This window comes from Pseudomonas rhizozeae (assembly GCF_031583775.1).
Classification (GTDB): Bacteria; Pseudomonadota; Gammaproteobacteria; order Pseudomonadales; family Pseudomonadaceae; genus Aquipseudomonas.
The window spans coordinates 1-54,686 of the sequence record NZ_JAVLSB010000033.1 but is presented as its reverse complement, the minus strand read 5'-3'; the positions used below and the strand labels follow the sequence as shown (position 1 = coordinate 54,686).

Below are 54,686 nucleotides of genomic sequence, written 5' to 3'. Positions count from 1 at the left end.
TGATCAGCCCGTGATCGGAATCTGCAAGGTCGCCCGCAAGCCGCCTTCTGGTCGGTTGACCAAGGTGACCCTGCCTCCCAATCCCGTCGCGATGGTGTTGACGATCGCCAGCCCCAATCCCGCGCCCTCCGGATTACCCCGGCTGTAGAACCGCTCGAACAACCGTGCCCGATCGACCTCTTCAATTCCTGGCCCCTGGTCCTCGACGCTCAGATGATAAAAGCCGTCGGCTTCGGTCAATTGCACGGTAATGACGCCGTGCTCCGGGGAGAAGTTGGCGGCGTTGGTGATCAGATTGTTCAGGGCGATATCGATGGCGGCTACATCGGTAACAGTACTGGTGGCGTGCGGGCGCTCGTCGAAGACCAGTTCCAGATGTTTGCTCAGCAGCCAGGGCGTGAGTTGCACCAGACTGTTGCGCACGGTTTCGCCAAGGTCGATACGTTGCCTGGCGGGAGCGATGGCCTGTGGTTCGAGGCGAGCCATGGTCAGTAACTGATTGACCAGGCGACTGGTGCGGTCGACGCCGGCGATCAGAAAGGCCAGGGACTCTCGGCGCTCCTGTTCGGTGCCAGCCTCCAGCAGATTTTGTGCGTGTACCCGCAGCACCGCCAACGGCGTGCGCATCTCGTGGGCAGCGTCGGCAATGAAACGGCGTTCACGGCCGAGCAGCTCCTGGATCTGCGCGAGCATGCGATTGAGCGCGGCCTGCATCGGTTCCAGCTCACTGGGCAGCGGAGTCAGTTGCAGCGGTTCCAGGGCACCGCTGTGCCGCGCCCGCAGGGTTGCGGCCATGTCGGCCAGCGGTTTGAGGCCCCAGCCGATGGCCAGCCAGACCATCGCCGCAAGCATCAAGCTGCCGATCACGTTCGGCCACAGCGTATGACGGACGATACGGTCGACCAGGTCTGCACGCACGTCATCACGTTCGCCGACCCAAATACGCAAGCCGTTCTGCTTGTCATCCAGAAGAAACGCACGCCAGTGACGTTTGTTCAGATCCACCACGTCACTGAAGCCTGGTTGGGTCGGCGGTGTGGTGAAGGAGGGGGCGCTGGCGGTGTGCACCAGGACTTCGCCCTGTGGGCTCCACACTTGAAACGCCAGTTTGCGTTCATAGGGGTGGCCATCACCTCTAGGCACCGCTTCGGCCAAGGTTGAGTTGAAGGCGCGGTACAAGTCCGCGTGATCCTTCCCGGCCAACGGCATGCGCATCACGCCTTGCAACAGACGCGCGTTCTGCGCCAATTGTGCGTCGTAGACTTCGGCGATTTCGTGATTGCTGTCGTGCAGGTTGAACAGGCTGAGCACCGCGAGCCCGGCGAGCATCAGGCCGATAATCAGCGTCAGGGTGCGACGGCGGATTGAAGTCATCGGCGTTCCTCCACCAGATAACCCACCCCGCGAATGGTGCGGATCAGGTCGGTGGAGAATTTCTTGCGCAGGTGGTGGATGTGCACTTCCAGCGTGTTGCTTTCGGCTTCTTCGTTCCAGCCGTAAAGCAATTGCGTCAGGTGATCCCGGGTCATGACCCGGCCCGGTGGCGACAGCAATTCGTGCAGCAGTTGATATTCCTTGGGCGTCAGCACCACCGGCTCGCCGAGATAGCTGACTTGTTGAGTACCGGGGTTGAGGCTGATGCCGGCGTGTTCGATCAGCATCTGCGCGCGTCCGGCGCTGCGTCGCAGCAGGGCGCGCAGACGCGCCTTGAGCTCGGCCAGGTCGAACGGTTTGATCAGATAGTCGTCAGCGCCGGCGTCCAGTCCGGCGATGCGGTCCTCGGTGGCGTCACGAGCGGTGAGGATCAGCACCGGCAGATTCGAGCCGCTGTCACGCAACCGGCGCAGTACCTCCAGCCCGTCCATGCGTGGCAGGCCGAGATCAAGCACCGCCAGGTCAAAGGTTTCGCTGAGCAATGCGTGCAAGGCGCTGCTGCCGTCCTTGAGCCAGTCGACGGTGTACCCTTCGCGCCCCAGCGCCTGGTGAATACCCTCGCCGAGGGCTACGTCGTCCTCGATCAGTAATAAGCGCACACCGGCTCCTTCAGTCGAGTTTCTTGTTCACGTCCACCAGCAACGCGGCGATGTCTTGGCGGCGTCCGGCATCGGCACTTTCCCGGCCTGGACGCGGCGTGGCTTGCAAGGCTTTTTGCAGCGCGGCTTTCGCCTCAGCGTAGCGTTTCTGACGGTAGAGGTGATCGCCCCAGAAGTACAGGCTGTCGATCCCCTCAGGGTTTAGTTGCAGAGCCTGCTTGAGCAGTTGCTCGGCCTTGTCGCTGTCACCGAAACCGATGGGCCAGCCCGGCACCCGGTCGTACAACGCGGCGAGGCTGGTGGAGGCCGACCCCTGCAGCGCTTTGGGGTCCAGGGTCAGGGATTTTTCCAGGTCAGCCTTCGCCTCCTTGGCCTTGCTCAACGCCCCGAGCCCACCTTCGGCACCTGCCCAACTGCTGGTGACGATACCTTTCCAGATCCAGGCCTCGGCGAGGGCTGGACGTTCGGACGTGAAGTTCGTCGCCTGGGCGGCCAGTTGTTCGAACGCGGCGGCGCGCTGTTTCTCCGGTGTTTCGTACTGGATGCGCGCCCAACTTTGCTGAAGGCTGGTCAGGCGTTGCTGATCAGCGGCATCCAGCGCCCAGACACTTTGACTGAGGGCGCCCACCATCAAGCATGCGAAGAGTTTTTTCATGGTTTTAGTGTCTCGTTATCGGGGTTTTCACTGAGGCGACGGATCAACGGCAATTGCTTGCGCAGGCCGCGATCCACCAGGTTGGGCAGCAGGCTGTTGAGGCGCACAAAAAAGCGCTCCGGCCAGCCCAGGTAAAGGTCGCGACGATCCCCCGCGATGGCATGGATCACGGCGGCGGCCACGGCTTGCGGGTCGTCGACACTGGCTTTGAGCGCGTCATTCAGCGCTTGGGCGGCGGGGCTGTTCATGGTTGTGCGAGTGGCACGCGGTGCCACGTACAGCACGCCAACCCGCGTGTCCGCCAGCTCCCGGCGCAAGGCTTCGGAAAACCCGCGCAGCGCAAACTTGGTCGCGCAGTAACTGGCATAGCCGGGGTAACCAATCGAGCCGTAAGTCGAGCCCACGTTGACCACTGTGGCGCTGTCGGCCTGCTTGAGCAGCGGCAGCAGCAGTTTGGTCAGGCAGATCGGTGCGCTAATGTTCACTGCCAGCATGCCGTTGATCTCGCTGTCGTCCAGTTGCTCCAGCATGGCGAAGTGATTGACCCCGGCCGCGTTGATCAGCAGATTGGTGCCGCCCATGGTCTCAGCGGCGGCCAACACCTTGTGCCGGTCGCTGAGCAGCGTCAGGTCGGCGGCGACACAGTGCAGGCGCTGCGGGAACTGGTCGAGCAGCGGGCGCAGCGTTTGTTCATCCCGGGAAACCGCCAGCACTTGCGCACCGGCGACGCACAGGGCACGAGTGATGGCCAGGCCAATGCCACCGCTGGCGCCGGTCATGACCACGCGGGCCTCATGCAGCTGCATGTTCAGTCTCCGTATCGCGAGGCAGGCCGCGGAACATATCGGTATAGAGCCGATAGACCACTTTCGACGCATGGATCACTGCCTGCTGGTCTTCAGGGTCTTCGAGCCGGTTCATCAGTCGTCGATAGGTCTGCATGTGCTCAATGTCGAGCGAACCGTGGGAACTGAGGTAGCTGAACGCGGTTTCTGGCAGCGCCAGGCGCTCACGGATGCTGCCCGCTGCATGGGTGGCCAAGGCGATGCTGGTGCCCTCCAGCACATTGACCATGCCAAACAGTGCCACCGGGTTGCCCCGGGCGATCAGGTCGTAGAGGAAGCTGACCATCAGCTCGATGGGCAATGACGGGGCACCGTCGCGCACCGCGTCGCGATCACCGCCACATGCGGCGATATCGTCGAGTACCCACTGCTCGTGGCCGTATTCGTCTTCAATGTATTCGCACACCGCTTTGCGCAGCCATTCCAGGCGAGAGGGCAGGCGCGCGCCGCACGCCATCATCAGCGGTACGGTGTGACGAACGTGGTAGTAGGCCTGCGCGAGAAATGCCCGATAGCTTTCCAGGCTGACCTTGCCTTGCAGCGCATCAATGATGATCGGCAAGTTGAACAACTCGTGGCGTTCCTGTTGTGTGGCTTCTTGCAGGGTGTCGAAAAAACTCATGAGGCAGATTCCTTCGAAAGGGTGTGTTCAGTCAGTTGCGCGCGGTAGTGCGCGACGATGGCGTCGCGGCGCGGGCGGCCATTGGCGGTCAGCAGGCCATTGGTGGCGGTAAAGGGGTGCGCCAGGCGTGTCCAGTGATGCACCTGGGCGTAATCGGGCAAGGTCCGGTTGGCGGCGCTGACAGCGGCAGCCAGTTCTGCATCGCTGCATTCCTTACGGCTGGGCCAAAGCAACGCGTGGTTGTGCGGCAAGGCTTCGCCGTACACGAAAGCCTGAGCGATCTGGCCACGCTGGGTCAGTTCCGACTCGACCCATTCCGGGTTGACGTTGCGCCCGAAGCTGGTGACGAACTGATGCTTCTTGCGGCCCTTGAGGTAGAGAAAACCGTCTGCGTCGAACTCGCCCAGATCGCCACTCGGCCACCATTGATCGGCGAGTGCCGGTTCACCCAAATAACCCAGCAAGGTCGAACCCTTGATCAACACCTCACCGTCTTCGGCCAGGCGCACCTCGACGTGCGGCAACGGCTGGCCGACACTGCCCGGCCGCTGTGCGCCAGGACGATTGAGACAGACCACCGATGCACATTCGGACAAGCCGTAACCTTCGTACACCGGCAGGCCGATGCGTTGAGCGCGGTGCAGCAGATCCTCGGAGACCCGTGCCCCACCGACGGCGGCAAAACGCAGTGATCGCGGATCGAAGGCGCCCTGTTCAGCGGCGCTGACCAGCAGTAAAAGCAGTTGCGGCACCAGGATCAGACTGTCCGGTGCGCGGCTGGCCAGGCTGCCCAACCATTGCGGCAGATCAACGCCGCTGGCGCCCTGGATGCCCAGGTTTTTCTGGCTCGGCAGACTCAGCGTCGCACCAGCGTAAAGTGCGGCGTAACAACCGAGGTTTTCCAGCAAGATCGACAGCGGCAGAAGCGTCAGGTGATGTCGTGGATCAGTGGGTTTGCTCGCCTGATCCAGTTCCCGCGCCACGCGCAGCAGACTGTCGGCACTCAGGCACACGCCTTTCGGGGTGCCGGTGGTGCCTGAGGTGAACGTCAGTTTGGCGGTGCCGGCGGGCAAGCGGCTGACGCCTGTAAACGTGCGACACCAGAACTCTCCGTGTTTTTCATAACCGGCGGCTAGCAGTTCAAATTCCAGCGCCGGTTCGCTGATCACCCGTTCGGCCTGACTCTGCTCCAGGCAATGGGCGCGTTGCGCCTGGCTAAAAAACGGTGGCAACGTCACGCAGATCACGCCTTCGAAAAGCGCTGCCAAATCCCAAAGCATCGCTTCGACGCCGTTATCCAGCGCCAGGGCAATAACCTTCACGCGTTCATCGCGCAAGTGCTGCTGGCGATACATCACCTCGACGTACAGCATTGTGTAGTCGATCTTCAGCGTGTCGCCCCACAGCGCGATGCTGCCGTCGTTGCGCCCGGCATGGCTGCGCAGCGCTTCATGGAATCGTTGGCGTTCAAGCGACATGACAGGCTCCTTCATTCCAGGTTGGCAATCCCAGCCGAGCGAACAGGCCGATGTTGCGCAAATGAATAAAACCGGCGCGGATGTTGCCGACGTGCACCCAGGGTTTGCTCTCGTAGTAACTGCCCCAGTGATGGCGGTCATCGCCCAGGCGCTGCGGATCGGCAGCGCAGAGCGTCACGGGTTTCAGGCCAAGACGATGGAAACTGTTGACCAGACCGATGTTGCCGGTGAAGGTCACCCATTCCAGGCCGCCCATGGCCAGAACATAGGTGATCGCGATGATGCTCAAGCGCGCGCTGCCGGTATCGCTGGCGGCCAGGTTGCCCACTTCGACAATGCCCTCGCGACAAACGGGGCGGTCGGCGGCCGCGCTGATCAGCGGCTCGATCGGCCCATCCAGGTAACGTTCGAGAAACAGCGGCTCAAGATGCGCACGACGCACCCCGGCCAATGCACACAGTTCGCCAGAACCGTTTTGCACACCAAACAGCTCGGGCATGAAGTGGCGGATGTCGGCGCCATGCGCCTTGCGAAAGCGTTGTTGGATAAACGCTTCGAACACGGCCCGCTGATCGTCTCCCGCCAGAGCGTTCGATAACCGCATGGGCGGATTTTCGGCCTGACCGAAGTACAACGGCAGAGGGATGTTCCAATGGAAATCGGGCATGGGCTGGACGCCTCCCTCAACTGATTTGAGCGGAGTATCCAGTCCGTTTCTTAACGAAGTCTGAAGGTGAAAAAGATTAACGAAGCGCCTATCTTCAGACTGCCTTAAGACACCCAGGGCAGGGTGAAGCAGTCGGCTTGCCCGACAACCGAACGGCGACGGCCAAACCGCTCCATCGTCGCCCCTGACAATAATGAGGCGCCTTATGACCCGCGACATCTCCGTAGACCGCTATGGCAAACTCTCGATCACCCTGCACTGGCTGATGCTGGCGCTGTTCGTCGGCGTATACGCCTGCGTCGAAATCAAAAGCTTCATGCCCCGAGGCAGCGAAGCGCGCGGCCTGCTCATGGGCTTACATGGCGTGTTCGGCGCGAGCATCTTCATCCTGGTGTGGCTCCGCCTGTTCGCCCGCCTGACCCCGCGCCCGCCCATCACCCCCCAACCACCCGCCTGGCAGACCGGCATCGCCCACCTGATGCACCTGGCCCTGTACGGGTTAATGATCGCCACTCCAATCCTCGCCTGGCTGATGCTCGCCGCCGGCGATAAACCATTCCCGTACTTCGGCTTCCATATACCCGCGCCAATCTCTGTCGATCCCGACCTGGCCAAGCGAATCAAATACTGGCATGAGCTGATTGGCAGCACGGGCTATTGGTTAATCGGCCTGCACGCGGCTGCCGGGTTGTTTCATCACTATTGGGTGAGGGATAACACGTTGGTAAGGATGATGGTTCGGCGAAAGGCGGAGGTGAGGGGGAGTAGTTTTGTACCTGACAGCCTCACCCGCTGATCGTTACACTGCGCGCACCTTTTCAGGCTGGCGTTTATCCGGCTTGGCTATTGCCCACAGTGTGTCTTCGCAGGGCATTAATTCCATTATTCAGGTAGTTATCAGTAGTGATCACAGGCGCTATCAAATCCCAAGTTGACCAGATCTGGAATGCGTTCTGGAGCGGCGGTATTTCCAATCCCATGGAAGTCATCGAACAGATGACCTACCTGCTGTTTATCAAGCGTCTCGACGAGCTGCAGACGGTTAAGGAGCGCAAGGCAGCGCGCACCGGGCTGCCAATTGATAAACCGATTTTCAGCCCCTATCAGGCCCATTTGCGCTGGGCGGCGTTCAAGGCACTGGGTGATCCTGCCAGTTTGTACGCGCTGATTGCCGACAAGGTCTTCCCTTTCATCAAGTCGCTGGGCGGCGAAGATGGCGAGTCCACCTACGCCGGGCATATGAAAGATGCGCGTTTCACCATTCCGAACCCGGCACTGCTGGTCAAGGTGGTGGACATGCTCGATGCCATCCCCATGGAAGATCGCGACACCAAGGGCGACCTCTACGAATATATGCTCGGTAAGATCGCCAGTGCTGGGAAGAACGGTCAGTTCCGCACGCCTCGGCACATCATCAAAATGATGGTCGAGATGATGGCCCCCAAACCGTCCGACACCATTTGCGACCCGGCCTGCGGTACAGCTGGTTTTCTCGTGGCGGCTGCCGAATACCTCAACACCCACCACAGCCAGGAGCTGTATCAGGACGCGGCCAGCGCCAAACGCTTTAATCACGACACCTTCCATGGCTTCGACTTCGACAGCACCATGCTCCGTGTTGGCTCGATGAACATGCTGCTGCACGGAGTGGAAAACCCGGCGATTGAAAACCGTGACTCGCTCAGCGAAGGCCACGCTGGCGTCGAAGGGCAGTTCAGTTTGATTTTGGCTAATCCGCCGTTTGCCGGCAGCCTGGATTACGAGAGCTGCGCCAAGGATCTGCAGCAGATTGTTAAAACCAAAAAGACCGAGCTATTGTTTCTCGCCTTGTTCCTACGCGTCATGAAGGCAGGAGGCCGCGCAGCGGTGATCGTACCGGACGGCGTGCTATTCGGGGCCAGCAAGGCTCACAAGACGCTACGACGGATGCTAGTGGAAGAGCACAAGCTTGACGGTATCGTCTCCATGCCCTCTGGGGTGTTCCGCCCTTATGCTGGGGTATCCACCGCTATTTTGCTGTTTACCAAAACCAACTCTGGCGGCACCGATAACGTCTGGTTCTACAACATGCAGGCCGACGGCTATTCTCTGGACGATAAACGCAGCGAGTTGGATACGAGTAAACATAACAGCAACAACATACCTGACATAATCGCCCGCTGGCATAACTGTGCCGACGAAACCAGCCGCACGCGTACCGAGCAGAGCTTTCTGGTGCCCAAGGCGGAAATCGTCGGCAACGACTATGACCTGTCAATCAACCGCTACAAGGAGGTAGTGTACGAACAAGTGCAGCACGATGCGCCGCATAAAATTCTGGAAGAGTTGAAGGCGCTGGAGGCAGAGATTATGCAGGGGATGGATGAACTGGAGGGGATGTTGCTGTGACCTCAAACTATCTCACCCGACTAGGCGATTTCGCCAAAGAAATAAGTCGCAGGGCTGGTTCAGAGGCGAACCTCCCCGTTTACTCAGTCACTAAGCATCAAGGGTTCGTTCCAAGTCTGGAATACTTCAAGAAGCAGGTTTTCAGTCGAGACACCAAAGGGTACAAGATGGTTGCTGCGGGTGAGCTGGCCTATGCAACCATCCATCTGGACGAAGGTTCTATCGGGGTTTGCCCTAAACTCTCACTAATAAGTCCGATGTATACGGTCTTTAGCGTCGATGAAACCAAAGCAGACGCTACTTACCTTGAGCGCTTTCTGAAGTCACCAAAGGCTCTCTCAGCTTACCCAACACTTTCTAAAGGATCAGTGCACCGGCGCGCTGCAATTTCATTCGCCAGGCTTGCCGAGCTACCTGTCCCGCTCCCCCCACTCCCCGAACAACGCCGTATCACGGCGATTCTGGGCAAGGCCGACGCGCTGCGCGCCAAGCGCCGCGAAGCCATCGCCAAGCTCGATCAACTGCTGAAATCCGTGTTTCTGGAGATGTTCGGCGACACTACGGTGGCGACCACATCAGTAGCTGGGCTTGCACCTTCTGCGGGTGCTATTCGGACAGGTCCCTTTGGCAGTCAATTACTGCATAGCGAGTTTGTTGATCACGGCATCGCTGTCCTCGGTATAGATAACGCCGTATCCAATGCTTTTGCATGGGCGAAGCCCAGATTCATTACGGAAGAAAAATATTCGCAGCTCTCTCGCTATCGGGTTAATCCAGGCGACGTACTAATCACGATCATGGGGACTTGTGGGCGATGCGCTGTTGTCCCTGACGACATACCAACCGCGATTAACACAAAGCACCTCTGCTGCATTACGATCGACCGCACGCGTTGCGATCCGGAGTTTTTGCACTCGTACTTCCTCTTGCATCCGGTTGCCCGGAACTATCTTGAGAGTCGAGCAAAAGGTGCAATCATGGCCGGGCTCAATATGGGGATCATAAAAGAACTCCCGGTTGCGTTACCTTCGATAGAAAAACAACGGCATTTTGTTTCAATCAAGAAGTCGTTAGGGCGCCAGCTTGAACAAGCCTTAACTCAAGAAAACCGCTTCGACGAGCTATTTGCTGGGCTACAACAACATGCTTTTGCAGGTACGCTCTAAGTCATGCACAGTGCCCCAGCACGCCAAGGAACAGGCAACCCCATATGGCTCAATTCTTTCCCGCCCGCACCACCTGCCGCTTCGATACACCGGGTGAACGCCGGCTGGCCGAGCGCCTGGAGAAGAAGCTCGAAGACGACTACCTGTGCTGGTTCAATGTCCCGGTGGGGCCAAAAGCCCTGCAGCCGGACTTTGTGCTGTTGCATCCGTTGCGCGGGCTGCTGGTGCTGGAGGCTAAGGACTGGAAGCTCGACACTATCCAGAGTATGGATCGCGACCAGGCGAGAATTTATGCCGACGGGCTGCTGAAGACCGTCAAGAACCCCATGCTGCAGGCGCGGGCATATGCCATGGAAGTGGCGATGATGTTGCAAAGGGATCCAGCGCTGAAGCAGCCCGTCGGTTCGCCGTATGCAGGCAACCTCATCATGCCCTTCGGTTGGGGCGTAGTAATGACGGCGATTACCCGTAAGCAATTTGAGCAGACTAACCTGGCCGAGGTGCTGAATCCGCAACAGGTACTGTTTCAAGATGAAATAACCGAGGTAGTCGACGCTGAAGCCTTCCAGCAAAGGCTCTGGAATATGTTCCAGCATATTTTCCCTTGCCAATTGAGCCTGCCGCAGATTGACCGCGTGCGCTATCACCTGTACCCCGAGGTGCGCGTAAACACGCTGCCGGGGCAGTTCGGTTTGTTCGCAGAACAGCACGCGCCACTTCCAACGTTGATCAAGGTCATGGACTTGCAGCAGGAGCAACTGGCGCGCTCGCTGGGCGAGGGGCATCGGGTGATTCATGGCGCGGCCGGCTCCGGCAAGACTATGATTCTCGGGTACCGCTGTGCGCATCTGGCACAGGTGTCAAATAAGCCGGTGTTGGTACTTTGTTACAACAAATCCCTGGCCGGGCGCTTGCAACAGGTGCTGGCCGAGCGCGGCCTGAGCGATAAGGTCACGGTGCGCAACTTCCACGCCTGGTGCTCAGACATGCTCACGGCGTTTAACGTCGATCGCCCGGCGCAGAATTTGTCGATCAATGTGAAGATGGCGCAGATGGTCGAGAACACGATCGATGGTGTCGACCGCGGACAAATCCCCCGTGCTCAGTATGCGGCAGTGCTGATCGACGAAGGCCACGACTTCCAGCCGGAGTGGTTCAAGCTGGTGGTGCAAATGATCGACCCCGAGAGTAATTCGCTGCTGGTGCTGTATGACGATGCGCAGTCTATCTATCGCGGCAAGGGCGGGAAAAGCGGCATGGATTTCAGCTTCGCGAGTGTCGGTATCCAGGCTCAGGGGCGTACCACCATCCTGCGCTTGAATTACCGTAACACCGTGGAGGTGTTGTCGGTGGCGCGGGCTTTTGCCATTGAGCTGCTGACCGCCCGCGATGCTGCCGAAGATGGCGTGCCAATTGTCGCGCCTCAAAGTGCTGGCCGACGGGGCGCATTCCCTGAGCTGCTACGTTGTGATTCCGACTGGCAGGAATACAACTGCATCGTCGAGCGCATCCGCGATGAGCAAGGTCGGGGCCGTGCGTTGGATGATATGGCGGTGATCTACCGCAGCACCGCCCAGGCCCAGCGAGTCGAGCGCGCTTTGAATGAGGCTGGCATTAACTTCGCCTCGGGCCAGTCGGCCAAGGGTCGGGGGACGTTGTATGGCCGTGAGGATGCAGTCAAGATCGTCAGCATGCATTCGAGCAAGGGCTTGGAGTTCGGCCTGGTGCTGATCCCCAGTCTGGGTGACATGCCAAAAAAGGGCGAAGACGAGGTCGACGAGGCGCGTTTGCTGTATGTGGCAATGACCCGCGCAATTGATCGGCTGGTAATGACCTATCGCGGACCTTCCAGTTTTACTCGCAGAATTCAGGACTCAATCGGCAGCGTGCGCCAGCATTTGGCCGAGATGGACTCACAGAAGGCAGCCAGCTAAATGAGCAACTTTGAATTTCTCCTCCCTGAATTCAAAACGCTGTTTGAGCCGGCCAAAGGCGCAGAGCAATTGGTGTACTCCGATCCGCGTGCCTGCTGCATGCGTACCCGTCATGCGCTGGAGCAGACGGTGCACTGGCTGTACGAGCATGATCGCGACCTGCGCATGCCTTACGATAACGGTCTTAATCTGCTGCTGACTCAGGTGGAGTTCGTTCGCCTGCTGCCTCCGCAAATTCATCAAAAGACTCGCTTGATTCAGAAGTTTGGCAATCAGGCGGTGCATTCCAATCAAGCGATTGGCTACAGCGATGCGATGCGGCTGGTGCGCGAGTTGTTTCACGTGTTGTTCTGGCTGGGACGCACCTATACCCGCGCCAGTGACCCGAAAAGTATCGACGCTTCGTTTGACGAAAAACGTGTGCCTCAGCTCGTTAGCATAAATGAGGCAGTTGCCTTTACACGTGCGGAACTGAAAAAGCAGGAAGCCAAATTCCAAGAGCAGATTGCGGCCCAGCACGGCACCCTTGAAGCCCGAGAGGCGGCGATCGCCGAGCAAGCCGCAACCCTAAGTGAGCGCGAGTCGCTGCTGGCGCGACTGGATGCTGAGCTGGTTGCCACCCGAGCGGCGCTGGCCCAGGCCAAGGCGACCAATATCGCAGTGCCGGATAACCATGATTACGACGAGGCCGACACCCGCCGTTTGTTTATCGATGTGCTGCTGCGCGAGGCCGGTTGGGAATTGGGCAAAAACGCTGACGCTGAAGTGCCAGTCAGCGGCATGCCCAACGGGCAAGGTGAAGGTTTTGTCGATTACGTGCTGTGGGGTGCCAACGGCAGACCATTGGCGGTGGTGGAAGCTAAGCGCAGCCTTAAAGACCCGGACGTGGGGCAGCAGCAAGCCAAGTTGTACGCCGATTGCCTGGAAGCCGAGAAGGGCCAGCGGCCGCTGATTTTCTACAGCAACGGTAACCACACCTGGCTGTGGGACGACCGCCGTGCGCCGCCACGCGAAGTGCAGGGTTTTTACACCCGCGATGAGCTGGAGTTGGCGATTCAGCGGCGCAGCCTGCAAACCGACGTGCGCGAACTGCCGATCAATAGCGAGATTGTTGAGCGGGCGTATCAACACCGGGCGATTCGAGCGATGACCGAATCACTGAGTCAGGGCCGCCGCGCCGGTTTGCTAACCATGGCCACCGGCACTGGTAAGACACGGATGTCGATTGCCCTGATCGAGCTGTTGATGCGGGGTAACTGGGTCAAGCGCGTGCTGTTTCTGGCTGACCGGGTAGCCCTGGTAAAACAAGCCGCAAATGCCTTCAAGGAGTTCCTGCCGGACTCCAGTCCTGTCAATCTTGTTACCGACAAAAATGGCCGAGGTCGGGTGTATCTGTGCACCTATCCGACCATGATGGGTTTGATCGACCAGATGGAGGGCGACCGTCGCAAGTACGGCGTTGGCCATTTCGACCTGATCGTGATCGACGAGGCGCACCGCAGTGTTTACCAGAAGTACGGCGCGATTTTCCGTTACTTCGACAGTTATCTAGTGGGCCTGACCGCTACCCCGCGTGACGAAGTGGATCGCGATACCTATCACCTTTTCGGTCTGGAAACAGGTGTACCGACCGATGCCTACGGGCTGAATGAAGCGGTGGATGATGGTTATCTAGTGCCGCCCAAGGCTTATTCGGTGCCGATCAAGTTTGTTCGCGAAGGCATCCGGTACGACCAGCTCAGCGATGATGAGAAAGAGCATTGGGAGTCGCTGGATTGGGGCGATTACAGTGCCGAAGGTGATGCACCTACCGAGGTGCTAGCTTCTGAGGTCAACAAGCAGCTATTCAACGAGCCAACCGTTGACCTCATGCTAAAACACTTGATGCAAAATGGCCTGACAGTGGAGGGTGGCGACAAGCTCGGCAAGACCATTATTTTTGCAGTGAACCAAAAGCACGCCGATTTTATCGCACGGCGCTTCAATCATCACTACCCGCACTTTAAGGGGGAGTTTGCCCGGGTGATCACCCATGCAGTGAGTTATGCGCAGACCCTGATCGATGACTTCAGCAGCAAGCTGAACAAGCAGCCGCAGATCGCCATTTCCGTGGATATGCTCGATACCGGCATCGACGTACCACAGGTGCTGAATTTAGTGTTCTTCAAGGCCGTTCGCTCAAAGGTGAAGTTCTTGCAGATGATCGGCCGCGGCACGCGCCTATGCCCGGACCTGTTTGCGCCGGGCGTGCATAAGCGCGAGTTCGCCATCTTCGATTTCTGCGCCAACTTCGAATACTTCAACGAAAACCCCAACGGCGCTTTGGGCGGTACGGCCGAACCGCTAGGCAAGCGGTTGTTCAAAGCGCGGCTGGATCTGCTGTCGTTGTTAGCCCCGAAGGACGTTCGCGAGCCTGTTGATTTGGCGGAAACCAGGGGCGGGTACGATGCCTTTGTCGAACTGCGCAGGGAGTTGACCGACGAGCTGCACGACGAAGTCGCGGCGATGAACAAGGACAACTTCATCGTGCGTACCGAACTTGAGCACGTAACCCGCTTTGCCGAGCGTGAAGTTTGGAATGCGCTGGATGATGCAGCGCTGGGTGATCTGCGCAGTCACGTCGCCGGCTTGCCGAGTGAGCGCGCTCCTGAGCACATCACCGCCAAGTTGTTCGATCTCCTGTGCCTGAATTTGCAGCTGGCGTTACTTCGCTCGACCAGCGACTTCGTGACGTATCGTGACAAGGTGGTCGAGCTGGCCAGCCAGTTAGAAGTGATGGACAGCATTCCGGCAGTGCATGCTGAACTTGCGTTGCTTCAGGACGTGCAAACCGACGAGTACTGGCAGGACATCCGCTTGCCGATGCTTGAGCAACTGCGGCGCAAGATGCGCGAGCTGATCAAGTTTATCGAACGCCGCCCGAGCAACCCCGTTTATAGCGTGCTGAGCGACGAAATTGGCGAAGCGACGGTGGTCAACCTGAAGGATTTCAACACTGGCATCAATCTGGAGCAGTACAAGAAAAAGGTCGAAGCCTATATCCGTGGCAACGAGAATCACGTGGCAATCGCCAAGCTCAAATTCAACCGGCCGCTGACACCGAGCGACCTGAGCGAGCTGGAGCATTTTGTCTACGAGTCGGAACCGGTTCAGAGTCGCGAGCAATTCGAACAGTGCTATGGCGCTGACCAGCCGCTGACTCTGTTGATCCGCTCATTGGTAGGCTTGGACCGTAACGCCGCAAAAGAGGCTTTCGGTCAATTCCTCGACGAGAACCGCTACAGCAGTCAGCAGATTCGTTTTGTTGAAATGATCATTGATCGTCTAACGCGGCAGGGAGTAATGGAAGCGGGTCAACTCTATGAACCGCCGTTTACCGCACTGCATCATGAGGGATTAGATGGCGCGTTTGGCGACGCTGATGCTAACGCTATCATTTCAGTCATCGCCTCAATTAAACGCAGTGCTGCCGCCTAGGGTAGTGACTCAATTTTGAGCGTAGCCAGAATCGCTATGGTCTTCGGATTGACGTCCGGATTCCAGGCACAAAAAAAGACGTCCATGGACGTCTTTAGATGTTGAAGTGGTGGAGCCGGGGGGATTTGAACCCCCGTCCGCCAGTACTCCGCTGTCGGTACTACATGCGTAGCCGTGTCTATTAAGTTAACCCTCAGCGACCCGACGGGCAGGGTGCTTTGGGCGAGTTGTGTAAGTTTTAGCCGCTTCGTCCACAACGTACTGCACGGCGATTCTGTTCTATATGACAATCACTTTGGGTTTACAGACATCCCCTGGTGATTGCTGGACCCGAAGGTACCAGAAGCTCAGGTCTAAAGCTGCTTACGCAGCGAGAGAGAATTCCTGGCCGTAGTTTTCGTCATTGGCAACTATAAGTAGTTGCAACAGTGGATTTACGAGTTCTGTTACCAACTCGGCATGCACCTAAAGTTTCGCAACCGGCGTCGAATCCTAAACGGCCCCGAACTCATTGCTCATGAATCTAGTGAGCAACAAGCCTGTGCAGTGTACGCCAACCCGAAGCGGAAGGCCAACCCGAAGGTTGGCCGGCCGTGATTACGGCTTAGGCTGATTGCTCAGCTTGTCGAGGCGGTTGAGCGCCTGGGTCGCTTCGGTGACGCATTTTTTATCGTCGTTGGCAGCTTTAGCCGATTCGGCTTCGCCCTGCATGCGCTTGATTTCCATCGTGGTGTTTTCGGAGGTGGCCGGCAGCGACGTGACCTTGTCCTTGAGCTCTTGGAGCTTGATGGTGCACAGGTCGTTATCGGCGGCAAAAACCGGCGAGGCCAACATTGCAACGGAAATGAACAGACCTGCGAGTGCGGTACGTTTCATGGGTATCTCCTTGAACGTTTGGTCTCGGTGCTGGGCACTGGATGGGCCGGCACGTCGAGTCAGTGATAAGCCTGGTCAACCGGGCTTACACAGATGACTGCGACAGCTCGCAGGAATTCGCTTTTTTCTCAAAAAGGTATGAAAAACCTGTCTTTTGGACGGAAAAGCACTAAAAAGGGGCGCAATTGCCCCTTTTTGGTGGTGAAAACAGATCAGGCCGGCCGGACGTGTGTCACTCGATCCACCAAGTACACTAGGCCGTGGTAATCAATCCCGCCGTGTTGTGTCAGCCCGATTTCACAGGTGCGACTGGTGGAGATACCTTCGTCGCAGTGCTGCACCGCATCTTTCAAACTGCGCAGCGAATGCGCGTTCAGTTCTGGCGTGGTGAAGCCTTTGTCGCCGGCAAAACCACAGCAGTGGATGCCTTCTGGGATCACCACGTTGCGACTGCATTTGCGCGCCAGGTCGATCAGTGCCTGGCTCTCGCCCAAATGCTGGGTGCTGCAGGTGACGTGCACCGCGATCGGTGCTTCCTGTGGCGTGAAATCCAGGCGGTCCATCAGGTGCGTGCGGATAAAACGTACCGGGTCGTAGAGGTCGAGGCGCGTTTCGCCGAGGTCTTGTACCAGGCGCAAGGTGCAGGGGCTGGTGTCGCAGTAGATCGGATCGAGACCGCCGCGGCTGGCGTGGAGCAGGGCGCCGATCAACTGCTGGCGCTTGTGCTCGGCTTGCTCGGCGTAACCCTTGGACGCAAACGGCTGGCCACAGCAGAGGCTGTCCTGATTGTCCGGGAAAACCACTTGGTAACCGGCTTTTTCCAGCAAGCCACGGGTTTTGTCGTACAGCGACATCTGCTCTTTATCACCGGCCGCCGGGCCCATGACCCGCGACACGCACGCCGCCAGGTACACCACCCGAGGGCGTTCGTCCGCCACCACCGGGCTGAAGCGAATGGCTTTTTCCGGTTGCGGCATGGCGTTTGTCCATTGTGGGACTTGGCCTTTTGACAGCCTGGTCAGGGTCGCGGATAACTTGGCCAGGCGTGGCGCGCCCAAAAGCATGCGGGCGCCATTCGCCACATGCAGGGTGAAGCGCGCACCTTGCAACGCGGTGGCGAAATTGCCTTCCAGCCAGTTGGCAGTTTTCGTACGCGTGGCGGTGCGGGCACGGAGCTTTTTCACCAGGTCGCCGGTGTTGATGCCTACAGGACAACGCTGGGCGCATAACCCGGTGGCGGCGCAGGTGTCGATGCCTTGGTATTCGTAGGCGGCTTCCAGTTCGGTGGTGTCGATGCCGGCACGTTTCTTTGCCTGAATATCACGCCAGATCACAATGCGCTGGCGCGGGCTCAAGGTCAGGCCTTTCGACGGACACACCGGCTCGCAAAACCCGCACTCGATGCACTTATCCACAATCTCGTCGGCGGCCGGCAAGGGCTTGAGGTGCTTGAGGTGGATCTGCGGATCGTCGCTGAGCACCACGTCCGGGTTGAGGATGCCGTTCGGGTCGAGCAGGCGTTTGAGTTGCCACATCAATTGATAGGCATCGCTGCCCCATTCCAGCTCGACAAAAGGCGCCATGTTGCGGCCGGTGCCGTGCTCGGCCTTCAGCGAACCGCCGAACTCGACGGCTACCAGTTGCGCGACGTCGTCCATGAACGCCTGGTAGCGTGCGATTTCTTCCGGGTTGTTGAAGCCTTGGGTGAAGACGAAGTGCAGATTACCTTCCAGCGCGTGTCCGAAAAGGATCGCTTCGTCGTAGTGATGTTTGTCGAATAGTTCGATCAAGCGATTCACGCCGATCGCCAGTTGTTCCACCGGGAAAGTCACGTCTTCGATGATCACCGTGGTGCCGGTCTGGCGCACCGCGCCGACAGCGGGGAAGGTGTCTTTGCGGATCGCCCACAGTCGGGCGTTTTCCAGGGGGTCTTCGGTAAAGTCGACTTGCTTCTCGACCGGGAACGCCGCGAGGGACGTCATGATCTGCGCCAGTTGTTCCCGCAATAACGTCGAGCTCGCGGCGCGGGATTCGATGAGCAGCGCGCAGGCATTATTCGACAGATGCTGTACGAAATCCGGCATGCCCGGCTTGTTCTGCACCGAGCGCAAACTGCGACGGTCGAGCAGTTCCACGGCGGACACCGGTTGTTTCTTGAGCACCGTCACCGCGTTGCAGCAGGTTTCCACGTCGGGGAACACGATCAGCGCTGAGGCCTTGTTCGGGTGGTCAATCACCGTGTCGTAAGTCACCGCGCTGATAAAGCCCAAGGTCCCTTCAGAGCCCACCAGCAAATGGCTCAAGATATCCACAGGCTCGTCGAAATCCACCAGCGCATTGAGTGACAGGCCGGTGGTATTTTTCAGACGATATTTGTGGCGGATTCTGGCGGCGAGTTCGGCATTGGCGCGGGTCTCGCGGCCCAGGGTCGCCAGACGTTCGAGCAATTCCCCGTGGCTGTTTTTAAAAGCAGCGACACTGGCCGGGTCTTCGGTGTCGAGGCGGCTGCCATCGGCCAGCACCAGGCGAATCCCGGCGAGCGTGTGGTAGGTGTTTTGCGCTGTGCCGCAGCACATGCCGCTGGCGTTGTTGGCAACGATACCGCCGATTTTGCAGGCATTGATCGAGGCCGGGTCTGGGCCGATCTTGCGTCCGAAAGGCGCCAGCCAGGCGTTGGCTTGCGCGCCGATCACCCCAGGCTGCAAGCGAATCTGCATTCCTTGGCCACGGATTTCCCGCGCGTTCCAGTTATCGCCCAGCACGATCAGCACCGAGTCGCTGATGGCCTGGCCGGACAGGCTGGTGCCGGCCGCGCGGAAGGTCACCGGCACTTGGTCGCGCTGGGCCAGTTTGAGCAGGGCGACCACTTCGTCTTCGGATTCGACGCGAATCACCAGTTTCGGGATCAACCGGTAGAAGCTTGCGTCGGTGCCGAACGCCAGGGTCGACAGCGGATCGTCGAAGCGCCGGGCCTGGGGAATCAGTTGCTGCGCATCGCGCAGGAAAGCGGCCGGTAAGGTCATTGGTCCTCCAGAATCAGCACCACCAAATCTTTCGGACCGTGGGCGCCGTAAGCCAGCACTTGTTCGATGTCGGCGGTTTTCGACGGCCCGGACACCAGCAACGCGTTGGTCGGCATACCTTGGGCCCAGGCGAATTCCTGCTGCACCTGATAGAAGTTGTCGCGGATTTCGCTGGCCTTGAGCAGGGCGAAATGCACCGGTGGCGCCAGGCTCATCATTCGCGGTTCTTCACGGGTTGGCCAGAGGATCAGGCTACCGGTGGCGGCGATGGCGCCGAGGGTACCGGTCAGGCTCGCGGGCGTGTCATCGAACAGCTCGGCTTTCCATTCTTCTATCGGACGGTCGTAGGCTTTGAGTGTCGGCAGCCCCGGATGATTCGCCCAATGTTGTGAGATTTGTCGGCCATGGGCGGTGGTCGGGGCGATCAACAGGCTGGGCAACTGCCGATCCTTCAACAGTTGCGCCAACAGCGTCGGCCAGTCTGCGCCAGAGGTCAGGTGGATTTCCGTGTGTACCGCCTCCATCAATTTGCGCAGTTGCGGGATGCGTTGTTCGGCCGAGTAGGTGTAGGGCGCGGTCACCAGTTCGACGTCGAAGGTGTCAGGCACTGGTGTGGTGCCGGTCAGACTGTTGCGCAATTTGCCGAGGATATTTTGTTTGGCGCTCATCGACGTTCTCCCTGTTTGGCCAAGTGCTCGCGGGCCATGTCGTGCAGTGAGCGGGCGGCGGGTTTCGGCGCGCTGTGGTTCTGCGTCCATGGCCCTACATTATTCGGCGTCAGTGCGCGCAGGCGGGTGGCGAAGAAGCCGAATAACCGATACAGCGTCGGCGAAGCATTCAGCCGCGCCCAGGCGTGCCAGATAAAGCGTTCCTTGCGCGAATATTTGCTGCCCTGGCCGCGCATCACCGGGTTCGGACTGTCCGGTGCCTTGACGTTTTCTTCGCGCAACCGCCGCAGCAACGCGGGGATCGGGATCTTCACCGGGCACACTTCTCCGCACGCCCCGCACAGAGACGAGGCGCTCGGATGGTCGGGGACTTTCGCCAGGCCGACCATGTGTGGCGTGATGATTTTTCCGATAGGTCCCGGGTAAACCTCCCCATAGGTGTGGCCGCCGATTCGGGTGTACACCGGGCAATGATTCATACAAGCGCCGCAGCGGATGCAGTTCAACGTCTGACGCAATTCGCTGTCGGCGAAGGCCTGGCTGCGACCGTTGTCCAGCAACACCAAGTGCACTTCTCGGGGGCCATCGAGTTCATCGGCCTTGCGCGGGCCGGAGATCATATTGACGTAAGTAGTGATCGGCTGGCCGAGGGCCGAGCGCGTCAGCAATGACAACAGGGGCACCACGTCGCGCAGGTTTTCGACCACTTTCTCGATGCCAGTCACCGCGATGTGCACCGGTGGCACGGTGGTGGTCATGCGGCCGTTGCCTTCGTTTTCCACCAGCAACAGGGTACCGGTTTCGGCCACGGCGAAGTTGACGCCGGAAACGCCGATGTCCGCTTCAAAGAATTTCTGTCGCAAGACTTTGCGACCGATCTGAATAAGTTGGTCAACGTCCTTGGTGTATTCCACGCCAAGTTTGTCGTGGAACAAGGACGCGACCTGACCGGCATTCTTGTGGATCGCCGGCATAATAATGTGTGAAGGCTTTTCGTGGTCGAGCTGGACGATGTACTCGCCCATGTCCGATTCCAGGCATTCAATGCCCTGTTCAGCGAGGACATGGTTCATCTCCATTTCTTCGCTGACCATCGATTTGCCCTTGATCACTTGCCGCCCCTCGTGAGCGCGGATGATCGAGAGGACGATGCCATTGGCTTCGTCCACCGTTTCCGCCCAGTGCACTGTCACACCGTTGCGGGTCAGGTTCTGTTCAAGCTGCTCGAGCAGGTCGGGCAACTTGGATAACGCACGGGCGCGGACGGCATTGCCGAGCACGCGTAAGTGTTCTCGTTCGTGGGCATCGCTGAAGGACGCTGCCCGTTTGACCATCAGCGAATCCATCGCCGTGCGAAAGTTATTTCGCAGTTGCTTGTCATCCAGCGCCCCATGCGCCCGGGCGCGGAAGTCCTGTTCCACGGCGACTGTAGGAATCAGCTCGGCGGTACTCATCGGGCACCTCCGGTACGCTGCCAGAGAAAACTGGCCAGATGCTGACCACGCAACGCTTCCCGTTGTTTTTCCAGCGCGCCGTTGATGTTCATCAGGCAACCGCAGTCGGCACTCAGCACCTGGTGCGCGCCGGATTCCTTCAGCGCGCGGGTCTTGTCGGCCACCATCGCCCCGGAAATGTCTGGCATACGGACGCTGAAAGTCCCACCGAAGCCACAGCATTCACTTTCATGGCGATGGTCCACTCGTTCCACGTTGCCCAGTTGCGCCAACAGCTCGCGACCGTGCAGGTGAGTGTTCATTTCGCGCCGCGCCGAGCACGAGGTATGCAGCGCCACTTTCACCGGTTCGCCGCTGTCCTGCAGTTGCACCTTGCAGACAAACAGCAGGAACTCGGCCAACTCATACGTCCGCGCCGCAAGGGCTCGGACTTGTTGCAAGGTCTCCGGCTCATCCTTGAACAGGTCGGCGTAGTGCTCGCGCAACATGCCAGCGCACGAACCGGACGGCACCACCACCGGGTAATCCTCGGCAAACAGCGCCAGTTGCGAACGCGCGACGATGCGAGCCTGGTCGGTGTAGCCGGAGGTGTAGGCCGGTTGGCCGCAGCAGCTTTGCCCTTGCGGATACTCGACCCGAATGCCTTCGCGCTCCAGCAGATGAATCGCGTCCATGCCGGCTTCGGGGTAGAACAAGTCCACCACGCAGGTTCCGAACAGATACACCTGCTGCGGTTTTTCACTGGGGTACTGCCGTGGGGTGGGCAGTGGCGGGGCGACGCGGGTCGCGTTCGGCACAGCGTTGTAAAAAAGCTCGCTCATCAGGCGTCTCCGGGTGGTCCCGGTTATCCGTCCGCTGAGGCCGCTGACTATAAAGAGAGAATCTTTCAGCAGCCTTACGGACCGGGGTGTGAATAGCTGACGCCGGAATCGTGATCCGGCGTCGGTTTTTTCGTTTTAGCGCGTAGTCCTTAATGCACCAGCATGCCGGTGAACCAATACGCCTGGGCCAAGGTAATCAGGCCGACAATGGTGGCAAAGAACAGGCTGTGCTTGAGGGTGAAGCGGAACAGGTCCGACTCCTTGCCCACCAGGCCGGTCGCGGCACAGGCCACGGCGATCGACTGCGGCGAGATCATCTTGCCGGTCACGCCGCCGCTGGTGTTCGCCGCCACCAGCAGGGTGTCGTTGACGCCGATCTGGTGTGCGGTGGTCGCTTGCAGCGAGCTGAACAGTGCGTTGGACGAAGTGTCCGAACCGGTCAGGAACACGCCAAGCCAGCCGAGGAACGGCGAGAAGAACGGGAACGCCGCGCCCGTACCGGCAAGCACCAGAGCCATGGTCGACGACATGCCGGAGTAGTTGGTGACGAAGGCAAACGCCAGCACCATACCGATAGACAAGATCGGCCAGCGCAGTTCGTAGAAGGTCTCTTTCAAAGTGGTCAGACCGGTTTTGCAGTTGATCTTCAGCACCAGCATCGAGATCAATGCCGAGAAGAAAATCGCCGTGCCGGTGGCCGAGATCGGATCGAGCTTGAATACCGCCGGAATGGCCGTCGGGTTGGTCACGATCGGTGCGACCTTGATCACCAATTGGTCGAGGTGCGGGATCGCGAAGTTAAACACGAAGCCGTACATCGAACCGCCTGCGGCAAACATTGCCTTGAAGGGCTTCAGCGTCCAGATGGTCACCAGCACGGTGAGGATCAGGAACGGCGACCAGGCCTTGATAATTTCCCCCAGGCTGTAGGGCGAAACCACGCTGGTGCGCTTCTGGCCGAAACCGCCGACGCTGGCGGCGACCACCGAGGCCGAGGTGGCCCCGGCGATTTGCGCGCCGGCAGTGCGTTTCGGCTGCCAGACTTTCAGGAACAGCGTCAAGGAAATCAGGCTGGCCAGGGCCGAGGTGATGTCCGGCAATTCCGGGCCAATGAAGTTCGAGGTGAAATACTGGGTGATGGCAAAGCTCAGGCCCGCCACCAGTGCGGCCGGCCAGGTTTCGCGCACGCCGCGCAGGCCGTCCATCATGAACACCAGCCAGAACGGCACGAACAGCGACAGCAGCGGCAGTTGCCGGCCAGTCATGGCGCCGATTTTGAAGGCGTCGATACCTGTTACTTGGCCGGCAACGATAATCGGAATGCCCAAGGCGCCGAAGGCAACCGGCGCGGTGTTGGCGATCAGGCACAGGCCTGCGGCGTACAGCGGATTGAAGCCGAGGCCAACCAGCAGCGCCGCGGTGATCGCCACAGGTGCGCCGAAACCGGCGGCACCTTCGAGGAACGCGCCGAAGCAGAAGCCGATCAGCAGCACTTGCAGGCGTTGGTCGTCAGTGATCGACAGCACCGAGCTTCGAATCACTTCGAACTGGCCGCTCTTGACCGTGAGTTTGTAGAGGAACACCGCCGCAACGATGATCCAGGCGATCGGCCACAAGCCATAAGCGAAGCCGTAACCCGCTGCTGCGAAGGCCATGTCGACCGGCATCTGGAACGCAAAAATGGCCACGGCGATCGCCAGGGCCAGGGTGATGCTGCCCGCCACGTGCCCTTTGAGGCGGAACACCGCCAGGGCCAGGAAGAAAAATACGATAGGAATCACGGCCGCGAGCGCGGACAAGCCGAGGCTGCCGAGCGGGCTGTAGAGCTGTTGCCAGGTTTGCATATGGGGTGGCCCCTAATTGTTGTTGGTCAGGCATTGCTGGTACGTTTGGTTAATTGGTAATACCAATTTACAAGCGCTGTCGGCTAGGGTAAAAGCCTTAGGGGCGGTGTGTCAATTTGCCGCCCTCAAACTTTCGTCGCATGCGCAGCAGGGCGGGTGCCTGATCTGGGCTTTCGGTTGCCGGCTGGTAGGTGCCGACCTGACGGCAATCAGCCAGAATAGAGAGCCCGGCGAACGGTCGGGATGGTGGAGAAATGAGTTATGGGGTTTGATCAGATTCGCTCGCGCCGTTTGTCCGACGATATTGTCGAGCGGCTGGAGGGCATGATTCTGGAGGGCACGCTGAAGTCCGGCGAGCGGCTGCCGGCCGAGCGTGCGCTGGCCGAGCAGTTCGGCGTGTCGCGTCCGTCATTGCGCGAAGCGATTCAAAAACTGGCGGCCAAAGGTTTGCTGGTCAGCCGTCAGGGTGGCGGTAATTATGTGGTCGACTCCCTGGGCTCGACCTTCAGCGATCCGCTGCTGCACTTGCTGGAAAGCAACCCGGAGGCGCAACGGGATTTGCTGGAGTTCCGCCACACGCTAGAGGCGTCCTGCGCCTATTACGCGGCGTTGCGCGCCACGGATGTGGATCGCGAAAGGCTGACCGCGGCGTTTGAAACCCTGCAGGATTGCTATACCCGTCATGAGGAAGTGAGCCGGGCGGAGGAGGGCACGGCGGACGCGGCGTTTCACCTGGCCATTGCCGAGGCCAGCCATAACGCGGTGCTGCTGCACACCATTCGCGGTTTATTCGATCTGCTCAAGCGCAATGTCGTGACCAACATTGGCGGCATGTATAAACAGCGCACCGAAACCCGCGACATGCTGATCAATCAGCATCGGGATTTGTACCTGGCGATCATCGAAGGGCGAGCGGAGCAGGCGCGGGAAGTGTCCAGCCGACATATTTTGTACGTGCAGGAAGTGCTGGAAGAGGTGCGTCAGGAAGTGCAGCGCATGGCGCGGGCCGAGCGGCGCAAGGGGATGTAGTCAGTGGGGGCGAGGTGGGTCGGGCCATTGCATTCGCGAGCAGGCTTGGGACCACAGGACCTGTTGCAGTTTCCTGTGGATGCGAGCCCGCTCGCGAAAGCGGTCTGGAACAACAGCAGCAAGACCTAGTCTTCCTTGCCCTTGTTACGCACCGCGCGCTGCAACTCGCGACCGGCGTCGCGTTCGCGTTCGGTATCGCGCTTGTCGTATTCCTTCTTGCCCTTGCCCAGCGCGATCTCGCACTTGACCATGTGCTTGCTCCAGTACCACGACAGGCACACGCAGGCATAACCCTTTTGCTGCACGGCGGCGGCGAGTTTTTCCAGCTCGCGGCGGTTGAGCAGCAATTTGCGGGTGCGCACCGGGTCGGCGATGACGTGGGTGCTGGCGGTCATCAACGGCGTGATGTGACTGCCCAGCAGCCAGGCTTCGCCATCCTTGAGCAGCACGTAGCTGTCGACCAGTTGCAGCTTGCTTGCCCGCAAACTTTTTACTTCCCAGCCGGCCAGGACCAGACCAGCCTCGAACCGATGTTCGATGAAGTAATCGTGTCGCGCCTTTTTATTTTGCGCGATGGTCCCTGTTGGGTGTTTCTTCTGTTTAGCCATAGGGGCGGCATTATAGGGAGTTGCACGCGTGTCGGCTACGGTATCGCTACCTGCTTGAGCAGGTTGATTGAATCCCGGACAATGCGGCCTCTTTTTTCAACGCTTGGGCGTGATAACGATGTCGACAGACAAGGTTTCTGTCCACGGCAGTTGGGCTAGCCGCTGGGTCTTCATTCTGGCCGCAACAGGCTCGGCCGTGGGCTTGGGCAGTATATGGAAATTCCCTTACATGGTCGGCGTCTACGGCGGCGGAGCGTTTGTGCTGGTGTTCCTGGCCTGCATCGCACTGATCGGCGTACCGGTGATGCTCGCCGAAACCCTGATCGGCCGCCGCGCCCGGCAAAGCCCGGCGAATGCCCTCAAGGTGCTGGCGCATGAGGCCGGGCATTCGGGCAAGTGGTCGTGGGGCGCGTTCGCCGGGATGATCACCGCGTTGCTGATCCTGTCTTTTTACAGTGTGGTCGGCGGCTGGTCGCTGGATTACATCATCGACATGGGGCGTGGCGACTTCCAGGGCGTGACGGCTGACCAGGTTGGCGCCTACTTCGGTGATGTGATTGCCGATCCGTGGCGCCTCACACTGTGGCACACGGTTTTCATGCTGCTCTCGGCCGTGGTGATCGCCAAGGGCGTGGTCGCCGGTCTGGAGCGCAGCCTGCGGATCATGATGCCGTTGCTGTTCGTGATGGTCATAGTCCTGCTGGGTTACAGCATGACCACCGGGCATTTCATGGAAGGCGTGCATTTCATGTTCGACTTCCACCCGGAAAAAGTCATGGAAGGCCTGTTGCCGGCGATGGGGCACGCCTTCTTTTCCCTGAGCGTCGGCGTTGGCTCAATCATGACCTACGGCGCTTACATGCCGAAAAATACATCGATTTCCGGTACGGTAGTCGGCGTCGCGCTGCTGGATACCTTCGTGTCCCTGGTGGCGGGGCTGGCGTTGTTTCCGATTGTGTTTGCCGCTGGCCTGAACCCGAGCGAAGGCCCGGGCCTGATGTTCGTCAGCCTGCCGTTCGCATTTGGCAACGTCGCGTTTGGCCAATTGATGGGGGTGATCTTTTTCGTCCTCGTCGCCATTGCAGCCTGGAGTTCGGCGATTTCCCTGCTCGAGCCGATGGTGGCCTATCTGGTGGAACGGTCTAAAATCAGCCGCGCCTGGGTCACCTTCTGGCTCGCTTTCATCTGCTGGTTCGTCGGTTTGGGTACGGTGTTTTCCTTCAATATCTGGAAGGAAGCGAAGTTTTTCGTGAACGAAGGCGGGGTCTTCCATCTCTACCAATGGGGTGCGGCAAGTGGTCTGGACTTCTTTGGAGTGATCGATTTCTTCACCTCGCGGATCATGTTGCCACTTGGTGGTTTGTGTTTCGTGGTGTTTGCAGGATGGGTGATGGGGCGTGAAGCGGTGCGTGACGAATTGTCGATCCGCAACCCGGCATTGTTCGCCCTGAGCCTGTTCTTGATGCGCTATGTGGCGCCCATCGGCATTCTTGTAGTGTTTGCCGCCCAGCTGTGGAAATGACGCTGACATGACGACTCACATTCAACGCTCGGCCCTGCTGCCTTATCCGGCGCAAGCGCTGTATGACCTGGTCAATGACGTGGCCCGTTACCCGGAATTCCTGCCTTGGTGCTCCTCGTCCGAAGTGCTGGAAAGCTCCGACACCCATATGCGCGCCAGTGTCGGCGTGGCCAAGGGCGGTCTGAGCCAGCATTTCGTGACCCGCAACACCTTGGTGCCAGGGCAATCGATCGAGATGAACCTGGAGGAGGGACCGTTCAACCAGTTGCATGGCGTGTGGGTCTTCAAGGCGCTGGGCGAAAAGGCCTGCAAGATCAGCCTGGACCTGTCCTTCGATTACGCCGGGCCGATTGTCCGCGCCACCTTGGGGCCGCTGTTCAATCAGGCGGCCAATACCCTGGTCGATGCCTTTTGCCAGCGCGCCAAGCAGATGCAGGGCTGAGGCGGTGATTGAGATTGAAGTGGTGTATGCCGCTGTTGATCGGCAGGTGTTGCTGACGGCCAGCGTGCCGGAGGGGACGACCGTGCGCGAGGCACTGCGCCAATCGACCATCGGCGCGGAGTTTCCTGAACTTGACCTGGCGACTTGTGCGGTCGGCAACTTCGCAAAACTGATTGCTGATCCAGAGCGTGCCGTGGTGCACAGCGGTGACCGCCTGGAGATCTATCGCCCGCTGCTGGCCGATCCCAAGGAAGTCCGGCGCCTGCGGGCCGCGAAGGCCGCCAAAGCGAGAGCGCGAAATCATTAAGGCAAATCGCAGACGATAAAAAACCCGGACCTGCCGGGGTTTTTTATGCGTCGCAATTATTGCGGCGAGGTGTCGAGCGGTTCTGGCGTCGGCACTGGAACGGTTTCAACGCCGTCCACGTCTTTCTGGATTTGATCCAGCAAAGAACCTGGTTTTGCCGGCTCTTCCGGTTCGGCTTTCTCGACATTTTCTGCAGGGGCGGTCACGTTGGTGCCGCCGTCCTTGCCGAGAATCGCGTCATCGCGGCTCACGCCGGGCATGAAGTCGCCGGACAGGCTGACCAGTTGATCATTCGGATTGAAGATCAAACTGATGCGTTCCTGCTGACGTTCGCCACCGCCAGGCTGCAGGCTGTACAGATAATCCCACCGGTCGGAGTGGAATGTGTCGGTCAGCAGGGGGTTGCCCATGATAAACCGTACTTGCGGACGGGTCATTCCGGGGCGTAACTGGTCTATCATGTCCTGCGTGACGACATTGCCCTGTTGGATGTCGATTTTGTAAACCCCGGGGAATGAACAACCGGCGAGTGCGAGCAGTCCCACAAAGGTGAAACTGGTTAGCAAGAGCTTGGTGTTTTGCATCGGTGGGCGACTTCCACTATCTTGGCTGGGACAACGTAAACGCCGATCATACCCGCATTAAGAGAAGCTGCGAAGCAGCATCGCGAGAAAGCTGACCATGGTTGAAAATAGCGAACTACGCAAAGCCGGCCTTAAAGTGACCCTGCCACGGGTCAAAATCCTGCAAATGCTCGACTCTGCCGAGCAACGCCACATGAGTGCCGAGGATGTCTACAAGGCGCTGATGGAGGCTGGCGAGGACGTCGGTCTGGCCACGGTTTACCGTGTTCTGACCCAGTTCGAGGCAGCTGGCCTTGTGGTGCGACACAACTTCGATGGAGGCCACGCGGTCTTCGAACTGGACGACGGCAAGCATCACGACCATATGGTCAACGTCGAAACCAGCGAAGTGATCGAGTTCTTCGACGAAGAAATCGAGCGTCTGCAGAAGGCAATCGTCGAGAAGTACGGTTTCGAGATGGTGGATCACAACCTCGTGCTGTACGTGCGTCATAAAAAGTAAGCATGTCGCGCGGGCTTTAAGTCCGTGAAACGATCGAAGGCGACCCAAGGGTCGCCTTCGTGCTGTCTGTGGTAGAGAAATTCGCTGAATACTGGAAAAACGAATTTACACTTTTGCCGCGACCACCATCTTCTTCGCATGGGCCAACGACTCTTTTGTGAGGTCGATCCCGCCGAGCATCCGTGCGACTTCCTCGACCCGCTCGTTTTTACTCAGTTTCGACACTGCGGTATGGGTGGCTTCCTCACCTCGCACTTTATGCACAAATAGATGCTGGTGCCCTTGCGCCGCCACTTGCGGCAAGTGGGTGACCGTCAGCACCTGGCCGCGGTCACCGAGCCGGCGTAGCAACTGACCGACGATCTCGGCCGTCGGCCCGCCAATCCCCACGTCCACTTCGTCGAACACCAGAGTTGGCACGCGGGACGTTTGCGCGGTGATGACCTGGATCGCCAGGCTGATACGAGACAACTCGCCGCCGGACGCCACTTTCGCCAGTGCCTTCAACGGCTGTCCAGGGTTGGCGCTGACCAGCAACTCCACTTGTTCCAGACCGTTCGGCAACAGTTCATCGCTGATGTTGGGGCGCAATTCGATGGTGAAACGCCCGCCAGGCATGCCCAGGCGCTGGATTTCCTGTTCGACCGCAGCGGCCAGGCTGCCGGAAGCCTCGTGGCGCAAATCGCTCAGTTCCTTGGCTTTCTCTTGATAGTGGCGGGCGAAGGATGCCAATTCTTCCGCCAAGCGCTCGATGGATTCATCGTTGGCGTTCAGGGTTTCGATTTCATCCAGCAGTTTTTGCTGCATCTGCGCCACTTCGGTTGGCTGGATGCGGTGTTTGCGCGCCAAGGTATAAATGGCGTCGAGGCGTTCCTCCAGGTATTGCAGGCGCGCCGGATCGGCGTCGAAGTTATCCAGGAAGCGATTCAACTCGCCTACTGCTTCTTCTACCTGGATCTGAGCACTGGTCAGCAAGTCGGTGGCTTCGCAGAGTGCGCCGGCGCCGCTGTTGACGCTAGACAGACGATTAAGACTGGCCGTCAGTGCGTTGAGCACGTTGCCGGAATCATTTTCGCTGCATTGCTCGACCACCTGTCGGCAGATGCCCAGCAAGGTCTCCGCATTGGTCAGGTTTTTGTGTTCCTGCTCCAGTTGCTCCAGTTCATTTTCCCCAAGGCCGAGGTTTTCCAGTTCTTCCAATTGATAGCTGAGCAACTGATGACGGGCGCGCTGCTCATCACCTGAGTTGGACAGCCGTTCCAGTTCCTGGCGGGTCTGGCGCCAGCGCTGGGCTGCCAGGTGAACCTGGCGCGCGAGATCAGTGGCGCCAGCGTATTCATCGAGCAGGCGACGGTGCGTATCGGTTTTCAGCAGTGACTGGTGCTCATGCTGGCTGTGGATATCGATCAGCAATTCGCCGAGGGCTTTCAGATCCCCCAGCGGGCAGGGGGTGCCGTTGATATAGCCACGGGAGCGGCCTTCGGCGGTGATCACCCGGCGCAGGATGCACGGTCCGTCGTTATTCAGGTCGCGCTCAGCCAACCAAGTGCTTGCTTCAGGGATGTCGACCAGGTCGAACGTCGCGAGGATATCGGCCTTGTCCGCACCGGGGCGAACCACGCCGCTGTCGGCGCGATCACCGAGCGTCAGGCCCAGGGCGTCGAGCATGATCGACTTGCCGGCGCCAGTTTCGCCCGTGATCACGCTCATCCCGCGATCGAGTTCAAGATCCAGATGTTCAACGATGGCGTAGTTGTGTACGGACAGGTGCACCAACATGTAGGCCGCTCCCAGGCTTTAGGTCTGGTTATTTATACAGTGTTTTGTTTCGCCCTGACAATGCCCTCCTTTAGCTCGATTTGCTTGGATAAACCGATTTCTTAGTGCAACGCGGCAGGGCAAGTCAGTTGCCTTTGTAGGGTTAATCCCATTCGAGCCCTTGAACCTGAAAATTGCGGCCCCATATACCGGGGCAGAAGCGCGAGTCGGGCTCGCAGACGATATTGAAAGGAGAATTCCATGGCTGACGAACAGACCGTTGATACGCAAAACCTAGACGCCAATCAGGCCCCCGAGGCTTCGGGTGAAGACCTGACGGCTCGAGTACAAGTGCTCGAAGAGCAACTGGCAGGCGCGCAGGATCAGGCTTTGCGTGTTGCCGCCGATCTGCAGAACGTCCGCCGCCGTGCCGAGCAGGACGTCGAGAAAGCACACAAATTTGCCCTGGAGAAGTTCGCCGGCGACCTGCTGCCGATCATCGACAGCCTGGAGCGTGGCCTGGAGTTGTCCAACCCTGACGACGAAAGCATTCGCCCCATGCGTGAGGGCATCGAACTGACCTTGAAGATGTTCCAGGACACCCTCAAGCGTTATCAGCTGGAAGCGATCGATCCTGAGGGCGAACCCTTCAATGCCGTACTGCACCAGGCCATGGCCATGCAGGAAAGTGCCGACCTGGAACCCAACAGCGTGCTGAAGGTGTTCCAGAAGGGCTATCAGCTCAACGGTCGCTTGCTGCGTCCGGCGATGGTGGTAGTCAGCAAGGCGCCTGCGCCGGTTTCGCCTTCGATTGACGAGCAGGCTTGAAATCGGCCGCAAGGCCCCCATTTAGAAGTCAAGCGTTTAAGTGCTACCTCAGTTAGCCACCACTGCTGAGGCATCCAAATCCAAAGTTTCGGGAGAGTGAACATGGGCAAGATTATCGGTATCGACCTGGGGACTACCAACTCCTGCGTCTCCGTGCTGGAAAACGGCAAAGCCAAAGTTATCGAGAACGCTGAAGGCGCGCGTACCACGCCGTCGATCATCGCTTATGCCAACGATGGTGAAATCCTCGTCGGCCAGTCCGCCAAGCGTCAGGCCGTGACCAATCCGCACAACACCCTGTACGCGGTGAAGCGTCTGATCGGCCGTCGCTTCGAAGAAGAAGTGGTTCAGAAAGACATCCAGATGGTCCCTTACAAGATCGTCAAGGCTGACAACAATGACGCCTGGGTTGAAGTGAACGGCCAGAAAATGTCGCCGCCACAAATCTCGGCTGAAATCTTGAAGAAGATGAAGAAGACCGCTGAAGACTACCTCGGTGAAACTGTTACCGAAGCCGTCATCACCGTGCCTGCCTACTTCAACGACAGCCAGCGCCAGGCCACCAAGGACGCCGGCCGTATCGCCGGTCTGGACGTCAAGCGCATCATCAACGAGCCTACCGCGGCTGCTCTGGCCTACGGCATGGACAAGGCCAAGGGCGATCACACCGTGATCGTTTATGACCTGGGTGGCGGTACCTTCGACGTTTCCGTGATCGAAATCGCAGAAGTCGACGGCGAGCACCAGTTCGAAGTGTTGGCCACCAACGGTGACACCTTCCTCGGCGGCGAAGACTTCGACATCCGCTTGATCGACTACCTCGTCGACGAGTTCAAGAAAGAAAGCGGCATGAACCTCAAGGGTGACCCGCTGGCCATGCAGCGCCTGAAAGAAGCCGCTGAAAAAGCCAAGATCGAGTTGTCCTCGAGCCTGCAGACCGACGTGAACCTGCCGTACATCACTGCAGACGCCACCGGTCCTAAGCACTTGAACGTGAAAATCTCCCGCGCCAAGCTCGAAGCGCTGGTGGAAGACCTGGTTCAACGCACCATCGAACCTTGCCGCATCGCTCTGAAAGACTCCGGTATCGACGTCAGCGCCATCAACGACGTGATCCTGGTGGGCGGTCAGACCCGCATGCCAATGGTTCAGAAAGCGGTAACCGACTTCTTCGGTAAAGAAGCCCGTAAAGACGTCAACCCGGATGAAGCGGTTGCCATGGGTGCTGCCATCCAGGGTGCGGTGTTGGCCGGTGACGTGAAAGACGTTCTGCTGCTCGACGTCAGCCCGCTGACCCTGGGTATCGAAACCATGGGCGGCGTGATGACCGCGCTGATCGAGAAAAACACCACGATTCCTACCAAGAAATCGCAAGTGTTCTCGACAGCCGACGACAACCAGGGCGCCGTGACCATTCACGTGCTGCAAGGTGAGCGTAAGCAAGCCGGTCAGAACAAGTCTCTGGGCAAGTTCGACCTGGCCGAGATTCCACCAGCACCACGCGGTGTACCGCAAATTGAAGTGACCTTCGACATCGATGCCAACGGCATCCTGCACGTAGGCGCCAAAGACAAGGCCACCGGCAAGACTCAGTCGATCGTGATCAAGGCCAACTCCGGTCTGTCCGAGGAAGAGATTCAGCAGATGATTCGCGATGCTGAAACCAACGCCGACGAAGACCGCAAGTTCGAAGAGCTGGCCGGCGCCCGCAACCAGGGTGACGCGCTGGTGCACTCGACTCGCAAAATGATCTCGGATGCGGGCGACAAAGTCTCGGCTGAAGAGAAAACTGCGATCGAAGCCGCTGTTGTCGCGCTGGAAACCGCTGTCAAAGGCGACGACAAGGCTGCCATCGAAGCCAAGATCGAAGAGCTGTCGAAAGTCTCCGCTCCAGTGGCGCAGAAGATGTATGCCGAACAGGCTCAGCCTGCTGAAGGCGCTGCACCGCAAGGCGAATCGGCTGAGAAGGCTGACGATGTTGTCGATGCCGAGTTCGAAGAAGTCAAAGACCACAAGTAACTCGTTGTTGGTCGACCGGTTGACCGCCTTCGGGCGGTGACTGGTAGGATGTCGCCGCGCGGGAGCTTGCTCCCGCGTTGGCGTGTCTGGAGTTAGCGAATTTTTACCGCATGCGACAACGCTCGCGTGCGGGCGGTATGGCCGGGAATGCTCCTGCTTTCCGTGCTGCAAATACTGCAATGAATCAAGACCAGGATCGTTGAATTGACGTGAGTTGGGTCCGGGCCTGTATTGGGGCTCAACGAGTTTGGCGAGGCTCAGGAGGGGTTTGCCGGACGTCCTTAAGAGTGCGAAGAACTTATGGCAAAGCGTGACTATTACGAAGTGTTGGGTGTTGAGCGCGGCTCAAGCGAAGCGGACCTGAAAAAGGCCTACCGTCGCCTGGCAATGAAGCACCACCCGGACCGTAATCCTGACGATAAAGCGTCGGAAGAAATGTTCAAAGAGGCCAACGAGGCCTACGAAGTCCTGTCCGATTCCAGCAAGCGCGCGGCTTACGACCAGTACGGTCACGCGGGTGTCGACCCGAGCATGGGTGGCGGCGGTGCCGGGTTTGGCGGGCAGAACTTCTCCGACATCTTCGGTGACGTGTTCAGTGATTTTTTCGGTGGCGGTCGCGGCGGTGCCCGTGGCGGCGCGCAACGGGGCAGCGATCTGCGCTACACCCTTGAGCTGAACCTCGAGGAAGCGGTGCGTGGTACGACGGTCAATATCCGCGTGCCGACGCTGGTCAACTGCAAGCCGTGCGACGGCTCGGGTGCGAAGAAAGGCTCGTCGCCAGTGACCTGCCCAACTTGCGGTGGTATCGGCCAAGTGCGCATGCAGCAAGGCTTCTTCTCGGTGCAGCAGACCTGTCCGCGCTGCCATGGCCAGGGCAAGATCATTTCCGATCCTTGCGATTCCTGCCACGGCGAAGGCCGCGTCGAGGAGTACAAGACCCTGTCGGTGAAAGTGCCGGCCGGCGTCGATACCGGTGACCGTATCCGTCTGTCTGGCGAAGGCGAGGCGGGCGCCCAGGGTGGTCCGACCGGCGACCTGTACGTGGTGATCAATGTGCGCGAGCACGCGATCTTCCAGCGCGACGGTAAGCATCTGTTCTGTGAAGTGCCGATCAGCTTCGTTGATGCGGCGCTGGGCGGCGAGCTGGAGATTCCAACCCTCGACGGTCGGGTCAAACTGAAGATTCCCGAAGGCACCCAAACCGGCAAGCAGTTCCGCGTGCGCGGCAAGGGCGTCGCTCCGGTGCGTGGCGGCGGTGCGGGCGACCTGATGTGCCGCGTGGCGGTGGAAACCCCGGTCAACCTGGGCCGTCGTCAGCGCGAATTGCTCGAAGAGTTCCGCAGTTCGCTGGCGGACGACAACAGCCACTCGCCGAAAACCACCGGATGGTTCGAAGGCGTGAAGCGCTTCTTCGGCGATCTGTAAGGAGTCGACATGCGACGTATAGCTGTGATGGGCGCCGCAGGGCGCATGGGCAAGACGCTGATCGAAGCGATTCAGCAGGCGCCCGGCGCCGGTTTGACCGCTGCGGTGGATCGTCCGGACAGCACGCTGGTCGGCGCCGATGCCGGTGAGCTGGCTGCGCTGGGGCGTATCGGCGTGCCATTGTCCGGGGATCTGGATCGGGTGGTCGATGAGTTCGACGTGCTGATCGATTTCACTCACCCGACCGTGACCCTGAAAAACCTCGCGTTCTGCCGCAAGCACCGCAAGGCGATGATCATTGGTACCACCGGTTTCAGCGTCGACGAGAAAGAATTGCTGGCTCAGGCCGGCAAGGACATTCCGATCGTGTTCGCCGCCAACTTCAGTGTCGGCGTCAACCTGTGCCTGAAGCTGCTCGACACCGCCGCTCGTGTATTGGGCGATGACGTCGATATCGAAATCAGCGAAGCGCATCACCGGCACAAGGTTGACGCGCCATCCGGGACCGCCGTGCGCATGGGTGAAGTGATCGCCGATGCCTTGGGACGCAACCTCAAGGACGTGGCGGTGTACGGTCGTGAAGGCCAGACCGGCGCGCGCGAGCGGCAGACCATCGGCTTTGCCACGGTGCGCGCCGGTGACATTGTCGGCGATCACACCGTGCTGTTTGCGGCAGATGGCGAGCGGGTCGAGATTACCCACAAGGCGTCCAGCCGCATGACCTTCGCCAAGGGGGCTGTGCGTGCGGCGTTGTGGCTCGATGGTCGCGAGCCGGGCCTGTATGACATGCAGGACGTGCTCGACCTGCGTTAAGATGCGCCCGAAATCGGGTTCAAACGCAGCGTTTGAGCCCGGTTTTACACCGCCAGGCGACGCCCTGTCGCATTCCCCGGCCTTTCAGGCTCATTGGCGGTAGACCAAAAAAGCCTTTTTCTGTAAGCTACAGCTTTAGTGTGTCCACTAAAAGCGCGCAGAATAATTCAGTGAACAAGCGGGGTGACGTGTCCATACGTCACTCCGCTTTTTTACAACCTGCGATCGCCCTTTCAGGCTTTATTTACGGGAGGTCTTCTTGACTAAGCCAGCCATACTCGCCCTTGCTGATGGCAGCATTTTTCGCGGCGAAGCCATTGGAGCCGACGGTCAAACCGTTGGTGAGGTGGTGTTCAACACCGCCATGACCGGCTATCAGGAAATCCTTACCGATCCTTCCTACGCCCAACAGATCGTGACCCTGACTTACCCGCACATCGGCAACACCGGCACCACGCCGGAAGACGCCGAGTCCGACCGCGTGTGGTCCGCTGGCCTGGTCATCCGTGACCTGCCGCTGGTAGCGAGCAACTGGCGTAACACCATGTCCCTGTCCGATTACCTGAAAGCCAATAACGTAGTGGCTATCGCCGGTATCGACACCCGTCGTCTGACCCGCATCCTGCGTGAAAAAGGCGCACAGAACGGCTGCATCATGGCCGGCGACAACATCTCCGAAGAAGCCGCCATCGCCGCTGCCCAGGGTTTCCCAGGCCTGAAAGGCATGGACCTGGCGAAAGTCGTCAGCACCACCAAGCAGTACGAATGGCGCTCGACCGTCTGGGACCTGAAAACCGACAGCCACGCCACGATCGAAGCCGCTGACCTGCCTTACCACGTCGTGGCCTACGACTACGGCGTCAAGCTGAACATCCTGCGCATGCTGGTCGCGCGCGGTTGCCGCGTCACCGTGGTGCCAGCGCAAACCCCGGCCGCCGATGTGCTGGCCATGCAACCGGATGGCGTGTTCCTGTCCAACGGCCCGGGCGACCCGGAGCCTTGCGACTACGCGATCCAGGCGATCAAGGATGTGCTGGAAACCGAGATTCCGGTATTCGGTATCTGCCTCGGCCACCAACTGCTTGCCCTGGCATCCGGCGCCAAGACCCTGAAAATGGGCCACGGCCACCACGGTGCCAACCACCCGGTCCAGGATCTCGACACTGGCGTTGTGATGATCACCAGCCAGAACCACGGTTTCGCGGTGGACGAAGCAACCCTGCCGGGCAACGTCCGGGCGATCCACAAATCGCTGTTCGACGGCACCCTGCAAGGCATCGAGCGTACCGACAAGAGCGCCTTCAGCTTCCAGGGCCACCCGGAAGCCAGTCCTGGCCCGAACGACGTAGCGCCGCTGTTCGATCGCTTCATCAACGAGATGGCCAAGCGACGCTGATCGCTCGCCCTGATGAGCGAAGCGCCCGAGGGTGGCCCCGACACCGGTGGCCCCCTCGGGTCCTTCAAAGATTGTTCAAGACGGCTTGCCGACTGACCTGCGGATTTGAGTGACTACCCATGCCAAAACGTACAGACATAAAAAGCATTTTGATTCTCGGCGCTGGCCCGATCGTGATCGGTCAAGCCTGCGAGTTCGACTACTCCGGCGCCCAGGCCTGTAAAGCCCTGCGCGAGGAGGGTTACCGCGTCATCCTGGTGAACTCCAACCCGGCCACCATCATGACCGACCCGGCCATGGCTGACGCCACCTACATCGAACCGATCAAGTGGCAGACCGTTGCCAAGATCATCGAAAAAGAGCGCCCGGACGCGCTGCTGCCGACCATGGGTGGCCAGACCGCCCTGAACTGCGCCCTCGACCTGGAGCGCGAAGGCGTTCTGGAGAAGTTTGGCGTGGAAATGATCGGCGCCAACGCCGACACCATCGACAAGGCTGAAGACCGTTCGCGTTTCGACAAGGCGATGAAATCCATCGGCCTCGACTGCCCGCGCTCCGGCATCGCTCACAGCATGGACGAGGCCAATGCGGTCCTCGAGAAGCTTGGCTTCCCGTGCATCATCCGTCCGTCTTTCACCATGGGCGGCACCGGCGGCGGTATCGCTTACAACCGTGAAGAGTTCGAAGAAATCTGCGCTCGCGGCCTCGACCTGTCGCCGACCAAAGAGCTGCTGATCGACGAGTCGCTGATCGGCTGGAAAGAATACGAAATGGAGGTTGTCCGCGATAAGAAGGACAACTGCATCATCGTCTGCTCGATCGAAAACTTCGACCCGATGGGCGTGCACACCGGTGACTCGATCACCGTTGCGCCCGCGCAGACCTTGACCGACAAGGAATACCAGATCATGCGTAACGCCTCCCTGGCGGTACTGCGTGAGATCGGCGTGGAAACCGGTGGCTCCAACGTCCAGTTCGGCATCTGCCCGGACACTGGCCGCATGGTGGTCATCGAGATGAACCCACGGGTATCCCGTTCCTCGGCGCTGGCATCGAAAGCCACCGGTTTCCCGATCGCCAAGGTCGCGGCCAAACTGGCGGTGGGCTACACCCTCGACGAACTGTCGAACGACATCACCGGCGGCAAGACCCCGGCGTCCTTCGAGCCGTCCATCGACTACGTGGTGACCAAACTGCCACGCTTCGCCTTCGAGAAATTCGCCAAGGCTGACGCGCGCCTGACCACGCAAATGAAGTCGGTCGGCGAAGTCATGGCCATCGGCCGGACCTTCCAGGAATCCCTGCAAAAAGCCCTGCGCGGCCTCGAAGTCGGCGTTTGCGGCCTGGACGAGAAGCTCGACCTGAACAACCCGGAAAGCATGAGCATCCTCAAGCGCGAGCTGACCGTACCGGGCGCCGAGCGCATTTGGTACGTTGCGGACGCATTCCGTGCCGGCATGACCGTTGAGCAGATCTTCGGCATGAACATGATCGACCCTTGGTTCTTGGTGCAGATCGAAGACCTGATCAAGGAAGAAGAGAAGGTCAAGACCCTGGGTCTGTCGGCCATCGACCACGACCTGATGTTCCGCCTCAAACGCAAAGGCTTCTCCGATCAGCGTTTGGCCAAGCTGCTGGGCGTCACCGAGAAAAACCTGCGGACTCACCGCCAGAAGCTCGAAGTGTTCCCGGTCTACAAGCGCGTCGACACCTGCGCCGCCGAGTTTGCCACCGACACCGCGTACCTCTACTCGACGTACGAAGAAGAGTGCGAGGCCGCACCTTCGACCCGCGACAAGATCATGATCCTCGGCGGCGGTCCGAACCGTATCGGCCAAGGCATCGAGTTCGACTACTGCTGCGTGCATGCGGCCCTGGCGCTGCGTGAAGACGGGTACGAGACCATCATGGTCAACTGCAACCCGGAAACCGTGTCCACCGACTACGACACCTCCGATCGCCTGTACTTCGAGCCAGTGACCCTGGAAGACGTGCTGGAAATCGTCCGTGTCGAGAAGCCAAAAGGCGTGATCGTCCAGTACGGCGGCCAGACTCCGCTGAAACTGGCTCGCGCCCTCGAAGCCGCTGGCGTGCCGATCATCGGTACCAGTCCTGACGCTATCGACCGCGCTGAAGACCGTGAGCGCTTCCAGCAAATGGTCGAACGCCTGAACCTGCGCCAGCCGCCAAACGCCACCGTGCGCAGCGAAGACGAAGCGATTCGCGCTGCCGCGAAGATCGGTTACCCGCTGGTGGTGCGTCCGTCCTACGTGTTGGGCGGCCGGGCGATGGAAATCGTCTACGAAGAAGACGAGCTCAAACGCTACCTGCGCGATGCGGTGAAAGTGTCCAACGACAGCCCGGTGCTGCTCGACCACTTCCTCAACTGCGCCATCGAAATGGACGTGGACGCAGTCTGCGACGGCACCGACGTGGTGATCGGCGCGATCATGCAGCACATCGAACAGGCGGGCGTTCACTCCGGTGACTCCGCGTGCTCCCTGCCGCCGTACTCGCTGCCGCTGCACATCCAGGACGAGATGCGCGAACAGGTCAAGAAAATGGCTCTGGAGCTGGGCGTCGTCGGCCTGATGAACGTTCAGTTGGCGCTGCAAGGCGAAGACATCTACGTCATCGAAGTCAATCCGCGCGCTTCCCGGACCGTACCGTTCGTGTCCAAGTGCATCGGTGTTTCCCTGGCCATGATCGCCGCGCGCGTGATGGCGGGTAAAACCCTGAAGGAAATCGGCTTCACCAAGGAAATCATTCCGAACTTCTACAGCGTGAAAGAGGCGGTGTTCCCGTTCGCCAAATTCCCAGGCGTAGACCCGATACTCGGCCCGGAGATGAAGTCCACCGGTGAAGTGATGGGCGTAGGCGACACCTTCGGCGAAGCCTTTGCGAAAGCCCAAATGGGCGCCAGCGAAGTTCTGCCGACCGGCGGCACTGCGTTCATCAGCGTGCGTGATGACGACAAGCCACTGGTTGCAGGCGTGGCCCGTGATCTGATCAACTTGGGCTTCGAAGTGGTTGCCACTGCCGGGACTGCCAAGCTGATCGAAGCCGCAGGCCTGAAAGTGCGTCGCGTGAACAAGGTGACCGAAGGCCGCCCGCACGTGGTCGACATGATCAAGAATGACGAAGTCACGCTGATCATCAACACCACCGAAGGTCGTCAGTCGATCGCCGACTCGTACTCCATTCGTCGTAATGCTCTGCAGCACAAGATCTACTGCACCACCACCATTGCTGCGGGCGAAGCCATCTGTGAAGCGCTGAAGTTCGGTCCCGAGAAGACCGTGCGCCGCTTGCAGGATCTCCATGCAGGATTGAAGGCATGATCAAATACCCAATGACCGTCCAGGGCGCCAAAGCCCTGGAAGAAGAGCACGCTCACCTGACCAAGGTCGTCCGTCCGAAGCTCAGCCAGGACATCGGTACGGCCCGCGAGTTGGGTGACTTGAAGGAAAACGCCGAATACCACGCTGCCCGCGAGCAGCAGGGCATGGTGGAGGCGCGGATTCGTGACATCGAAGGCCGGATTCAGAATCAGGTCATCATTGATGTCACGGCGATTCCGCACACCGGCAAGGTGATTTTCGGCACCACCGTTGAAATTGCCAACGTTGAAACCGACGAGCGCGTCACCTACCACATCGTGGGTGAGGACGAAGCGGACTTCAAACTGGGCAAGATTTCGGTCGGCTCGCCGCTGGCGCGCGCCCTGATCGCCAAGGAAGAAGGCGATGTGGTGGCGGTCAAAACGCCTGGCGGCGTGATCGAGTACGAGATTGTCGAGGTACGTCACATCTGAAGGCTGGCGCCCGCTTCGTGTGGGCGCCTTGCTTTTGGCGGCCGTCATCGGTGCATGGCGGAATTCCGGGCATGCTTAAAGCGCTTGTGACGGTTTTCGCCGCAGGCTGTGGGATTATCGGTGATGGGGCATCAGGCGTTTGGCCTGGCCGGGGTTATGGCGAGGTGGAGCGGCAGGGTGCGCGAAGCACACCCGTAACCCTTGTCATCACTTGAAGCGATGCACATTCGACAGCTGCTTATTGACGCTGAAGTTTTTGCGGTAAATCAGTGCCATCTTGCCGATGACCTGAACCAGGTCGGCCTTGCCGGTTTTGCACAGCTCGGCGATGGACGCCAGGCGGGCTTCGCGATCGAGGATGTTGAGCTTGATCTTGATCAGCTCGTGATCCGCCAATGCACGTTCGAGTTCGGCTAACACACCTTCAGTCAAACCGTTGTCTGCCACAATCAGAACTGGTTTCAGATGGTGGCCAATGGATTTGTACTGTTTCTTCTGCTCTTGAGTGAGCGGCATAATCTGACCCCTGCGTCTGATCTTGTAAAAAGCGGCGGCCAGTTTACCCGAGCGAGTCCGGGACCGCCCAGTTAATCACGACCCGTTTTATTTTCGAGGTGGCCCGTGGCCCGTTCCAAGACAAGCCTTAAGTGGCTGCAAGAACATTTCAACGACCCATTCGTCAAAATGGCGCAGAAAGACGGCTATCGTTCCCGTGCCAGCTACAAGTTGCTGGAAATCCAGGAGCGCGATCGCCTGATCCGTCCGGGCATGAGCGTTATCGACCTGGGCGCCGCCCCGGGTGGCTGGTCCCAGGTGACCAGTCGTCTGATTGGTGGTCAAGGCACGCTGATTGCTTCCGACATTCTGGAAATGGACAGCATCCCTGATGTGACCTTCATTCAGGGCGACTTTACTGAGGACGCCGTGCTGGCTCAGATCCTCGAAGCGGTCGGAAATAAGGAAGTGGACCTTGTGATTTCCGATATGGCCCCCAATATGAGTGGACTGGCCTCTGTTGATATGCCGAGATCGATGTTCCTGTGCGAGTTGGCGCTGGACTTGGCGACTCGGGTGTTGCGGCCAGGTGGTGATTTCTTGATCAAGATCTTCCAGGGTGAAGGCTTTGACGAGTACCACAAAAGTGTTCGCCAGCAGTTCGACAAGGTGATGACGCGCAAGCCGAAATCATCCCGCGATCGTTCTCGTGAACAGTACTTGCTGGGCAAGGGCTTCAAGGGTCGTAGCGAGGCTTGATAGGTTTTTCGGCCAGGGTGATAGGTTTTTCGTATTTCGCCTGGGGCGCATTAGCGAATATTGTGTAGAAAGTGTTTCACAAAGGGTTACAGACGGCGTCTGCAAGAGTTGTAGGTAATGTAGTAAGTTAGGCCGGTGAATATCATGCGAAGCGCGCGCCATTAGCGGAGCTTGCTTCAGAGGGTAGTTAATTGAACGATATGGCAAAGAATCTGATCCTGTGGTTGATCATCGCGGCTGTCCTGGTGACAGTGATGAACAACTTCTCCAGCCCTAACGAGCCGCAGACCCTCAACTATTCCGACTTCATCCAACAAGTGAAGGATGGCAAGGTCGAGCGCGTAGCCGTCGATGGTTATGTGATTACTGGCAAACGCAACGACGGCGACAGCTTCAAGACCATCCGTCCGGCAATCCAGGACAACGGTCTGATCGGCGACCTGGTCGACAATCACGTTGTGGTTGAAGGCAAGCAGCCTGAACAGCAAAGCATCTGGACCCAACTCTTGGTGGCTAGCTTCCCGATCCTGGTAATCATCGCCGTCTTCATGTTCTTCATGCGGCAGATGCAGGGCGGTGCAGGTGGTAAGGGCGGCCCGATGAGCTTTGGCAAGAGCAAGGCGCGCCTGCTCTCCGAGGATCAGGTGAAAACCACCTTGGCTGACGTTGCAGGTTGCGACGAAGCCAAGGAAGAGGTGGGCGAGCTGGTTGAGTTCCTCCGCGATCCAGGCAAGTTCCAGCGCCTCGGCGGTCGCATTCCTCGCGGCGTGCTGATGGTAGGGCCTCCGGGTACCGGTAAGACCTTGCTGGCCAAGGCGATTGCCGGCGAAGCGAAAGTCCCGTTCTTCACCATTTCTGGTTCCGACTTTGTCGAAATGTTCGTGGGTGTTGGTGCAAGCCGGGTTCGCGATATGTTCGAACAAGCCAAGAAGCACGCGCCTTGCATCATCTTCATCGACGAAATCGATGCCGTGGGTCGCCATCGTGGCGCTGGCATGGGTGGTGGTCACGATGAGCGTGAACAGACCCTCAACCAGTTGCTGGTGGAGATGGACGGTTTCGAGATGAATGACGGCATCATCGTCATCGCCGCCACCAACCGTCCTGACGTTTTGGACCCTGCACTGCTGCGTCCCGGCCGTTTCGACCGTCAAGTGGTCGTTGGTCTGCCGGATATCCGTGGTCGTGAGCAGATTCTCAAGGTGCACATGCGCAAAGTGCCAATGGGCGACGACGTTGCTCCGGCAGTGATTGCCCGTGGTACCCCTGGCTTCTCAGGTGCTGACCTGGCCAACCTGGTGAACGAGGCTTCTTTGTTCGCGGCTCGTACCGGCAAGCGCATCGTTGAGATGAAAGAGTTCGAGCTGGCCAAAGACAAGATCATGATGGGTGCCGAGCGCAAATCCATGGTCATGTCCGAGAAAGAGAAGCAGAACACGGCGTATCACGAAGCGGGCCACGCCATTGTCGGTCGCGTCGTGCCTGAGCACGATCCGGTCTACAAAGTCTCGATCATCCCGCGCGGTCGTGCGCTGGGTGTGACCATGTTCCTCCCGGAGGAAGATCGCTACAGCCTGTCCAAGCGTGCGTTGATCAGCCAGATCTGCTCGTTGTACGGCGGCCGTATCGCCGAGGAAATGACTCTGGGCTTCGACGGTGTGACCACCGGCGCCTCCAACGACATCATGCGTGCCAGTCAGATTGCGCGGAACATGGTGACCAAGTGGGGGCTGTCGGAGAAACTCGGTCCGCTGATGTATGCCGAGGATGAGGGCGAAGTATTCCTGGGTCGCGGCGGTGGCGGTCAAAGTTCGAGTTTTTCGGGCGAGACGGCGAAGCTGATCGATTCCGAAGTACGTAGCATCATTGACCAGTGCTACGGCACCGCCAAGCAGATCCTTACGGATAACCGTGACAAGCTCGACGCCATGGCCGATGCTCTGATGAAGTACGAAACGATCGATGCCGATCAGATTGACGACATCATGGCAGGCCGTACGCCTCGCGAGCCTCGTGACTGGTCGGGTGGTACCGGCACCTCGGGCACTCCGCCTGTTGTGCAAAATGAGCGTCCTGAAACCCCGATTGGTGGTCCGGCTGCTGACGTTTAAGGTTTGAAATGACTTCTGTTGCGTCCTCGACCCGGTTGCCTTGCGGCAACCGGGTTCTTGATTTGGCCCATACGCATGTCATGGGCATTCTCAACGTCACCCCTGATTCTTTCTCCGACGGCGGTCGTTTCAGCCAAGTGGATGCTGCGTTGCGTCATGCCGAGGCCATGGTGGCTGCCGGGGCGACGCTGATTGACGTCGGCGGTGAGTCGACCCGTCCCGGTGCTCGCGCGGTCTCACCGCTTGAGGAGTTGGAGCGCGTGGCGCCAATTGTCGAGCGCATTCATCGCGAACTCGACGTGATCATTTCGGTCGATACCTCGACACCTGCGGTCATGCGTGAAACCGCGCGCCTGGGCGCCGGGTTGATCAACGATGTGCGCGCCTTGCGCCGGGACGGTGCCCTGGATGCGGCGGCAGCGACAGGGTTACCGGTGTGTCTGATGCACATGCTGGGCGAGCCTGGGGATATGCAGGATGATCCGCAGTATCAAGACGTCACGCGCGAGGTTGGGAGTTTTCTCGCTGAGCGGATGACCGCGTGTGCAGCGGCGGGTATAGGCGCCGAGCAAATTATCCTGGATCCGGGTTTCGGCTTCGCAAAAAACCTGCAACACAATCTAAGCTTGTTCAAGCATATGGAAGCCCTGCACGCCTTGGGCCGGCCGTTGCTGGTCGGCGTGTCGCGCAAGAGCATGATCGGATTGGCTCTGAACAGGCCGGTGGGGGAGCGGCTGCATGGTGGTCTGGCTCTCGCCGCGCTGGCTGTAGTCAAAGGAGCGCGTATATTGCGCGTGCATGACGTAGCGGAAACGGTGGATGTGGTTAGGATGATCGCCGCAGTGGAATCAGCCGAATAAGAATTATGGAGCACTTATGACTAAGAAATACTTTGGCACCGACGGCATTCGTGGTCGCGTCGGTACCTACCCGATTACGCCTGATTTCATGCTTAAGCTGGGCTGGGCCGCCGGTATGGCGTTCCGCAGCATGGGTGCCTGCAAAGTGCTGGTCGGCAAGGACACGCGTATTTCCGGGTACATGTTTGAGTCCGCGCTGGAGGCCGGGCTGACCTCGGCCGGTGCCGACGTCATGCTGCTGGGGCCGATGCCGACGCCGGCCATCGCCTATCTGACCCGGACCTTCCATGCGGAAGCCGGCATTGTCATCAGCGCTTCGCACAACCCGCACGACGACAACGGCATCAAGTTCTTCTCCGGCAAGGGCACCAAACTGCCGGACGAAGTCGAGTTGATGATCGAGGAATTGCTCGATACACCGATGACCGTGGTTGAGTCGAGCAAGATCGGTAAAGTCTCGCGTATCAACGATGCGTCGGGTCGCTACATCGAATTCTGCAAGAGCAGCGTGCCGACCGGCACCAGTTTCAGCGGGTTGAAAATCGTCATCGACTGTGCCCACGGTGCCACCTATAAAGTCGCGCCAAGCGTGTTCCGCGAACTCGGCGCCGACGTGGTGGTGCTGTCCGCGCAACCGAACGGTTTGAACATTAACGATAACTGCGGCTCGACCCACATGGGCTCGCTGCAGGCTGCGGTGCTGGCCGAGCACGCCGACTTGGGCATTGCCTTCGACGGTGATGGTGACCGGGTGCTGATGGTCGACCACACCGGCGCCATCGTCGATGGCGATGAGCTGCTGTTCATCATTGCCCGAGACTTGCACGACCGCACCAAGCTGCAGGGCGGGGTGGTCGGGACTCTAATGAGTAACCTCGGCCTTGAGCTGGCGTTGGCAGATCTGGGTATTCCTTTCGTTAGGGCGAATGTCGGCGACCGTTACGTGATCGCTGAATTGCTCGAGCGTAACTGGTTGGTGGGTGGCGAGAACTCTGGTCACATCGTCTGCTTCAACCACACCACCACCGGGGATGCGATTATCGCCGCCCTGCAAGTGTTGATGGCATTGAAGACGCGGGGCGAAGGCCTGGCACAGTCCCGTCAGGCGCTGCGTAAATGCCCGCAGGTGTTGATCAACGTGCGCTTTGGTGGCGGCTCCAGTCCGCTGGATCATCCGTCCGTCAAGGAAGCCAGTGAACGCGTGACTCAGGCGATGGCCGGGCGCGGTCGCGTTCTGTTGCGCAAGTCAGGCACGGAGCCTCTGGTGCGGGTCATGGTCGAAGGCGAGGACGAAAGTCAGGTTCGCGGCTACGCCGAAGAGCTGGCAAAACTGGTGACTGAAGTTTCTGCCTGATTTCGGCTTGCCAGCCATGATGCGGTTGGGTAACATCTGCGCCCACTTTGACCGACGAGGTACAGCATGCGTCGCCCTATGGTAGCTGGTAACTGGAAGATGCACGGTACCCGCGCCAGCGTCGCTGAGCTGATCAATGGCCTTCGTCATCTGGCCTTGCCGAGCGGTGTTGATGTAGCGGTTTTCCCGCCTTGCTTGTATATCAACCAAGTGGTTGATGGCTTGAAAGGCAAGTCGATTTCGGTCGGCGCGCAGAACTCTGCGGTGGAATCCATGCAAGGTGCATTGACCGGTGAAATCGCGCCGAGTCAGTTGGTGGATGCAGGTTGTTCCCTGGTGCTGGTAGGGCACTCGGAGCGCCGCCTGATTATGGGTGAGCGTGATGCAACCCTGAATCGCAAGTTTGCAGCAGCCCAGGCCTGTGGTCTGATCCCGGTGTTGTGTGTAGGGGAGACCCTTGAACAGCGTGAAGCCGGTAAGACCCTTGAAGTTGTCTCGCGTCAGCTGGGCAGCATCATTGAAGACTTGGGCGTAGGTGCATTTGCAAAGGCAGTAATCGCTTACGAGCCGGTCTGGGCCATTGGCACCGGGCTGACTGCTTCGCCGCAACAAGCGCAGGATGTGCACGCAGCCATCCGCGCGCAGTTGTCGGCAGAGAATTCTGAAGTCGCACGAGGTGTGCGGCTTCTATACGGCGGCAGCGTGAAGGCGGCCAATGCGGTCGAACTGTTCGGCATGCCGGATATCGATGGGGGGCTCATTGGTGGAGCGTCCCTGAATGCAGATGAGTTCGGTGCGATTTGTCGCGCCGCGGGAAACTGAAAAAATGCTGGAAACAGTCGTAGTCGTTTTTCATCTGCTGGGCGCGCTGGGCGTAGTTGCTCTCGTACTGCTGCAGCAGGGTAAAGGTGCGGACGCTGGCGCGTCGTTCGGTGCAGGTGCTTCAAATACTGTATTCGGAAGCCAAGGTTCCTCTACCTTTCTTAGTAAGTTTACTGCTATACTCGCCGCAGGTTTTTTCATAACCAGCTTGGGGTTAGGTTACTTTGCTAAAGAGAAAGCTCAACAGCTGACTCAGGTAGGTTTACCAAATCCAGCAGTTCTGGAAGTTCCAAAGCAACAACCGGCTTCTGATGATGTACCGGTGCTTCAAGAGCAAAAGTCGGCTACTCCAGCGACTGATGTGCCTCCAGCTCAAGAGCAGAAGTAAGAAGGGTTTCACAGCAGTATTGCCGAGGTGGTGGAATTGGTAGACACGCAACCTTGAGGTGGTTGTGCCCATAGGGTGTAGGGGTTCGAGTCCCCTTCTCGGTACCAATTAGTCAAGAAAGCCCGCTGTTGCGGGCTTTCTTGCAGGTGGAAGGTTACATTGACCCTTCAAGGGATCGGTCGTATACTTCCGCCCCAGCTTTGTCGCGGGGTGGAGCAGTCTGGTAGCTCGTCGGGCTCATAACCCGAAGGTCGTCGGTTCAAATCCGGCCCCCGCAACCAGTTTAAGGAGCCCCTTTTAAGGGGCTTTTTGTTAGCTGGACACTTTCTACGCCGCTGTTCGACGGCGTTTCAAGGATGGGCGTTTAGCCCATTTTTTTATTTTGCATAGCATGCACATACATGCACGAGGGGGTTCAGGTGTCGAGCAAGCTAGAAGAGTTGCAGGCCTTGTTGGCCCCGGTGGTCGTGGCCCTGGGCTATGAATGCTGGGGTATTGAGTTTTCGGCTCAAGGTCGCCACTCAATGTTGCGCGTTTATATCGATAAAGAGGGTGGTGTGCTGGTGGACGACTGCGCCATTGTCAGCCGTCAGATCAGTGGTGTGCTGGATGTCGAAGATCCAATCGCCGTTGAATACACCCTTGAAGTTTCCTCGCCTGGCATGGAACGCCCACTGTTCACTCTTGAGCAGTTTGCAAAATTTGCCGGTGAACAAGTGAAGATCAAGCTGCGCTCGCCCTTTGATGGTCGACGCAACTTTCAGGGCCTTCTGCGCGGTGTAGAAGAGCAGGACGTCGTGGTGCAGGTTGAAGACCATGAGTTCCTGTTGCCGATCGATATGATCGACAAGGCCAACATTATTCCCAGTTTTGACTGAGACGTGCCAGAAACTGCGGATCCCGCGGATCCAATGGCTTGCGAAAGGCGAGGCGTACGATGAGCAAAGAAGTACTGCTGGTTGTTGAGTCGGTATCCAATGAAAAGGGCGTACCGGCAAACGTTATTTTTGAAGCGCTGGAGTTGGCTCTGGCCACTGCTACCAAAAAACGTTTTGAAGACGAAGTTGATCTGCGTGTGGAAATCAATCGCCACACCGGTGCTTACGAGACGTTCCGTCGCTGGACGGTCGTCGAGGAAGCAGACCTGGATGATCCGGCTATCGAAACCTGGCCGAGCAAGGTTGCCGAAACGCATCCTGGTTCCAAGGTCGGCGACGTCGTCGAAGAAAAAATCGAATCCATCGAGTTCGGCCGCATTGCTGCACAGACTGCCAAGCAAGTCATCGTGCAGAAAGTCCGCGAAGCCGAGCGAGCTCAAGTTGTTGATGCTTATCGCGAGCGCCTCGGAGAGATCATCTCCGGCACCGTGAAAAAGGTCACCCGCGACAACGTGATCGTCGACCTGGGCAACAACGCCGAAGCGTTGCTGGCTCGTGAAGACATCATCTCTCGCGAAACTTTCCGTGTCGGTGTGCGCTTGCGTGCCCTGCTCAAGGAAATCCGCACCGAGAACCGCGGCCCACAGCTGATCCTGTCGCGTACCGCGCCGGAAATGCTGATCGAGTTGTTCCGCATCGAAGTGCCGGAAATTGCTGAAGGCCTGATCGAAGTAATGGCTGCGTCCCGTGACCCGGGTTCGCGCGCCAAGATCGCGGTCCGCTCCAAAGATAAACGCATCGACCCGCAAGGCGCGTGCATCGGTATGCGCGGTTCGCGCGTCCAGGCCGTGTCGGGTGAGTTGGGTGGCGAGCGCGTGGACATCGTCCTGTGGGACGACAACCCGGCGCAGTTCGTGATCAACGCCATGTCGCCGGCTGAAGTGGCGGCAATTATCGTTGACGAAGATGCCCATGCCATGGACATCGCCGTCGGCGCAGACAATCTGGCTCAGGCCATCGGTCGTGGTGGTCAGAACGTGCGTCTGGCGAGCCAGTTGACTGGCTGGACCCTGAACGTGATGACCGAATCGGACATCCAGGCTAAGCAGCAAGCAGAAACCGGCGACATCCTGCGCAACTTCATCGACGAGCTGGAAGTCGACGAAGACCTTGCACAGGTGCTGGTAGATGAAGGCTTCACCAGCCTGGAAGAGATTGCCTACGTACCGGTGGAAGAAATGCTCAACATCGACGGCTTTGACGAGGAAACCGTCAACGAGCTTCGTGCTCGTGCCAAGGATCGTTTGTTGACCAAAGCCATCGCTACTGAGGAAAAGCTGGCAGACGCCCATCCGGCCGAAGACCTGCTCTCGCTTGAGGGTATGGACAAGGATTTGGCGATGGAACTGGCGGTGCGCGGCGTAATTACCCGCGAAGACCTGGCCGAGCAGTCTATTGACGATCTGCTCGACATCGACGGCATTGACGATGATCGTGCCGGCAAGTTGATCATGGCCGCCCGAGCCCATTGGTTCGAGTAATTAGGCGCGGCCTGAGGAGAGAAGTGCATGACGCAAGTCACGGTGAAACAACTGGCCGATGAGGTCAAAACACCGGTAGAGCGCCTGTTGCAGCAGATGCGTGAGGCAGGTCTGCCGCACACCGCCGCCGATGAAGGTGTGAGCGATAGTGAGAAGCAGTCTTTGCTGACTCACTTGAAGAGCAGCCACAAGGCGAAAGTGGAAGAACCGCGCAAGATTACATTGCAGCGCAAAACCACCAGCACCCTGCGTGTTGCTGGTAGCAAGAGCATCAGCGTTGAAGTACGCAAGAAGAAAGTCTTCGTGCAGCGCAGCCCGGAAGAAATCGAAGCCGAGCGCAAACGCGAACTGGAAGAACGTCGCGCAGTAGAAAATGCTGCTCGTCAGAAGGCTGAAGAAGAAGCCAAGCGTCGCGCCGAAGAAGAAGCGCGTCGCCAGCCTGCTGCTGCGCAAACCGCGACCACCGAAGCTGTTGCCGCACCTGTTGCTGCGGTAGCCGAGCCTGTGCGTGAAAGCGCGCCGGTCGTGGCTGCTGCGCCGGCGCCATCGGCGGCCGATACTCGCAAGCGCGACGAACAGCGTCGTCCGGACAAACCACGTGCCGACGACAGCAACCGTCGCGGCAGTGGCGATGGCGAGCGCAAAAACGCTCCGCATCGTGCATCGGTCAAGGAAAAAGCGCCTGCGCCACGCGTTGCGCCACGCACTACCGACGAAGAAAGCGATGGCTTCCGTCGTGGTGGTCGCGGCAAGGCCAAGCTGAAGAAACGCAACGCTCACGGTTTCCAGAGCCCAACCGGTCCTGTCGTGCGTGAAGTGAAGATCGGCGAGACCATCACTGTGGGCGATTTGGCCCAGCAGATGTCGGTCAAGGCTGCTGAAATCATCAAGTTCATGTTCAAACTGGGTACCCCAGCGACCATCAACCAGGTGCTGGATCAGGAAACTGCCCAGCTGGTAGCCGAAGAGCTGGGCCACAAAGTGACCCTGGTCAGCGACACCGCCCTGGAAGATTCCCTGGCCGAGTCCCTGAAGTTTGAAGGTGAAGCGTTCTCCCGTGCACCGGTCGTGACCGTCATGGGCCACGTTGACCACGGTAAAACTTCCCTGCTCGACTACATCCGTCGTGCCAAGGTAGCGGCTGGCGAAGCCGGTGGTATTACCCAGCACATCGGTGCGTACCACGTTGAAACCGAACGCGGTATGGTCACCTTCCTCGACACCCCGGGCCACGCCGCGTTTACCGCGATGCGTGCCCGTGGTGCCAAGGCGACCGACATCGTGATCCTGGTGGTTGCAGCGGATGACGGCGTAATGCCGCAGACCATTGAAGCCGTCCAGCACGCCAAGGCCGCAGGTGTTCCACTGGTGGTTGCCGTGAACAAAATCGACAAGCCGGGCGCCGATCTCGATCGCATCCGCAGCGAACTGTCGGTTCACGGCGTGACTTCGGAAGAGTGGGGCGGCGACACCCCGTTCGTATCGGTTTCGGCGAAAGTCGGTACCGGCGTGGACGAGTTGCTCGAAGCCGTACTGCTGCAGGCTGAAGTCCTGGAACTGAAAGCGACTCCGTCGGCTCCTGGCCGTGGCGTCGTGGTTGAATCGCGCCTCGACAAAGGTCGTGGCCCGGTGGCCACCGTGCTGGTTCAAGACGGTACCCTGCGCCAAGGCGACATGGTGCTGGTCGGCTCGAACTATGGCCGTGTCCGCGCCATGCTCGACGAGAACGGCAAGCCAATCAAGGAAGCCGGTCCTTCCATCCCTGTCGAGATTCTCGGCCTGGACGGCACTCCGGACGCTGGCGACGAAATGAGCGTAGTGGCCGACGAGAAGAAGGCCCGTGAAGTGGCTTTGTTCCGTCAAGGCAAGTTCCGCGAAGTCAAGCTGGCTCGTGCTCACGCCGGCAAGCTGGAAAACATCTTCGAAAACATGGGTCAGGAAGAGAAGAAGACGCTCAACATCGTCCTCAAATCCGACGTCCGTGGTTCGCTGGAAGCGTTGAACGGCGCTTTGAATGGCCTGGGCAACGACGAAGTGCAAGTGCGTGTAGTGGGCGGCGGCGTCGGTGGTATCACCGAATCCGATGCCAACCTGGCACTGGCTTCCAACGCTGTACTGTTCGGTTTCAACGTGCGTGCCGATGCTGGCGCCCGCAAGATCGTCGAGCAGGAAGGTCTGGATATGCGTTACTACAACGTGATCTACGACATCATTGAAGACGTCAAGAAAGCCCTGACCGGTATGCTGGGCAGCGATGTTCGCGAGAACATCCTGGGTACCGCCGAAGTGCGTGACGTGTTCCGTTCGCCGAAGTTTGGCGCGATCGCTGGTTGCATGGTGATCGAAGGTGTCGTTCACCGTAACCGTCCGATCCGCGTACTGCGCGAAGACATCGTTATCTTCGAAGGCGAGCTGGAATCCCTGCGCCGCTTCAAGGATGACGCTTCCGAAGTACGTGCCGGCATGGAATGCGGTATCGGCGTGAAGAGCTACAACGACGTCAAAGTCGGTGACAAAATCGAAGTCTTCGAGAAGGTTCAGGTTGCTCGCAGCCTCTAACTCGCGCACTTCAGGAGCCATGCCAGGCCGCCGCATCGACATGCGCGGCAAGGCGTCAGGACTCTAAACGCAACGCCCGGTCTGGCATCTGTCAGGCCGGGCGTTTGCCGCTTTCAGACCACACGGGTTTCACCGTGGGGCAGCAACAGGTAACAAGACATGGCAAAAGAATACAGCCGTACCCAACGTATCGGCGATCAGATGCAGCGTGAGCTGGCACAGTTGATCCGTCGTGAAGTCAAAGACCCGCGCGTCGGCCTGGTCACCATTACCGCAGTGGAAGTCAGCCGTGACGTCGGTCACGCCAAGATTTTCATCACCGTGATGGGGCAGGACAGCGCTGAAGACATCGCGCAAAGCATCAAGGTGCTCAACTCCGCGGCCGGTTTCCTGCGCATGCAGTTGGCCCGTGAGATGAAGCTGCGTAGCGTTCCGCAACTGCACTTCCACTATGACGAAAGTGTCGTGCGTGGCGCGCATTTGTCGGCGCTGATCGAACGTGCGGTGGCTGAAGACAGTCAGCACCCGGTGGCCGCTGAACCTGAAGACGCCAAGGAGTAATCGGTGGCTCAGGTCAAACGTATCCGTCGTAACGTCAGCGGCATTATCCTGCTCGACAAGCCGTTGGGGTTTACCTCCAACGCTGCGTTGCAAAAGGTTCGCTGGCTGCTCAATGCCGAGAAGGCCGGGCACACTGGCAGTCTCGACCCGCTGGCCACCGGCGTGTTGCCGCTGTGCTTCGGCGAGGCCACCAAGTTCTCGCAATACCTGCTCGATTCCGACAAGGGTTATGAAACCCTGGCGCAACTGGGCAAGACCACCACCACGGCGGACGCCGAGGGCGAAGTTTTGCAGGAGCGCCCGGTGACCGTTGGTCGCGCCGATGTCGAAGCGGCGCTGCCGAAATTTCGCGGGCAAATCAGTCAGATACCGCCGATGTACTCGGCGCTCAAGCGTGATGGCCAGCCGCTGTACAAGCTGGCCCGTGCAGGCGAAGTAGTGGAGCGCGAACCGCGTTCTGTTACTATTGCGCGCTTGGAATTACTGGCCTTTGAAGGTGATACTGCGCGGCTTGCGGTGGACTGCAGCAAAGGCACCTATATCCGCACCTTGGTGGAGGATATCGGTGAACAACTCGGCTGTGGCGCGTACGTGGCAGAACTGCGACGGACCCAGGCCGGGCCTTTTACGCTGGCCCAGACGGTCACCCTGGAAGAGCTCGAAGCGGTACATGCCGAAGGCGGCAACGAAGCGGTTGATCGCTTCCTGATGCCCTCGGACAGTGGCTTGCTCGACTGGCCGCTGTTGCAGTTTTCGGAAGCAAGCGCCTTCTACTGGCTCAACGGTCAGCCGGTGCGTGCGCCGGACGCGCCGAAGTTCGGCATGGTGCGGGTGCAGGATCACAATGGTCGCTTCATCGGGATCGGTGAAGTGAGCGAAGACGGGCGTATCGCGCCACGTCGACTGATTCGGTCAGAATGACCGGAACCAGTCTGTGTCAAAGCAGTCTGGCGAGGGTGGCTGTCAACAGGCACGGTCACTACTCATTTTTAGATACAGGGATTTGTCCCTGGCCTGTTGAAACCGTCCTCTGGATGGTTTCCTGATAAAAGGATTGCCTCATGGCTCTCGACGTTCAAGAAAAAGCTCAAATCGTTGCTGACTACCAGCAAGCTGTTGGTGACACTGGTTCGCCAGAAGTGCAAGTTGCACTGCTGACCCACAACATCAACAAACTGCAAGGTCACTTCAAGGCCAACGGTAAAGATCACCACTCCCGTCGTGGTCTGATCCGCATGGTAAACCAGCGTCGCAAGCTGCTGGACTACCTGAAAGGCAAGGACGTGAGCCGTTACAGCGCTCTGATCGCTCGCCTGGGTCTGCGTCGCTAATAGCGATTGCGCTAGAGGTTGGTTGTCGG

46 protein-coding genes, 2 tRNA genes and 1 other RNA gene are annotated in these 54,686 nt (G+C 59.1%); 31 read left to right on the top strand and 18 right to left on the bottom strand.

Features of this window, described 5'->3' with window-relative positions:
* Positions 1–3: 3 nt before the first annotated feature.
* The 7 genes from RG836_RS10680 to RG836_RS10650 are packed head-to-tail and all read right to left on the bottom strand — an operon-like array spanning position 4 to position 6,300.
* Positions 4–1,374 (bottom strand): ATP-binding protein, encoded by a 1,371-nt coding sequence (locus RG836_RS10680; RefSeq protein WP_310845285.1) that lies wholly within the window; start codon positions 1,372–1,374, stop codon positions 4–6.
* Positions 1,371–2,033 carry a response regulator gene (locus tag RG836_RS10675; protein ID WP_310845283.1) on the bottom strand — a complete coding sequence of 221 codons (663 nt, stop codon included), beginning with the start codon at positions 2,031–2,033 and terminating at the stop codon, positions 1,371–1,373. Before RG836_RS10675 ends, RG836_RS10680 begins: the two co-directional genes overlap by 4 nt.
* Before the next feature lie 10 nt (positions 2,034–2,043).
* The gene (locus RG836_RS10670; RefSeq protein ID WP_310845281.1) at positions 2,044–2,688 is read right to left on the bottom strand and encodes a tetratricopeptide repeat protein; all 645 of its coding nucleotides are present in this window, start codon (positions 2,686–2,688) and stop codon (positions 2,044–2,046) included.
* Positions 2,685–3,494, bottom strand: coding sequence for an SDR family oxidoreductase (locus RG836_RS10665; RefSeq protein WP_310845279.1), 810 nt, complete (start codon positions 3,492–3,494; stop codon positions 2,685–2,687). Before RG836_RS10665 ends, RG836_RS10670 begins: the two co-directional genes overlap by 4 nt.
* Entirely contained in the window at positions 3,481–4,155 is a 675-nt protein-coding gene (locus RG836_RS10660) for a TenA family transcriptional regulator (RefSeq protein WP_310845277.1), read from the bottom strand. Before RG836_RS10660 ends, RG836_RS10665 begins: the two co-directional genes overlap by 14 nt.
* Positions 4,152–5,633, bottom strand: a complete 1,482-nt coding sequence (locus tag RG836_RS10655) for an AMP-binding protein (RefSeq protein WP_310845276.1) — start codon at positions 5,631–5,633, stop codon at positions 4,152–4,154. The genes RG836_RS10660 and RG836_RS10655 overlap by 4 nt, the downstream gene beginning before the upstream one ends.
* Complete coding sequence (locus RG836_RS10650; RefSeq protein WP_310845275.1) at positions 5,623–6,300, bottom strand: thermostable hemolysin; 678 nt, start codon at positions 6,298–6,300, stop codon at positions 5,623–5,625. Before RG836_RS10650 ends, RG836_RS10655 begins: the two co-directional genes overlap by 11 nt.
* Positions 6,301–6,505: 205 nt before the next feature.
* On the opposite strand from RG836_RS10650, the gene RG836_RS10645 reads away from it, so the two are divergent.
* The 5 genes from RG836_RS10645 (at position 6,506) to RG836_RS10625 (ending at position 15,265) form a co-directional block, all read left to right on the top strand.
* A complete protein-coding gene (locus RG836_RS10645; protein WP_310845274.1) occupies positions 6,506–7,096 on the top strand; it encodes a cytochrome b in 591 nt (196 codons plus the stop codon).
* Between the two features lie 107 nt (positions 7,097–7,203).
* Entirely contained in the window at positions 7,204–8,688 is a 1,485-nt protein-coding gene (locus RG836_RS10640; RefSeq protein ID WP_310845273.1) for a type I restriction-modification system subunit M, read from the top strand.
* Positions 8,685–9,854, top strand: coding sequence for a restriction endonuclease subunit S (locus RG836_RS10635; protein ID WP_310845272.1), 1,170 nt, complete (start codon positions 8,685–8,687; stop codon positions 9,852–9,854). Before RG836_RS10640 ends, RG836_RS10635 begins: the two co-directional genes overlap by 4 nt.
* Positions 9,855–9,898: 44 nt before the next feature.
* Positions 9,899–11,788 carry a DEAD/DEAH box helicase gene (locus tag RG836_RS10630; protein ID WP_310845271.1) on the top strand — a complete coding sequence of 630 codons (1,890 nt, stop codon included), beginning with the start codon at positions 9,899–9,901 and terminating at the stop codon, positions 11,786–11,788.
* Positions 11,789–15,265, top strand: a complete 3,477-nt coding sequence (locus RG836_RS10625; RefSeq protein ID WP_310845269.1) for a DEAD/DEAH box helicase family protein — start codon at positions 11,789–11,791, stop codon at positions 15,263–15,265.
* Between the two features lie 107 nt (positions 15,266–15,372).
* On the opposite strand, the gene ssrA is transcribed toward RG836_RS10625, so the two are convergent.
* From ssrA to RG836_RS10590, 7 genes are all read right to left on the bottom strand, one after another.
* Positions 15,373–15,769: a transfer-messenger RNA gene (gene ssrA / locus RG836_RS10620) on the bottom strand.
* 93 nt (positions 15,770–15,862) lie between these two features.
* On the bottom strand, positions 15,863–16,141 hold the full coding sequence (locus tag RG836_RS10615; RefSeq protein WP_310845268.1) for a hypothetical protein: 279 nt from the start codon (positions 16,139–16,141) through the stop codon (positions 15,863–15,865).
* Between the two features lie 212 nt (positions 16,142–16,353).
* Positions 16,354–19,164, bottom strand: a complete 2,811-nt coding sequence (locus tag RG836_RS10610; protein ID WP_310845267.1) for an FAD-binding and (Fe-S)-binding domain-containing protein — start codon at positions 19,162–19,164, stop codon at positions 16,354–16,356.
* Entirely contained in the window at positions 19,161–19,832 is a 672-nt protein-coding gene (locus tag RG836_RS10605) for a LutC/YkgG family protein (protein ID WP_310845266.1), read from the bottom strand. Before RG836_RS10605 ends, RG836_RS10610 begins: the two co-directional genes overlap by 4 nt.
* Positions 19,829–21,286 carry a LutB/LldF family L-lactate oxidation iron-sulfur protein gene (locus RG836_RS10600; RefSeq protein WP_310845265.1) on the bottom strand — a complete coding sequence of 486 codons (1,458 nt, stop codon included), beginning with the start codon at positions 21,284–21,286 and terminating at the stop codon, positions 19,829–19,831. Before RG836_RS10600 ends, RG836_RS10605 begins: the two co-directional genes overlap by 4 nt.
* On the bottom strand, positions 21,283–22,107 hold the full coding sequence (locus RG836_RS10595) for a (Fe-S)-binding protein (protein ID WP_310845264.1): 825 nt from the start codon (positions 22,105–22,107) through the stop codon (positions 21,283–21,285). Before RG836_RS10595 ends, RG836_RS10600 begins: the two co-directional genes overlap by 4 nt.
* A gap of 149 nt (positions 22,108–22,256) precedes the next feature.
* Entirely contained in the window at positions 22,257–23,951 is a 1,695-nt protein-coding gene (locus tag RG836_RS10590; RefSeq protein WP_310845262.1) for a lactate permease LctP family transporter, read from the bottom strand.
* Positions 23,952–24,212: 261 nt separating this feature from the next.
* On the opposite strand from RG836_RS10590, the gene RG836_RS10585 reads away from it, so the two are divergent.
* Positions 24,213–24,980 carry a GntR family transcriptional regulator gene (locus RG836_RS10585; RefSeq protein ID WP_310845261.1) on the top strand — a complete coding sequence of 256 codons (768 nt, stop codon included), beginning with the start codon at positions 24,213–24,215 and terminating at the stop codon, positions 24,978–24,980.
* A gap of 125 nt (positions 24,981–25,105) precedes the next feature.
* Here RG836_RS10585 and smpB read toward each other — a convergent pair whose 3' ends face one another.
* On the bottom strand, positions 25,106–25,588 hold the full coding sequence (gene smpB / locus RG836_RS10580) for an SsrA-binding protein SmpB (RefSeq protein WP_095169483.1): 483 nt from the start codon (positions 25,586–25,588) through the stop codon (positions 25,106–25,108).
* Positions 25,589–25,706: 118 nt separating this feature from the next.
* On the opposite strand from smpB, the gene RG836_RS10575 reads away from it, so the two are divergent.
* From RG836_RS10575 to RG836_RS10565, 3 genes are read left to right on the top strand one after another with little or no spacing between them, the layout of a single operon-like run.
* Positions 25,707–27,110 (top strand): sodium-dependent transporter, encoded by a 1,404-nt coding sequence (locus tag RG836_RS10575; protein WP_310845260.1) that lies wholly within the window; start codon positions 25,707–25,709, stop codon positions 27,108–27,110.
* A gap of 7 nt (positions 27,111–27,117) precedes the next feature.
* Positions 27,118–27,552: a type II toxin-antitoxin system RatA family toxin gene (locus RG836_RS10570; RefSeq protein WP_310845258.1), complete on the top strand. Its 435-nt coding sequence runs from the start codon at positions 27,118–27,120 to the stop codon at positions 27,550–27,552.
* Positions 27,515–27,859 carry an RnfH family protein gene (locus tag RG836_RS10565; RefSeq protein WP_310845257.1) on the top strand — a complete coding sequence of 115 codons (345 nt, stop codon included), beginning with the start codon at positions 27,515–27,517 and terminating at the stop codon, positions 27,857–27,859. The genes RG836_RS10570 and RG836_RS10565 overlap by 38 nt, the downstream gene beginning before the upstream one ends.
* Before the next feature lie 56 nt (positions 27,860–27,915).
* Here the strand turns inward: RG836_RS10565 and RG836_RS10560 are convergent, their stop codons facing one another.
* Positions 27,916–28,443 (bottom strand): outer membrane protein assembly factor BamE, encoded by a 528-nt coding sequence (locus RG836_RS10560; protein ID WP_310845256.1) that lies wholly within the window; start codon positions 28,441–28,443, stop codon positions 27,916–27,918.
* Positions 28,444–28,540: 97 nt separating this feature from the next.
* Between RG836_RS10560 and fur the strand changes: the two genes are divergently transcribed.
* Entirely contained in the window at positions 28,541–28,945 is a 405-nt protein-coding gene (fur, locus tag RG836_RS10555) for a ferric iron uptake transcriptional regulator (protein ID WP_310845255.1), read from the top strand.
* A 105-nt stretch (positions 28,946–29,050) separates the two neighbouring features.
* On the opposite strand, the gene recN is transcribed toward fur, so the two are convergent.
* The gene (gene recN / locus RG836_RS10550) at positions 29,051–30,724 is read right to left on the bottom strand and encodes a DNA repair protein RecN (RefSeq protein ID WP_310845254.1); all 1,674 of its coding nucleotides are present in this window, start codon (positions 30,722–30,724) and stop codon (positions 29,051–29,053) included.
* 240 nt (positions 30,725–30,964) lie between these two features.
* Here recN and grpE point away from each other — a divergent pair, with 240 nt between their 5' ends.
* The 7 genes from grpE (at position 30,965) to greA (ending at position 40,998) form a co-directional block, all read left to right on the top strand.
* Entirely contained in the window at positions 30,965–31,531 is a 567-nt protein-coding gene (gene grpE, locus RG836_RS10545) for a nucleotide exchange factor GrpE (protein ID WP_310845253.1), read from the top strand.
* A gap of 102 nt (positions 31,532–31,633) precedes the next feature.
* Entirely contained in the window at positions 31,634–33,550 is a 1,917-nt protein-coding gene (dnaK, locus tag RG836_RS10540) for a molecular chaperone DnaK (protein ID WP_310845252.1), read from the top strand.
* A 300-nt stretch (positions 33,551–33,850) separates the two neighbouring features.
* Positions 33,851–34,975 carry a molecular chaperone DnaJ gene (gene dnaJ / locus RG836_RS10535; protein ID WP_123405133.1) on the top strand — a complete coding sequence of 375 codons (1,125 nt, stop codon included), beginning with the start codon at positions 33,851–33,853 and terminating at the stop codon, positions 34,973–34,975.
* Between the two features lie 9 nt (positions 34,976–34,984).
* Positions 34,985–35,788, top strand: coding sequence for a 4-hydroxy-tetrahydrodipicolinate reductase (dapB, locus tag RG836_RS10530; protein WP_310845250.1), 804 nt, complete (start codon positions 34,985–34,987; stop codon positions 35,786–35,788).
* A gap of 259 nt (positions 35,789–36,047) precedes the next feature.
* Positions 36,048–37,184 (top strand): glutamine-hydrolyzing carbamoyl-phosphate synthase small subunit, encoded by a 1,137-nt coding sequence (gene carA, locus RG836_RS10525; protein ID WP_310845248.1) that lies wholly within the window; start codon positions 36,048–36,050, stop codon positions 37,182–37,184.
* Positions 37,185–37,303: 119 nt separating this feature from the next.
* Positions 37,304–40,525, top strand: a complete 3,222-nt coding sequence (gene carB, locus RG836_RS10520) for a carbamoyl-phosphate synthase large subunit (RefSeq protein ID WP_310845247.1) — start codon at positions 37,304–37,306, stop codon at positions 40,523–40,525.
* On the top strand, positions 40,522–40,998 hold the full coding sequence (gene greA, locus RG836_RS10515) for a transcription elongation factor GreA (protein ID WP_310845245.1): 477 nt from the start codon (positions 40,522–40,524) through the stop codon (positions 40,996–40,998). The genes carB and greA overlap by 4 nt, the downstream gene beginning before the upstream one ends.
* Before the next feature lie 207 nt (positions 40,999–41,205).
* Here greA and RG836_RS10510 read toward each other — a convergent pair whose 3' ends face one another.
* A complete protein-coding gene (locus RG836_RS10510) occupies positions 41,206–41,514 on the bottom strand; it encodes a YhbY family RNA-binding protein (RefSeq protein WP_310845243.1) in 309 nt (102 codons plus the stop codon).
* A gap of 105 nt (positions 41,515–41,619) precedes the next feature.
* Between RG836_RS10510 and rlmE the strand changes: the two genes are divergently transcribed.
* The 14 genes from rlmE to rpsO all read left to right on the top strand — a co-directional run bounded on the left by rlmE (position 41,620) and on the right by rpsO (position 54,657).
* Entirely contained in the window at positions 41,620–42,252 is a 633-nt protein-coding gene (gene rlmE, locus RG836_RS10505) for a 23S rRNA (uridine(2552)-2'-O)-methyltransferase RlmE (protein ID WP_310845242.1), read from the top strand.
* Positions 42,253–42,452: 200 nt separating this feature from the next.
* The gene (gene ftsH / locus RG836_RS10500) at positions 42,453–44,363 is read left to right on the top strand and encodes an ATP-dependent zinc metalloprotease FtsH (RefSeq protein WP_310845240.1); all 1,911 of its coding nucleotides are present in this window, start codon (positions 42,453–42,455) and stop codon (positions 44,361–44,363) included.
* An 8-nt stretch (positions 44,364–44,371) separates the two neighbouring features.
* Complete coding sequence (folP, locus tag RG836_RS10495) at positions 44,372–45,223, top strand: dihydropteroate synthase (RefSeq protein ID WP_310845239.1); 852 nt, start codon at positions 44,372–44,374, stop codon at positions 45,221–45,223.
* A gap of 16 nt (positions 45,224–45,239) precedes the next feature.
* Entirely contained in the window at positions 45,240–46,577 is a 1,338-nt protein-coding gene (gene glmM, locus RG836_RS10490; protein WP_310845237.1) for a phosphoglucosamine mutase, read from the top strand.
* Between the two features lie 66 nt (positions 46,578–46,643).
* Positions 46,644–47,399, top strand: a complete 756-nt coding sequence (gene tpiA / locus RG836_RS10485; RefSeq protein WP_310845235.1) for a triose-phosphate isomerase — start codon at positions 46,644–46,646, stop codon at positions 47,397–47,399.
* A 4-nt stretch (positions 47,400–47,403) separates the two neighbouring features.
* Complete coding sequence (gene secG, locus RG836_RS10480; RefSeq protein ID WP_010463489.1) at positions 47,404–47,787, top strand: preprotein translocase subunit SecG; 384 nt, start codon at positions 47,404–47,406, stop codon at positions 47,785–47,787.
* A 21-nt stretch (positions 47,788–47,808) separates the two neighbouring features.
* Positions 47,809–47,894: transfer RNA gene (locus RG836_RS10475), tRNA-Leu, on the top strand.
* 97 nt (positions 47,895–47,991) lie between these two features.
* A tRNA-Met gene (locus RG836_RS10470) sits at positions 47,992–48,068 on the top strand.
* A gap of 138 nt (positions 48,069–48,206) precedes the next feature.
* Positions 48,207–48,665 (top strand): ribosome maturation factor RimP, encoded by a 459-nt coding sequence (gene rimP / locus RG836_RS10465; protein WP_310845234.1) that lies wholly within the window; start codon positions 48,207–48,209, stop codon positions 48,663–48,665.
* Positions 48,666–48,724: 59 nt separating this feature from the next.
* Positions 48,725–50,206, top strand: a complete 1,482-nt coding sequence (gene nusA, locus RG836_RS10460) for a transcription termination factor NusA (RefSeq protein ID WP_310845233.1) — start codon at positions 48,725–48,727, stop codon at positions 50,204–50,206.
* A 27-nt stretch (positions 50,207–50,233) separates the two neighbouring features.
* Positions 50,234–52,765 (top strand): translation initiation factor IF-2, encoded by a 2,532-nt coding sequence (infB, locus tag RG836_RS10455; RefSeq protein WP_310845231.1) that lies wholly within the window; start codon positions 50,234–50,236, stop codon positions 52,763–52,765.
* Positions 52,766–52,924: 159 nt separating this feature from the next.
* On the top strand, positions 52,925–53,326 hold the full coding sequence (gene rbfA, locus RG836_RS10450; protein ID WP_310845230.1) for a 30S ribosome-binding factor RbfA: 402 nt from the start codon (positions 52,925–52,927) through the stop codon (positions 53,324–53,326).
* 3 nt (positions 53,327–53,329) lie between these two features.
* Entirely contained in the window at positions 53,330–54,247 is a 918-nt protein-coding gene (gene truB, locus RG836_RS10445) for a tRNA pseudouridine(55) synthase TruB (RefSeq protein WP_310845228.1), read from the top strand.
* A gap of 140 nt (positions 54,248–54,387) precedes the next feature.
* Complete coding sequence (gene rpsO / locus RG836_RS10440; RefSeq protein WP_003197723.1) at positions 54,388–54,657, top strand: 30S ribosomal protein S15; 270 nt, start codon at positions 54,388–54,390, stop codon at positions 54,655–54,657.
* Positions 54,658–54,686: the final 29 nt, after the last annotated feature.

What these genes read in the sequence shown, in the direction of transcription:
- RG836_RS10510 (WP_310845243.1), bottom strand. Translation starts at nt 41,514, where the DNA reads ATGCCGCTCACTCAAGAGCAGAAGAAACAGTACAAATCCATTGGCCAC.
- RG836_RS10630 (WP_310845271.1), top strand. Translation starts at nt 9,899, where the DNA reads ATGGCTCAATTCTTTCCCGCCCGCACCACCTGCCGCTTCGATACACCG.
- RG836_RS10605 (WP_310845266.1), bottom strand. Translation starts at nt 19,832, where the DNA reads ATGAGCGCCAAACAAAATATCCTCGGCAAATTGCGCAACAGTCTGACC.
- glmM (WP_310845237.1), top strand. Translation starts at nt 45,240, where the DNA reads ATGACTAAGAAATACTTTGGCACCGACGGCATTCGTGGTCGCGTCGGT.
- RG836_RS10655 (WP_310845276.1), bottom strand. Translation starts at nt 5,633, where the DNA reads ATGTCGCTTGAACGCCAACGATTCCATGAAGCGCTGCGCAGCCATGCC.
- smpB (WP_095169483.1), bottom strand. Translation starts at nt 25,588, where the DNA reads ATGGCTAAACAGAAGAAACACCCAACAGGGACCATCGCGCAAAATAAA.
- RG836_RS10665 (WP_310845279.1), bottom strand. Translation starts at nt 3,494, where the DNA reads ATGCAGCTGCATGAGGCCCGCGTGGTCATGACCGGCGCCAGCGGTGGC.
- RG836_RS10560 (WP_310845256.1), bottom strand. Translation starts at nt 28,443, where the DNA reads ATGCAAAACACCAAGCTCTTGCTAACCAGTTTCACCTTTGTGGGACTG.
- folP (WP_310845239.1), top strand. Translation starts at nt 44,372, where the DNA reads ATGACTTCTGTTGCGTCCTCGACCCGGTTGCCTTGCGGCAACCGGGTT.
- rpsO (WP_003197723.1), top strand. Translation starts at nt 54,388, where the DNA reads ATGGCTCTCGACGTTCAAGAAAAAGCTCAAATCGTTGCTGACTACCAG.
- secG (WP_010463489.1), top strand. Translation starts at nt 47,404, where the DNA reads ATGCTGGAAACAGTCGTAGTCGTTTTTCATCTGCTGGGCGCGCTGGGC.
- fur (WP_310845255.1), top strand. Translation starts at nt 28,541, where the DNA reads ATGGTTGAAAATAGCGAACTACGCAAAGCCGGCCTTAAAGTGACCCTG.
- RG836_RS10600 (WP_310845265.1), bottom strand. Translation starts at nt 21,286, where the DNA reads ATGAGTACCGCCGAGCTGATTCCTACAGTCGCCGTGGAACAGGACTTC.
- RG836_RS10565 (WP_310845257.1), top strand. Translation starts at nt 27,515, where the DNA reads ATGCCTTTTGCCAGCGCGCCAAGCAGATGCAGGGCTGAGGCGGTGATT.
- RG836_RS10590 (WP_310845262.1), bottom strand. Translation starts at nt 23,951, where the DNA reads ATGCAAACCTGGCAACAGCTCTACAGCCCGCTCGGCAGCCTCGGCTTG.
- RG836_RS10680 (WP_310845285.1), bottom strand. Translation starts at nt 1,374, where the DNA reads ATGACTTCAATCCGCCGTCGCACCCTGACGCTGATTATCGGCCTGATG.
- grpE (WP_310845253.1), top strand. Translation starts at nt 30,965, where the DNA reads ATGGCTGACGAACAGACCGTTGATACGCAAAACCTAGACGCCAATCAG.
- RG836_RS10670 (WP_310845281.1), bottom strand. Translation starts at nt 2,688, where the DNA reads ATGAAAAAACTCTTCGCATGCTTGATGGTGGGCGCCCTCAGTCAAAGT.
- dapB (WP_310845250.1), top strand. Translation starts at nt 34,985, where the DNA reads ATGCGACGTATAGCTGTGATGGGCGCCGCAGGGCGCATGGGCAAGACG.
- RG836_RS10615 (WP_310845268.1), bottom strand. Translation starts at nt 16,141, where the DNA reads ATGAAACGTACCGCACTCGCAGGTCTGTTCATTTCCGTTGCAATGTTG.
- RG836_RS10575 (WP_310845260.1), top strand. Translation starts at nt 25,707, where the DNA reads ATGTCGACAGACAAGGTTTCTGTCCACGGCAGTTGGGCTAGCCGCTGG.
- RG836_RS10570 (WP_310845258.1), top strand. Translation starts at nt 27,118, where the DNA reads ATGACGACTCACATTCAACGCTCGGCCCTGCTGCCTTATCCGGCGCAA.
- greA (WP_310845245.1), top strand. Translation starts at nt 40,522, where the DNA reads ATGATCAAATACCCAATGACCGTCCAGGGCGCCAAAGCCCTGGAAGAA.
- carB (WP_310845247.1), top strand. Translation starts at nt 37,304, where the DNA reads ATGCCAAAACGTACAGACATAAAAAGCATTTTGATTCTCGGCGCTGGC.
- dnaK (WP_310845252.1), top strand. Translation starts at nt 31,634, where the DNA reads ATGGGCAAGATTATCGGTATCGACCTGGGGACTACCAACTCCTGCGTC.
- recN (WP_310845254.1), bottom strand. Translation starts at nt 30,724, where the DNA reads ATGTTGGTGCACCTGTCCGTACACAACTACGCCATCGTTGAACATCTG.
- RG836_RS10625 (WP_310845269.1), top strand. Translation starts at nt 11,789, where the DNA reads ATGAGCAACTTTGAATTTCTCCTCCCTGAATTCAAAACGCTGTTTGAG.
- RG836_RS10645 (WP_310845274.1), top strand. Translation starts at nt 6,506, where the DNA reads ATGACCCGCGACATCTCCGTAGACCGCTATGGCAAACTCTCGATCACC.
- tpiA (WP_310845235.1), top strand. Translation starts at nt 46,644, where the DNA reads ATGCGTCGCCCTATGGTAGCTGGTAACTGGAAGATGCACGGTACCCGC.
- ftsH (WP_310845240.1), top strand. Translation starts at nt 42,453, where the DNA reads ATGGCAAAGAATCTGATCCTGTGGTTGATCATCGCGGCTGTCCTGGTG.
- RG836_RS10595 (WP_310845264.1), bottom strand. Translation starts at nt 22,107, where the DNA reads ATGAGCGAGCTTTTTTACAACGCTGTGCCGAACGCGACCCGCGTCGCC.
- RG836_RS10650 (WP_310845275.1), bottom strand. Translation starts at nt 6,300, where the DNA reads ATGCCCGATTTCCATTGGAACATCCCTCTGCCGTTGTACTTCGGTCAG.
- infB (WP_310845231.1), top strand. Translation starts at nt 50,234, where the DNA reads ATGACGCAAGTCACGGTGAAACAACTGGCCGATGAGGTCAAAACACCG.
- dnaJ (WP_123405133.1), top strand. Translation starts at nt 33,851, where the DNA reads ATGGCAAAGCGTGACTATTACGAAGTGTTGGGTGTTGAGCGCGGCTCA.
- nusA (WP_310845233.1), top strand. Translation starts at nt 48,725, where the DNA reads ATGAGCAAAGAAGTACTGCTGGTTGTTGAGTCGGTATCCAATGAAAAG.
- rbfA (WP_310845230.1), top strand. Translation starts at nt 52,925, where the DNA reads ATGGCAAAAGAATACAGCCGTACCCAACGTATCGGCGATCAGATGCAG.
- RG836_RS10585 (WP_310845261.1), top strand. Translation starts at nt 24,213, where the DNA reads ATGGGGTTTGATCAGATTCGCTCGCGCCGTTTGTCCGACGATATTGTC.
- RG836_RS10660 (WP_310845277.1), bottom strand. Translation starts at nt 4,155, where the DNA reads ATGAGTTTTTTCGACACCCTGCAAGAAGCCACACAACAGGAACGCCAC.
- RG836_RS10610 (WP_310845267.1), bottom strand. Translation starts at nt 19,164, where the DNA reads ATGACCTTACCGGCCGCTTTCCTGCGCGATGCGCAGCAACTGATTCCC.